Annotated in this window: 32 protein-coding genes and 2 pseudogenes; 11 read left to right on the forward strand and 23 right to left on the reverse strand. The window is 76.6% G+C overall.

All coding sequences use genetic code 11. The features are described 5' to 3' along the window. Nucleotides 1-152 precede the first annotated feature (152 nt). The 8 genes and pseudogenes from LG943_RS24665 to LG943_RS24700 form a co-directional block, all read right to left on the reverse strand. On the reverse strand, nt 153-1604 hold the full coding sequence (locus tag LG943_RS24665) for an alanine/glycine:cation symporter family protein (RefSeq protein WP_270074759.1): 1452 nt from the start codon (nt 1602-1604) through the stop codon (nt 153-155). Between the two features lie 187 nt (nt 1605-1791). Then, a pseudogene (locus LG943_RS24670) lies at nt 1792-2778 on the reverse strand (proline racemase family protein); the annotation flags it as partial. Nucleotide 2779: 1 nt separating this feature from the next. Further along, entirely contained in the window at nt 2780-3703 is a 924-nt protein-coding gene (locus LG943_RS24675; RefSeq protein WP_270074760.1) for a dihydrodipicolinate synthase family protein, read from the reverse strand. 71 nt (nt 3704-3774) lie between these two features. Further along, on the reverse strand, nt 3775-5145 hold the full coding sequence (locus LG943_RS24680; protein WP_270074761.1) for an FAD-dependent oxidoreductase: 1371 nt from the start codon (nt 5143-5145) through the stop codon (nt 3775-3777). Continuing rightward, nucleotides 5142-5411: a (2Fe-2S)-binding protein gene (locus LG943_RS24685; protein WP_270074762.1), complete on the reverse strand. Its 270-nt coding sequence runs from the start codon at nt 5409-5411 to the stop codon at nt 5142-5144. The genes LG943_RS24680 and LG943_RS24685 overlap by 4 nt, the downstream gene beginning before the upstream one ends. 77 nt (nt 5412-5488) lie before the next feature. Beyond that, a complete protein-coding gene (locus LG943_RS24690) occupies nt 5489-6676 on the reverse strand; it encodes an NAD(P)/FAD-dependent oxidoreductase (RefSeq protein ID WP_270074763.1) in 1188 nt (395 codons plus the stop codon). Between the two features lie 234 nt (nt 6677-6910). Then, nucleotides 6911-7606: a helix-turn-helix domain-containing protein gene (locus LG943_RS24695; RefSeq protein WP_270074764.1), complete on the reverse strand. Its 696-nt coding sequence runs from the start codon at nt 7604-7606 to the stop codon at nt 6911-6913. A 137-nt stretch (nt 7607-7743) separates the two neighbouring features. Continuing rightward, complete coding sequence (locus LG943_RS24700) at nt 7744-8928, reverse strand: lycopene cyclase family protein (protein WP_270074765.1); 1185 nt, start codon at nt 8926-8928, stop codon at nt 7744-7746. A gap of 143 nt (nt 8929-9071) precedes the next feature. Between LG943_RS24700 and LG943_RS24705 the strand changes: the two genes are divergently transcribed. Next, nucleotides 9072-9857: a class I SAM-dependent methyltransferase gene (locus LG943_RS24705; RefSeq protein WP_270074766.1), complete on the forward strand. Its 786-nt coding sequence runs from the start codon at nt 9072-9074 to the stop codon at nt 9855-9857. Further along, nucleotides 9854-11425 carry an FAD-dependent oxidoreductase gene (locus tag LG943_RS24710; RefSeq protein ID WP_270074767.1) on the forward strand — a complete coding sequence of 524 codons (1572 nt, stop codon included), beginning with the start codon at nt 9854-9856 and terminating at the stop codon, nt 11423-11425. Before LG943_RS24705 ends, LG943_RS24710 begins: the two co-directional genes overlap by 4 nt. A gap of 170 nt (nt 11426-11595) precedes the next feature. On the opposite strand, the gene LG943_RS24715 is transcribed toward LG943_RS24710, so the two are convergent. The 5 genes and pseudogenes from LG943_RS24715 to LG943_RS24735 form a co-directional block, all read right to left on the reverse strand. Then, a complete protein-coding gene (locus tag LG943_RS24715) occupies nt 11596-12507 on the reverse strand; it encodes an aminoglycoside phosphotransferase family protein (RefSeq protein WP_270074768.1) in 912 nt (303 codons plus the stop codon). A 121-nt stretch (nt 12508-12628) separates the two neighbouring features. Further along, nucleotides 12629-13630: a DUF5914 domain-containing protein gene (locus LG943_RS24720; RefSeq protein WP_270074769.1), complete on the reverse strand. Its 1002-nt coding sequence runs from the start codon at nt 13628-13630 to the stop codon at nt 12629-12631. 335 nt (nt 13631-13965) lie between these two features. Then, a pseudogene (locus LG943_RS24725) lies at nt 13966-14892 on the reverse strand (phytoene/squalene synthase family protein); the annotation flags it as partial. Then, complete coding sequence (gene crtI, locus LG943_RS24730) at nt 14889-16415, reverse strand: phytoene desaturase family protein (protein ID WP_270074770.1); 1527 nt, start codon at nt 16413-16415, stop codon at nt 14889-14891. The gene crtI and the pseudogene LG943_RS24725, both read right to left, overlap by 4 nt. 447 nt (nt 16416-16862) lie before the next feature. Next, nucleotides 16863-17948: a polyprenyl synthetase family protein gene (locus tag LG943_RS24735; RefSeq protein WP_270074771.1), complete on the reverse strand. Its 1086-nt coding sequence runs from the start codon at nt 17946-17948 to the stop codon at nt 16863-16865. A 382-nt stretch (nt 17949-18330) separates the two neighbouring features. Between LG943_RS24735 and LG943_RS24740 the strand changes: the two genes are divergently transcribed. Together LG943_RS24740 and LG943_RS24745 are read left to right on the forward strand one after the other, a co-directional pair. Beyond that, complete coding sequence (locus LG943_RS24740) at nt 18331-19224, forward strand: diacylglycerol/lipid kinase family protein (RefSeq protein ID WP_270074788.1); 894 nt, start codon at nt 18331-18333, stop codon at nt 19222-19224. Between the two features lie 275 nt (nt 19225-19499). Continuing rightward, entirely contained in the window at nt 19500-20621 is a 1122-nt protein-coding gene (locus tag LG943_RS24745; RefSeq protein WP_270074772.1) for a baeRF2 domain-containing protein, read from the forward strand. A 331-nt stretch (nt 20622-20952) separates the two neighbouring features. Here the strand turns inward: LG943_RS24745 and LG943_RS24750 are convergent, their stop codons facing one another. Both LG943_RS24750 and paaZ read right to left on the reverse strand, forming a co-directional pair. Beyond that, entirely contained in the window at nt 20953-24069 is a 3117-nt protein-coding gene (locus LG943_RS24750) for a tetratricopeptide repeat protein (protein WP_270074773.1), read from the reverse strand. Nucleotides 24070-24264: 195 nt separating this feature from the next. After that, a complete protein-coding gene (gene paaZ / locus LG943_RS24755) occupies nt 24265-26304 on the reverse strand; it encodes a phenylacetic acid degradation bifunctional protein PaaZ (RefSeq protein WP_270074774.1) in 2040 nt (679 codons plus the stop codon). A gap of 138 nt (nt 26305-26442) precedes the next feature. Here paaZ and paaA point away from each other — a divergent pair, with 138 nt between their 5' ends. The 5 genes from paaA to paaE are packed head-to-tail and all read left to right on the forward strand — an operon-like array spanning nt 26443 to nt 30285. Next, complete coding sequence (gene paaA, locus LG943_RS24760; RefSeq protein WP_270074775.1) at nt 26443-27399, forward strand: 1,2-phenylacetyl-CoA epoxidase subunit PaaA; 957 nt, start codon at nt 26443-26445, stop codon at nt 27397-27399. Next, nucleotides 27396-27707 carry a 1,2-phenylacetyl-CoA epoxidase subunit PaaB gene (paaB, locus tag LG943_RS24765; RefSeq protein ID WP_270074776.1) on the forward strand — a complete coding sequence of 104 codons (312 nt, stop codon included), beginning with the start codon at nt 27396-27398 and terminating at the stop codon, nt 27705-27707. Before paaA ends, paaB begins: the two co-directional genes overlap by 4 nt. Nucleotides 27708-27723: 16 nt before the next feature. After that, complete coding sequence (gene paaC, locus LG943_RS24770; RefSeq protein ID WP_270074777.1) at nt 27724-28659, forward strand: 1,2-phenylacetyl-CoA epoxidase subunit PaaC; 936 nt, start codon at nt 27724-27726, stop codon at nt 28657-28659. Then, nucleotides 28656-29186 carry a 1,2-phenylacetyl-CoA epoxidase subunit PaaD gene (gene paaD, locus LG943_RS24775; RefSeq protein WP_270074778.1) on the forward strand — a complete coding sequence of 177 codons (531 nt, stop codon included), beginning with the start codon at nt 28656-28658 and terminating at the stop codon, nt 29184-29186. Before paaC ends, paaD begins: the two co-directional genes overlap by 4 nt. Nucleotide 29187: 1 nt before the next feature. Beyond that, nucleotides 29188-30285 carry a 1,2-phenylacetyl-CoA epoxidase subunit PaaE gene (paaE, locus tag LG943_RS24780; RefSeq protein WP_408648647.1) on the forward strand — a complete coding sequence of 366 codons (1098 nt, stop codon included), beginning with the start codon at nt 29188-29190 and terminating at the stop codon, nt 30283-30285. 139 nt (nt 30286-30424) lie between these two features. Here the strand turns inward: paaE and LG943_RS24785 are convergent, their stop codons facing one another. Beyond that, nucleotides 30425-30754, reverse strand: coding sequence for a histone-like nucleoid-structuring protein Lsr2 (locus LG943_RS24785; RefSeq protein WP_270074779.1), 330 nt, complete (start codon nt 30752-30754; stop codon nt 30425-30427). 257 nt (nt 30755-31011) lie between these two features. On the opposite strand from LG943_RS24785, the gene LG943_RS24790 reads away from it, so the two are divergent. Beyond that, complete coding sequence (locus LG943_RS24790; RefSeq protein WP_270074780.1) at nt 31012-31725, forward strand: HAD family hydrolase; 714 nt, start codon at nt 31012-31014, stop codon at nt 31723-31725. A gap of 90 nt (nt 31726-31815) precedes the next feature. On the opposite strand, the gene LG943_RS24795 is transcribed toward LG943_RS24790, so the two are convergent. From LG943_RS24795 to LG943_RS24810, 4 genes are all read right to left on the reverse strand, one after another. Beyond that, complete coding sequence (locus LG943_RS24795) at nt 31816-33036, reverse strand: winged helix-turn-helix domain-containing protein (protein WP_270074781.1); 1221 nt, start codon at nt 33034-33036, stop codon at nt 31816-31818. Nucleotides 33037-33196: 160 nt separating this feature from the next. Beyond that, nucleotides 33197-33805, reverse strand: coding sequence for a cysteine hydrolase (locus LG943_RS24800; protein WP_270074782.1), 609 nt, complete (start codon nt 33803-33805; stop codon nt 33197-33199). A gap of 93 nt (nt 33806-33898) precedes the next feature. Further along, nucleotides 33899-34204, reverse strand: coding sequence for a GNAT family N-acetyltransferase (locus LG943_RS24805; RefSeq protein ID WP_270074783.1), 306 nt, complete (start codon nt 34202-34204; stop codon nt 33899-33901). Between the two features lie 94 nt (nt 34205-34298). Then, nucleotides 34299-35210 carry an LLM class flavin-dependent oxidoreductase gene (locus LG943_RS24810; protein ID WP_270074784.1) on the reverse strand — a complete coding sequence of 304 codons (912 nt, stop codon included), beginning with the start codon at nt 35208-35210 and terminating at the stop codon, nt 34299-34301. Nucleotides 35211-36402: 1192 nt separating this feature from the next. Between LG943_RS24810 and LG943_RS24815 the strand changes: the two genes are divergently transcribed. After that, nucleotides 36403-37770, forward strand: coding sequence for an MFS transporter (locus LG943_RS24815; protein WP_270074790.1), 1368 nt, complete (start codon nt 36403-36405; stop codon nt 37768-37770). Between the two features lie 48 nt (nt 37771-37818). Here LG943_RS24815 and der read toward each other — a convergent pair whose 3' ends face one another. From der to LG943_RS24830, 3 genes are all read right to left on the reverse strand, one after another. Continuing rightward, entirely contained in the window at nt 37819-39258 is a 1440-nt protein-coding gene (gene der, locus LG943_RS24820; RefSeq protein ID WP_270074785.1) for a ribosome biogenesis GTPase Der, read from the reverse strand. A 132-nt stretch (nt 39259-39390) separates the two neighbouring features. After that, on the reverse strand, nt 39391-40104 hold the full coding sequence (cmk, locus tag LG943_RS24825; protein WP_270074786.1) for a (d)CMP kinase: 714 nt from the start codon (nt 40102-40104) through the stop codon (nt 39391-39393). Nucleotides 40105-40197: 93 nt separating this feature from the next. After that, complete coding sequence (locus LG943_RS24830) at nt 40198-41316, reverse strand: prephenate dehydrogenase (protein WP_270074787.1); 1119 nt, start codon at nt 41314-41316, stop codon at nt 40198-40200. Between the last annotated feature and the right edge of the window lie 143 nt (nt 41317-41459).

Here is a 41459-nt window from a genome sequence, read left to right on the forward strand (position 1 = left end):
CGCCGCCCGGGTCCGCCGGCGCGGCGCCGCCCGGTCCCCCGTGCCGGGCAGCGCCGCGCTCCCCGGTCCGCGCCGCTCCCCCGGTGGCGGCGCGGGCCGGGCACGCGCGCGGCCCCGGCCGCCCGTGCGGGTGGGCGGCCGGGGCGCGGGGGTCAGCGGCGCGCCGGGGCGTCGTCGCCGGCCCAGTAGTCGGCGTTGGGGATACCGGCCGACTCGGGGTCGAACGTGGGGTCCAGCCCCCGCTTGCGTTGGGCGTCGTAGTCGCGCAGCGCCCGCAGCGCGGGCTTGGCCAGGAACAGCAGGCAGAGCATGTTCACCCAGGCCAGCGACGCGTATCCGACGTCGCCGATGGCCCAGATGAGGTCGGCCGACTGCACCGAGGCGTACATCGTCACCGCGATCATGACCAGGCGCAGGGCGAGCACCCAGCCGCCGCGCACGCCGGTGCGCGACAGGTAGGTCAGCGCGGTCTCGGAGATGTAGTAGAACGCCACCAGGGTGGTGAAGGCGAACAGCGTGATCGCGATCGCCACGAACACCGGCCCCACGCCCGGCGCCACCGAGCTGACCGCCGCCTGGGTGAACGCCGACCCGGCCTCCACACCCGGCAGGTTGTCGGCCAACTGCTGCCCGTCCTCGGTCAGGACGTTGTAGTTGCCGGTCACCACGATCATCAGCCCGGTCGCCATGCAGACGAACAGGGTGTCGATGTAGATGGAGAACCCCTGCACCAGCCCCTGCTTGACCGGGTGCGACACGTCGGCGGCGGCCGCCCCGTAGGTGCCCTCGCCCACTCCGGCGACGTTGGAGAACATGGCGCGGCGCACGCCCCACGCGACCGCCGCGCCGACGATGCCGCCGAAGACCGAGTCGGTGCCGAACGCGCTGCCGACGATCAGGGCGATGGCGCCCGGTATCTCGGCGGCGTGCACGGCCAGCACGACCACGGCGGCCAGGATGTAGCCGGCCGCCATGACCGGCACCAGGATGTCGGCCACGCCCACGACCCGCTTGCGCCCGCCGAACACGACGAAGGCGAACGCGGCGGTGAGGACCACCCCGCTGATCCACGGGCTCACCCCGGTGGCGGTGTCGATGGCGGCGGTGATGTTGTTGGCCTGCACGCCCGGCGCCAGCACCGCGTACAGCGCGATGGTGGTGACGGCGGCGACCACGGCGAGCCACTTCAGGCCCAGCCCGCGTTCGATGTAGTAGGGGATGCCGCCCCAGAACCGGCCGTCGATCTTGCGCTTGTAGATCTGGGCGACGGTCGACTCCACGAACGCCAGGGCGCTGCCCAGCAGCGCCATGACGCCCATCCAGAACAGGGCGCCGGGGCCGCCGGCGGCGATGGCGGTGGCCACGCCGGCGATGTTGCCCACGCCGATGCGGCTGGACAGGGTCAGGGCCAGCGCCTGGAACGAGGAGATGCCCTCGGTGGCGTCCTTGCCGCCGCTCTTCTCGGCGCGGATCTGGCGGAGCATGTCGGGCAGCAGCCGGAACTGCACGCCGCGGGTGAGCACGGTCAGGGTCAGGCCCAGTCCCAGGGCCAGCACGACCAGCGGGTTCCACAGCCAGTCGTTGATGGTGACGAGGATTTCCATGGCGGACCAACTCTCGGTCGTCCGGGGCGTCGGCGGCGCGCGCACGCGGGGCCGACGGAGGGAGGAGGGGTGAAGGGGGGATGGCGGGGATGGAGGTGGCGGTGCGGGGCGGCGGTGGAACCGCCCCGCACCGCGTGGCGCGCGCCCGGGGGCGCGGGGGGCCGCGCGGCCCGCCCCGCGTGGGAGCCCCCGGGGGGGGGTCGCGCGGGTCCAGCAGGTACTGGCCCATGCCGGTGATCCAGGCGCTGCCGGTCACCGTGGGCACCGCGGCCGGCAGCCCGCCGACCTCGGCGGCCTCCACCAGGCGCCCGGTGAACCGGGTGCCCAGCAGCGACTCGTTGACGAAGTCGGCGCCCAGGTCCAGTTCGCCGCGGGCGTGCAACTGGGCCATGCGGGCGCTGGTGCCGGTGCCGCAGGGCGACCGGTCGAACCAGCCGGGGTGGATCACCATGGCGTTGCGCGCGTGGGAGCCGTCGCGGCCGGGCGCGACGATCTGCACGTGCTTGCACCCGGAGATCCGCGGGTCGGCGGGGTGCACGGGCCGGTTCTGCTCGTTGATCGCCGCCATGATCGCCAGGCCGGTGTCCATCATCCGGTCCTTGGCGGCCTTCTCGAAGGGGATGCCGAGGTCGGCCGCCGGGACGATCGCGTAGAAGTTGCCGCCGTAGGCCATGTCGTAGGTGACGGTGCCCACCCCGGGCACCTCGACCCGGGCGTCCAACTCCAGTGAGAACGACGGGACGTTGCGGATGGTGACCGCGGCCGCCCGGCCGTCCTCGACGGCGACCTCGGCGGTGACCAGGCCGGCCGGGGTGTCCAGCCGGACCGTGGTCACCGGCTCGGTGACCTCCACCATGCCGGTCTCCACCAGCACGGTGGCCACCCCGATGGTGCCGTGCCCGCACATCGGCAGGCAGCCGGAGACCTCGATGTAGAGGACCCCCCAGTCGGCCTCGGGGTGCAGGGGCGGCTGGAGGATGGCCCCGCTCATGGCGGCGTGCCCCCGGGGCTCGTTGACCAGCAGTTGGCGGATGTGGTCGAGGTGCTCCACGAAGTACTCGCGCCGCTCGGCCATGGTGGCGCCCGGCACGGGCGCCACCCCGCCGGTGATCACCCGGGTCGGCATCCCCTCGGTGTGGGAGTCGACCGCGGAGAAGTAGCGTGCGGCGCGCATGTCAGGCCACCGGCTGGGCGGAGGCGAGGTGGTCCAGGGCCCGGCGCATGTCGGCCTCCAGGGCGGCGAGCTTGTCGCCGGTGATGGGCCCGCGCGGGGGCCGGCACGGGCCGCCGTAGCGCCCGACCTGCTCCATGCCGTACTTGATGGCCTGCACGAACTCGGTGCGGGAGTCCCAGCGGAACGCGGCGACCAGCGGCTCGTAGAGGGCGCGGGCCTCCTCCAGGCGGCCGGCGGTGGCCAGGTCGAACAGGCGGGCCGACTCGGCGGGGAACACGTTGGGGAACCCGGCGAACCAGCCGGTGGCGCCCATGAGCAGCGCCTCCAGCGCGACGTCGTCGGCGCCGGCGACCACGGTGAGGTCGGGCACCAGTTCGCGCAGCTCCAGCACGCGGCGCACGTCGCCGGTGAACTCCTTGACCGCGACGACGTTGTCGATGGCGGCGATCTCGGCCACCAGGCGCGGCGTGAGGTCGACCTTGGTGTCGAAGGGGTTGTTGTAGACCATCACCGGCAGGCCGGCGGCGGCCACCTGCTCGAAGTGGTGGATGATCTCGGACTCGTTGGCGCGGTACATGGTCGGCGGCAGGCACAGCACGCCGTCGGCGCCGTCCTCGGCGGCCTTCTCGGCCCAGGCGCGGGCCTGGTGGGCGCCGACCCCGTGCACGCCGACGACCACGACGCCGTCGGAGCCGACGGCCTCGATGGCGGTGCGCGCGACCGCGCGGCGCTCATCGTCGGTCAGCGAGGAGTACTCGCCCAGCGAGCCGTTGGGGCCCACCCCGCGGCAGCCGCTGTCGACCAGCCAGCGGCAGTGCTCGGCGTAGCGGTCGAGGTCGACGCGCAGGCCGGCGGGGGCGGCGGGGTCCTCCTGGTAGGGCAGCGCCGTGGCGACGATGACCCCGTCAAGCTTCTCTTGCGTCATGGCTCCTGTTTCCGGTTCCTCGGGATGGGGTGGGACGGTGGGGGGCGGGGGCGCGGGCCGGGCCGCGGCGGTCACCGCGGGCCCGCGCAGGTGTTCGTGCCGTCGGCGGTGTTGCCGGCGGCCAGCTCGCCGAGCCGCACGGGAGCGGCGATGGGCCGGCGGGCGAACCCGTCGGCGAGTCGGGGGTCGCCCAGCAGTTCGGCGACGTTGCGGCCGCAGACGCGGCCCTGGCAGGGGCCGAGTCCGGCCCGGGTGACCAGCTTGAGGGGGCGCGCGGCCGAGGCGGCGCGCTCGCGGGCGGCCGCGCGCAGCTCACCGGCGCCGACCTCCTCGCAGCGGCACACCAGAGTGTCCTCGGCGAGCCAGGTGGTCCAGCCGGGGCGCACGGGGTGGGCGGCGGCCAGCGCGGCGGCGAACCGGCGCCCGCGCCGGACGCGGCGCAGCGCGGCCAGCGGGGGGCGGGGGTCGCGGCCGACCAGGCGGGCGGCCGCGGCTCCGGCGACCTCGCCCTCGGCCGCCGAGAGCGCGGCGCCGCCGATCCCGGTCAGCTCGCCGGCGGCGAACACCCCGGGCACCGAGGTGGCCTGGGCGGCGTCGACCCGGACGAACCCCTCGGCCATGGCGCAGCCGGCCGCGACGGCGAGTTCGGTCTGGGGGGTGAACCCGAAGCCGACGCAGACCGCGTCGGCCTCGACGCGCCGCTCGGTGCCGGGCACCGGGTTCCAGTCGCGGTCCAGCCGCACGGTGGTGGCGGCTTCGACGGCGTCGCGGCCGTGGGCGGCGACCACGGTGGTGCGCGGCCGGTAGGGGACGCGGTGGCGGGCGAGGGCGGCGAGGTGACCGGCGAGTTCGCCGAGCTTGCCGCTGCCGGCGAGGACCCCGGCGGGGTCGCGCAGCCAGCCGGTGACGGGCTCGCCCGCCTCCAGCACGGCGGTGATGCGGGCGCCGGCGTCCAGCAGCGAGCGGGCCACCGGCAGCAGGAACGGCCCGGTGCCGGCGAGCAGCACCCGCTCCCCCACGGCCAGGCGCTGGGCCTTGGCCAGCGCCTGGGCGGCGCCGGCGGTGAACACGCCCGGCAGGTCCCAGCCGGGGAAGGGCAGGGCGCGGTCGTGGGCGCCGGTGGCCAGGACGAGGGCGCGGGTGTCGACGGTGGCGCCGGTGCGGCCGGGGTCGTCGGCGGGTCCGGTGCGCAGGTGCAGCCGGTGGCCGCCGGGCACGGGCTCGATCGCCCACACCACGGTGTCGGGGCGGTGCTCGACACCGGGCGGCAGGGCGGTGGCGGGGTCGTGGGCGCGGGCTCCGGCGAGGGCGTCGCGGCGCAGGTACTGCCCGCCGGGCGCGGGTTCGGCGTCGATCACGCAGACGTCGGCGCCCGCGGCGGCGGCGCTGCGGGCGGCGGCCAGGCCGGCGGGGCCGGCGCCGATCACGGCGATGCGGTTCATCGGGGCAGCTCCGCTCCGTGCTGCACGCGGATGTCGTCCCCCTCGGCCACGCGGCGGCGGCAGGCGCGCACGTCGGGCACGCCGTTGACGACCACCAGGCAGTCGAAGCAGACGCCGATGCCGCAGAAGACGCCGCGCGGGCGGCCGGCGCCCCGGGTGGTGCGCCAGGAGCGGCGCCCCTGGCGCAGCAGCACCGCGGCCACGGTCTCTCCGGGCGTGACGGCGACCTCGCGGCCGTCGATCCGCGCGGTCAGGCGCTCGCTCACGGGCGCACCTCCTGGGGCGGGGTCGGGGTGGGGGCCGCCGGAGGCGGCGGCTTGGGGACGGGGGTCGGCGGGAGCGCTCACGCGGTGGCCTCGGCCAGGAGCGCGGGGCGGTCCACGCGGAAGGGGGCGGGGTCGAGCACGGGGTCGGCGCCGGTGACCAGGTCGGCCAGCAGCCGGGCGGTGCCGGCGGCCAGGCCGATCCCGGCGCCCTCGTGGCCGGTGGCGTGCCACAGGCCGGGCAGGCGGGGGTCGGGGCCGATGACCGGCAGGTGGTCGGGGGCGTAGGGGCGGAACCCGCCGTAGGCGCGCATGACGGGCACCCGCTCCAGCACCGGGAACAGGGCGGCGGCCTTGCGGGCGATGGCGCGCAGCACGTGGACGCGCATGGTGTCGTCGAACCCGACGCGCTCGCGGCTGGAGCCGATGAGGACGGTCCCGGCGGCGGTGGACTCCACGACGGTGGAGGTCTGGAGGTCGGCGTCGTCGCTGCCGACGGCGCCCACGTAGTCGGCGTCGTAGACCTTGCGGCGCACGGTGCCCGGCGGCAGGGGCGCGGTGACCAGCACGACGCCGCGCCGGGGGCGGATGTCCAGGGCGACGCCGGCGGCCTCGGCGAAGGCGCCCGACCAGGGGCCGCAGGCGTTGACGACCGCGCCGCAGGGGATGTCGCCGGCGCTGGTGGCCAGCGCGGCGACGGCGCCGGAGCGGTCGCGGCGCACGCCCAGCGCGGCGGTGTGGGCGCGGACCTCGCCGCCGCGGGCGCGCACGGCCGCCAGCAGCGCGGTGGCGGCGAGCACCGGCTGGAGTTGGGCGTCGTCGGGGTAAAGGACGGCGCCGGAGACGCGCGGGGTCAGGTGGGGCTCCAGTTCGCGGGCCCGCCGGGGGGTGATGTCCTCGGCGCGCACGCCCTGGTCGCGCTGGGTGGCGGCGAAGGCGGCCAGCGCCTCGGCGTCGGCGTCGCCGAGGGCGGCCACCAGGCCGCCCTTGGGGTCCCACTCGGCCTCGGCGGCGCTCGGGCCGATCTCCTCGCGCAGGCCGGCCAGCAGGTCGGGCCACAGCTCGCGCGACACCTGGGCGAGCCGGAGTTCGGGGCCGGGCTCCTTGTCGGAGACCAGGACGTTGCCCTCGCCCGCGCCGGTGGTGCCCGAGGCGGGGGCGCCCCGGTCGACCACCACGACGCGGCGGCCGGCCGCGCTCAGCGCCTCGGCGCACGCGGCGCCGACGACGCCCGCGCCGACCACGACGACGTCGGGACTCCCCGGCATGGCACACCACCCCTCATCAGAAGGCGTTCATTAAAGCGAACGATGAGAGGCTAATCATGCGACGTGGCTCACGTCAATGCCCGATTGGTGGCAAGTTTCCCCAGGTGTTCAGGTTTTACTTGCCCGGAACACGGCCGCAACGCCCTACAGGCGTTCGCCGCGATGAACGAAAACGGGCGGGAGGCGCGGCCAATACGGCGGTCGGGGCCGCCGGGGCCGCCGCGCCCGGCCGGATCAGGCCCGGCGCCGGCGGCCGGGCACCGAGCAGGCGCGCGCGGCGGGCGAGGGGACGTCGGGGGCGTCGTCGGAGTACTGGAGGAGCAGGGTGGAGGCCACCGGCTCGGGGCCGACCGCCTCGTAGAAGTGCGGGTGCTCGGCGGAGAAGCACACGTAGTCGCCCGGCCCCAGTTCGTAGGGGTCGTCGGGCGGCCCCAGCCGCAGCACGCCCGAGGTGACGATGTGGTGCTCGCGGCCGGGATGGCCGTCGGAGTACTGCGGCCGCCCGGGGCGGAAGCGCTGGTCGTAGAGTTCGATGGTGCCCTCGGTGAGGTCGAGGCGGCGCAGCATCCGCAGGTCCACGGCGTCGCCGCTGAAGACCTCGACCTCCTCGGCCCGCACGAGCACGACGTCGGGGTCGGGGCGCTCGGTCAGCAGCGACGACACCGGCACGCCCAGAGCGTTCGACAGACTGAACACGGTCTCCAGGGTGGGGTTGCCCGCGCCCGACTCCAGTTGCGACAGGGTGCCCTTGGCGATCCCCGATCCGCGGGCCAGCTCCGACAGCGAGATCCCCGCCATTTCGCGCAGGACACGCAGATTGGCCGCCAGCACCTGTCCGCCGCGTCCGCGCACCGTGGACCCCTCCCCCGGTTCGGCCGCCCGTCCCGGCCGGCCGGCGGCGCGGCGGGCGGGGGCACTCGAATCGTTCACTGGAATGTACCGGCCCGGGGCCGCGCAGGCGAGCCCCGGCCCCGGCCGCGGACCCGGCGCGGCCTCTCGGCGCCGGGTGCCACCGGACGGCACCCTGCGGCATCGGGACGCGCCCGTGCCCGGACGGGCGCCCCTGGTCAGTCCCGGCGGGCGCGGGGCCTCGGGCGCAGCGCGCACTCGGCGGCGGTCAGCGCCATCGGCCCCACCGGGGCGCGCAGGCCGATCGCGAGTTCGCGCACCGGGTGCCCGGGGCCGTCGAGGAAGTCCAGCACGTGCGGCAGCGGGGTGCGCTCGAACAGCCGGGTGAAGAACTCCGCGCCGTGCACCCGGCCGGTGTCCAGGGCGCGCAGCAGCACCGCGTCCATGGCCAGGTGGCGGCACCGGTGCGGTGTCGGCGGCACGGGCACGGCGCCGCGCTCCAGCGCCCGCGCCACGGCCGCCGCCTGGCGCTGGATCCCGCTGAAGGTGTAGCCGGTGGCTGGCCGGGTGGCGCCCCCGGCCGCGCCGATGCGGAACACCCGGCGCCCGGCGCGCGTGGGGAAGCGCGCGTCGGTCATGGGGATGGCCCCCTGCTCGGCGGCCGTCACCTCCAACTCCCCCAGGCCCAGCACGCGGCCGGTGTAGTCCGCCAGCGCGGCCTCGTAGGCGGGGGTGTCCAGCGCCTGCCGGGTGAACTCGGTGTACTCCACCAGGGCGTCGCGGGGCGACAGCGGCAGCACGTAGCCGAAGGAGACGCCGCGCGCGGGCTGGGGCGTGCGCAGGTCCATCAGCACCGCGCCGGAGGGGTCGAAGGCGTCGCGCGGGGTGCGCACGAACCAGCCCCGGAAGTGCTGGAGGAGCGCGGTGCGCCCGGGCGGCGGCGGGGCCGGGCGGGAGTCGAACACCCACTGGGCCGCGACCTCCACCGGCGCGCCCGAGGCGTCCACGCCGCGCACCACCGCGCGCTCGGCGCCGTCGGCGACCTCGGCCACCGTCGCCCGCAGGACGGTGACGCCCTCCACGGCCGTGGCCGCCACGTGCTCGGTGAAGTCGCTCGAGCGCAGCATCTTGTAGCTGTAGGGCGCGGCGTGGGCCGCGCGGCGCCGGCCGTCGGCGCCGACCACCGCCAGCCGCTCCCAGCGCGCGGCCAGCACGGCGTCCCAGCGGCCCGGCCCGCGCTCCCAGTAGCACCAGGTGCGCTCGGGCGGGCGCGCCGGCCCCGGCGGCGGTTCGACCAGCGCGATCCGCCACCGGCGGCCTGCGCGGTTCAGCGCCGCCAGGCGGTGGGTAAGAGACAGCCCAGCCGCCCCGGCGCCCACCACGGCCACATCGAACCGGCTCATGGCGCCAGCATGGCACGCGGCCGGGCCCCAGCGCACGGCGGCGGTCCGCCGCGCGGTGCTGTGTCGGGTCGGCCGTCGCCGGGGGTAGTGCCGGGAGGGCGGACCGCCGCGCGGTGCGGCGGCCGGGCGACTCAGGAGGCGCGATGCCGGACTCGGTTCAGGCCATGAAGGCGGGTGCGGTCACCGCCGAGTTCGACCGCGCGGCCGCCGGCTACGACCGCCTGGTGGGCGCCAACCCCGGCTACCACCGCGACCTGCGCGCCTCCGCCCGGCGCCTGGGCGCCGCCCCGGGGCCGGGGGTGCGCGTGCTCGACCTGGGCTGCGGCACCGGGGCCTCCACGGCGGCGCTGGCCGCCGTGCTGCCCGGCGCGACCGTGATCGGGGTGGACGCCTCGGCGGGCATGCTCGCCGCCGCGCGCGCCAAGCCCTGGCCCGAGCGGGTGCGGTTCGTGCACGCGCGGGCCGAGGAGCTGGCGCCGCGCGACCTCGGCGGCCCGGTCGACGCCGTCTTCGCGGCCTACCTGCTGCGCAACTGCCCCGACCCCGACGCCGCGCTGGGGGCCGTGCGGGCGCTGCTGCAGCCGGGCGGGCGGCTCGCCCTGCACGAGTACTCCGTGGCCGACTCCGCCGCCGCGCGGGCGGTGTGGACCCTGGTGAGCTGGGGGGTGATCATCCCCCTGGGCCGGCTGGTGACCGGCCGGGCCGACCTGTACCGCTACCTGTGGCGCAGCGTCCTGGAGTTCGACGGCCTGGCGCAACTGCGGGCGCGGGTGGGCGCGGCCGGGTTCGCCGACGTGCGCGCCCACGCGATGCCGGGCTGGCAGCGCGGCATCACCCACACCGTCACCGCGCGGGCGCCCGCCGACCCGGGCGGCGGCCGGGCCGGCGGAGGAGTCGGCGAACGGGCCGGCGGCGGGGGCGGGGCGTGAGGCGCCCGGGCCGCGACCCCCGCGCCGAGGTCGTCTCCCCCGCTCCGCCGCGCGGCGCCCCGCCCTCGGGCCGGCCCCCGCGCGCGGTCGTGGTCGGCGGCGGCATCGCGGGGCTGGCGGCGGCCGCGGCGCTGGCCGAGCGGGGCGTGGCGGTCACCGTGCTGGAGCGCGAGGAGCAGGTGGGCGGGCGGCTGCGCGGCTGGCCCACGACCCTGCGCGACGGGTCGCGGGTGACCATGTCGCGCGGCTTCCACGCGTTCTTCCGGCAGTACTACAACCTGCGGGCGCTGCTGCGGCGCGCCGACCCAGGCCTGGACGCGCTCGCGCCGCTCCCCGACTACCCGCTGGTGCACGCCGGCGGCGCCCGCGACGGGTTCACCGGGCTGCCGCCCGCACCGCCGTGGAACGCGTTCGCGCTGGCGGCGCGCAGCCCCAGCTTCCCGGTGCGCGAGCTGGCGCGGGTGAACACCGCCGCCGCCGCGCAACTGCTGGACGTGGACGTGCCGGGGGTCTACGCGCGCCTGGACCGGGTGGCGGCGCCCGACCTGCTGGAGGCGGTGCGGTTTCCGGCCAGCGCCCGGCACTTGGCCTTCGAGGTGTTCTCGCGCAGCTTCTTCGCCGACCCCCGGCACCTGTCGGCCGCCGAACTGGCGGTGATGTTCCACATCTACTTCCTGGGCTCGGCCGAGGGGCTGCTGTTCGACGTCCCGCGCGCGCCGTTCCCCCGGGCGCTGTGGGACCCGCTGGCCGACCGTCTGCGAGGGCTGGGCGTTTGGGTGCGCACCGGCGCGCGGGTGGAGGGGATCGCGGCGGAGTCCCCCGCCTCGGGGGCCGGCCCCCGGTTCGCGGTGTGGGCGGCGGGCGAGCGGCACGCCTGCGACGCGGTGGTGCTGGCCGCCGACGTCGCGGGGCTGCGCGCCCTGGCCGAGCGGATGGAGGGCGCCGACCCGGCGTGGCTGGGCCGGCTCAAGCGGCTGCCGAGCGCGCCGCCGTTCCTGGTGTCGCGGCTGTGGCTGGACCGCCCGGTCGCCCCGTCGCGGCCCGGGTTCCTGGGCACCGCCGGGTTTCCCACACTGGACAACGTCAGTGTGTTGGACCGCTTCGAGGACGAGGCGGCGGCGTGGGCGGCGCGCACCGGCGGGTCGGTGGTGGAACTGCACGCCTACGCGCTGCCCGCGGGCAGCGACGAGCGCGCCGAGCGCGCGCGGCTGCTCGCCCAACTGCACCGGGTCTACCCCGAGACGGCCCGCGCGGGGGTGGTGGACGAGCGTCACGAACTGCGCGCCGACTGCCCGCTGTTCCCGCCGGGCGGCTTCACCGAACGCGCGACCGTGCGCACCCCCGATCCGGGCATCGCGGTGGCGGGCGACCACGTGCGGGTGGACCTCCCCGTCGCCCTGATGGAACGCGCCGCCACCAGCGGCTTTCTGGCGGCCAACACCCTCCTGGCCGGCTGGGGCCTGCCCGGCCACCCGGTGTGGACGGTCCCCCGCCGCGGCCGCCTGGCCCCGGCCCGCGCCTACGCCCGCTGGGCACGATCGGGGGCGGAGCGGCGGAACGACGGGTGAGGAGAATCCGCGTCTCGGCGGCCCGTGACGCGGTCGCCGCCCCGTCACCCTCACCGACCACCGGCGCGCGGGCCGATCACCGCCCGAACGGGCGACCACCCACCGGCCGCTCCCCCGCCACGCCGCCGTGGCAGGCGGCCGGTGGCCGCCGCGAGGCCGCCCGACCCCCGTCAACGGTCTCGCGGAGGCTCCGCCGGACTGTCGTCCACCACCGCGCGCAGCGTGCGGTCGCCGATCCGGGCCATCAGGGGGTTGTCGGCGGAGCGGGACAGGAAGGCCAGGGCGAGCGCGAGCGCCCATCCCCGCGCCCGCGCCCATGTGGCGCCGTCGGCGCGGCCGTAGGCTGAGCGCAGCTCTTCGCGGCCTGCCCTGGGCAGGAGCATCCAGGCCACGGCCAGGTCGGTGGCGGGATCACCGGCGGTGATGTCGCCGAAGTCGATCACGGCACCGACCCTGCCGCGTTCGACCAGGATGTTGGCGGGGTGCAGGTCGCCGTGCAGCCACACCGGAGGGCCGTCCCACCCGGGTGCGGCGGCGGCCCTCTCCCATGCCCGCCGGGCGGCCTCCCGTGCGTGTGGGTCCGCCACATGCTCCAACTGGGCCGTTACCCCGGCCGCTCGGCCCGAGAGGGGAATCCCCCGTACCGGGTTGAGGGGCGCGTCAGCAGGCGCGGGCTGGTGCAGGGCCGCCAGGAAACGGCCGAGGGAGCGCGCGGCTTCCCCCGGGTCCGCCGGCGGCGTACGGGCCGCGATCTCCCCGGGCAGGAACGGCAGCACGCTCCACGCCCAGGGGTAGCCCCGGCCCGGCCGGCCGGTGCGCGCGGGGACGGGCACGGGCAGCGGAAGGTGCGGGGCGATCCCGGGCAGCCAGCGCTGCTCGTTCACCACGAGTCCGGCGGAGGCGGCACGCCGGGGAAGGCGCACCACGTGGTCGCGGCCGAGCCGGCAGACCAGGTTGTCCCAGCCGTGCGCCAGGACCTCGATGCCGAGATCGGCCAGGTCGGGGTGCTGGTCGGACAGCAGCGCCCGCACGAGTTCCCGGGAGAGGCGGACCTCGGCGGTCGGCATGGCGCGGGCCTCCATCGCGCCATTGTAGGTCCGGACGCCCTGGCCGGCGGAGCCGTGGCCGTCGGCCCCGACCCCCCGCCCGCGCGGAACGGCCCAGCCGCCGGCGGGCGCCGACTCCAGTTGGCGGTGGGGCGCGCTAGCCGGGCCAGCGGCCGGTGGTGCGCAGCAGGTAGCGGCGTTCGGCGTAGGCCAGGTCGTCGCGCCACAGGCGGCGGGCGGCCAGGCGCATGAAGGGGCGGACCAGCGGTGCGGTACGGCGGGCCAGGGCGAACCCGGTGCGGTCGGAGGCGGCGATGGCGGCTTCGATGACGGCGGTGCGGGCGATGCCGGCGCGCACGCCGAGCGGGCTGGCGTGGGTCTCGACCACGCTGCCCTCCCCTTCGCCCTCGATGATCCGCATGACCACGGTGCGCGGCTCGGGGCACTCGAACGCGGCCCGCACCGGCACCCCCCACCTGCCGGCGACCTTGAACGCGACCTCGGCGACGAACCGGTCGGGGTCGGGGTCGGGACCGGTCGGGGTTTCGGTCACCCGCAGCCCCACGAACGAGTAGGGGTGGAACCAGGAGCCGTGCCAGGGGTCGAGCCGGTTGGCCACGACGTCCTCGGCCTCGCAGGCGCCCGCCGTGCTCTCCACCGCCGCGATCACGTTGGGGCCGGCCGGGCGCGGGCCGATCACCGGGCGCGGCAGGGGCTCCTCGCCGCCGACCTCGTCCAGTCGGACCCAGGCCAAGACGCCGTCGTCGTGGGCGGGGAACGGCGTCCACCCGGGGAAACCCTCGCCGCCCAGCGACAGCCCGTGCCAGCGGCAGACCAGGCGGCCGTCCGCGACCCCGCCCCGGCACAGCGGCGCGCCCAGGTGCGGGCAGGCACCGGGCGCGGCGTGCAGCCCACCGTCGGCGCCGCGCCAGGCCACGATCTCGGTCCCGGCGATGACCCGGCCGAAGGGCCGACCGGGACGCACCTCGGCGCTGGCGGCCAGCACATACCAGTTGCCCGAGGGCCGGGCCTGCGCCCGCTTGAGCGCGGCACCGATCACGCCGGGAGCGGCCTCGCGCCAGGTGGAGGCGCGCGGCCGCATCAGCGAACGCGGCAGACGGCGCAGGGCGAAGCGCCCCGGCGCGGGGTCGAGGGTCATTCCGGCGGCTCCTTCACGGTCGGAGACTCATCGCGGTCGGCGACGCCGGCAGGACCGGCGCGGTCGGCAGGGCGGGCACGATCAGCGCGAACAGCGGGGTCAGCGGGGCCGGCGGCGCCGGCAGCGCTCCGCAGGCCGCCGGGGTTCGGCGCGGGCTCGGGGCGCCCTGCTGACGTGGGGCGACAGTCCGGCGCGGGCGGGCGGTGGGTCGCCGCGTTCGGGAGCCGACCGACGCGCTCGTGCGTCGCCGCTTCGTCGGGGGCGGTGCGCGGGGCGGGCACCGGCCAGGACCCCGCACCGGCACCCACCCCACCGGCCCGGCGGAGTCGTGCCGCAGCCCGCGCCACCGCCGCCCGGCCCAGGGCCGGCACCGCCACACGCAGCCGCCGCGCCGTGGGGACGCGGTGGCGGCGGGTCCACACGTCGTAGTCGGCGGCCTCGATCTCGTCGAGGATCCCCCGGTAGAGCCGGAGCGCGGTCGCGATGCAGGGCCGCGCCACCGGGTCGAGCATCGCGCAGCCGGGTTCGGCGATGCGGTAGACGCCCCGGTTGAGGCGCGCCATCTCCGCCAGGGCCGCGCGCACGCGCGGGTCCTGGGTGCCGGTGCGGCGGCAGTGCGCCAGCAGGTCGCGGTCGGCGCCGTGGGCGGCCAGCACGTCGGCGGGCAGGTAGACCCGGCCCCGGTCGAGGTCTTCGGCGACGTCGCGCAGGAAGTTGGTGAGCTGGAACGCCTCGCCCAGGGCGGCGGCGTGCGGCGCGGCCCGCTCGGGCGGCACCACGGTGCCCAGGACCGGCACCATCTGCAACCCGATGACCTGCGCGGACCCGTACATGTAGCCGCGCAGGTCGGCGTAGGTGGCGTAGTGGTCGACGGTGAGGTCGGCGCGCATGGACGCCATGAAGGCGGTGAAGTGCCCCGAGGGGATCGCGTGGCGGCGGGCGGTGTGGGCGAGGGCGGCGATGACGGGGTGGCGGGCGGCGCCGCCGGCGAGCGCGGCGCGCAGGTCGGCCTCGACGGCGTCGATGCGCGCCCGCCGCTCGGCGGTGGCGGCCTCCGCGCCGAGGTCGTCCACCACGTCGTCCACCCAGCGGGCGAACCCGTAGAGGGCGTGCACGGAGGGCCGGCGCTCGGGCGGCAGCACGCGGGTGGCCAGGTAGTAGGTGCGCCCGTGGCGGGCGTGCAGCGCCCGGCACCGGGCGTAGGCCGCGCGCAGCGCCGGGTCGGTGATGCGGGCGGCGTCGAGTTCGGAGGCGGTGCTCACCGGCGGCCCCCTCCCCCGGCCACGGCCGCCGCTCCGGCGATGCGGGCGGCGGCGAGCTTGCCCGACACCACGGCGGTGGGCAGGCCCACGCCGGGGGTGGTGCCGCAGCCGGCGAGCACGGCGTTGGCGGTGCCCGCCACGAGGTTGCGCGGCCGGAACGGTCCGGTCTGGGCGAAGGTGTGCGCGGTGGCGAAGGGGGTGCCGAAGGCCATGCCGCGCCGCGACCAGTCCTCGGGGGTGATGAGGTGCTCGGCGACGACGGCGGAGCCGAACCCGGTGAGGCCCCGCCGCTCCAGGACGTCCACCAGGTGGTCGCGGTAGGCCGGGCCGAGGCGCCGCCAGTCGGCGGGTCCGGTGCGCAGGTTGGGGCAGGGCGCCAGCACCGACAGCAGGTGGCGGCCGGGCGGGGCCAGGCCGGGGTCGGTGGCGGTGGGGCGGGTGATGAGCAGGGACGGATCGGACATCGGGCGGCCCTCGCGCATGATCTCGGTGAAGGTGCGCCGCCAGGCCGCGCCGAACGAGACGGTGTGGTGGCCCAGGTCGGGCCAGGTGCGGTCGGTCCCGGCGTGCAGGACCACGGCCGAAGGCGAGAAGCGCAGCGGCACGGGCCGCCAGGGCGTGCGGCCCAGCAGCCGGTAGGCCAGCGGCAGGTCGACGGTCAGCACGACGGCGTCGCAGGACACCCGGGCGCCGTCGGCGGTGACGGCGGCGGTCACCCGGTCGTCCCGGCGCTCCAGGCGCCGCACGGCGGTGTCGTAGCGCAGCGTGCCGCCGGCTTTGGCCACCGAGGCGGCCATGGCCTCGCCCAGGCGGCGCACGCCGCCCTTGGGGAAGTACACGCCCGCGACGGTGTCCATGTAGGCGATGACGGCGTAGGCGGCCAGTGCCCGCTGGGGCGGCACCCCGGCGTAGAGGGCCTGGAAGGTGAAGAGGCGGCGCAGCCGGTCGTCGGTGAGGAAGCGGCCCACGGCCGGGGCGAGCCGGCCGAAGCCCCCGATGGCGGCGAGGCGGGCCAGTTCGGGGCAGAGCAGGTCCAGGGGCGAGTCGAAGTTGGCGTCGATGAACCGGCGCATCTGGAGCCGGTACAGCTCCGCCAGCCAGGCGCGCAGCCGCAGGTAGCCGGCCGCCTCGGCGGGGCCGGCGACGCGGCGGACCTCGGCGGCCATGGCCTCGGCGCCGGTGTGGACGTCGATGCGGGAGCCGTCGGCGAACAGGCCCCGGTAGGCGGGTTCGAGGCGGGTCAACTCCAGGCGCTCCTCCAGGGAGTCCCCCACGGCGGCCAGCGCCTCGTCGACCAGCTCGGGCATGGTGAGCACGGTGGGACCGGTGTCCAGCCGGAACCCGTCGACGTCCAGCCGCCCGGCGCGGCCGCCGGGGTGGGGATCGCGCTCCAGGACGGTCACCTCCCGGCCGGCGCCCAGCAGGTGCAGGGCCGCCGAGAGGCCGGCCACGCCCGCGCCCACGACGACGACGTGGTCGGTGGGACCGGCCACGGTACGCAGCGGGCGGGACCGCGCTGCCATGGGTTCACCTTCCCTCCGGGGGGACGGGCGGGCGGCGGCGGAGTGCCGCCACACGACCCGGTTCGCGCGGAACCTCTACCCGCGCCTGCCGTGATCGCACGGGTTCCACCCGCACCACACCGCTTCGCGGCGGTATGCAGTGGTAGCGCCGCTTTCCCACCGAGCGCCCCCGAAACGGCTGGGGGACCGCCCGATGACGGACAGCCGACGCGGACGGCAGGGGCACCCATCCCCGCCGGACCCGGGCGCCCCGGAAGGCGCGGGCAGCCCGACGACCGCGAGGTGGCGTGCCCTGGGCTGCGGTGAAGCGCCCTGGGGCGGGCCGAGGCAGGCCACCACGAACCGTCCCGGAAAAACGCGGCCAGGCGAATGCGGGCGCCCTTGGTCGACGGGCGCGGGTGTGGGCGGGTGTGCGCCGGCGGGCGGTGAGGTGTGCTGGACGCGCGGTCAGGCGGGGCGGTCGGCCGCTTGGGCGGCCATGGCCTCCAGGGCGGCGCGGGCTGCGGCGGGGACACGGGCCTTGCCCAGGTGCGCCAGGCCGGTGCGCACCGTGTGCGCGATGCGGGCCTCCACCTCGGCGCGGGCGCCGAGGTCGGTCAGCAGGGCGCCGAGGTCGCGCACCCGGGCCTCGGTGAGCGCCGGGTCGCCCGCGGCCTCCCGCAGGGCCGACTCCGCCGCGCCGCCGCGTTCGCGCGCGCGGCGCAGGCCGACCGCCCACAGCAGGGTGGGCTTGCCCTCGCGGATGTCATCGCCCACGGGCTTGCCCGTCGCGGCGGGGTCGCCGTAGACGCCGAGGAGGTCGTCGCGCAACTGGAACGCGGTGCCGATCGCGGTGCCGTACCCGCGCAGCGCCCTCACCAGGGCGTCGTCGGCCCCGGCCAGGGCGGCGCCCAGGTGCAGCGGGCGCTCCACGCTGTAGGCGGCGGTCTTGAGCCGGTCCACGCGCAGGGCGGTGTCCGGCTCGGCGTCGCCGCCCGCCTGGGCGCGCAGGTCCAGGAACTGGCCCGCGATGAGTTCGCTGCGCACGTGCCGCCACGGTTCGCGGGCCGCGCTGCCCGCGCCCAGCGCGGCGGCGGCCTCGGTGAACAGGTCCTCGGCCCACGCCAGCGCGAGGTCGCCGGCCAGCACGGCCACCGACTCGCCGTAGCGCTCCGCCCGGCCGGCCCACCCGCGCTCGGCGTGCTCCCGTGCGAGTGCGACGTGCAGCGCCGGGCGGCCGCGCCGCAGCGCCGAGCCGTCCATGACGTCGTCCTGGACCAGCGCGCAGGCGTGCAGCAGTTCCAGGGCCGCCCCCGCGCGCAGCGCCGCCCGCGCCCGGGGGCCGTCGGCCGGTCCCCCGGCCGCGCGCCAGCCCCACCACGCGAAGGCGGGCCGCAGCCGCTTGCCGCCGGAGAGCGTGAAGTCGGCGAGGCGCCGCACGACCTCGTCGGCGAACTCCGCCGCACCGGCGGCGCGGGCGTCGGCCGAGCGCTCGGCGAAGAAGTCCCGCAGGCAGGCGGTCACGGACGCGGCCACACCGGAGTCGGCGCCCATCGCGGCGCCGCCGGGTTGGGCGGTTCTCGCGAGGGCATCGGGTTCGGGCCCCGCACCGGCACCGGCACCGCCGCGTTCGGTGGCCGTCGCCGGGCCGACTGCCGGCGGTGGCCGGTTGGCGTCACCGTCGCGGCGTCCTCCGACGGTGCCTTCGCGGTGGTTTACCGCCTTTCGCCTCATACCGCACTGGTTTCAGGATTCACGGGCGGCAAACCTCGCCCGGGTCACGGGCGGCTCCGGCAGAGCCCGGAGCCCGGCCCTCGGCACCGGGCGGTCCGGGCGTGCCGTCCGCGCGTCCGGTCGGATTGAATAGGTTGCGTGAGGAAGCGCGCCTCGGACAGCCGCGGGCGCGTCAAGCGAACGGAGCGGTGCCATCCTCATCATCACCAACAGCGAGGCCGGCAGCGCCCAGGCCGACCGCCTCCAGGAGGCCGTCGCGCAACTGGGCGGCGCCGAACTGGCCTGGGTGTCCTCGCCCGATGAACTGGACGCCGTCCTCGACCGCGGCCACGACACCGTCGTCACCGCCGGCGGCGACGGCAGCCTGCACGCGCTCGCCAACGCCCTGCACCGGCGCGGCGAACTGGGCGAGCGCACCGCCGGGCTCATCCCCATGGGCACGGGCAACGACTTCGCGCGCACCATCCGCATGCCGCTGGAGCCCGCCGAGGCCGGCGCCGCCCTGCGCGACGCCGTGGTGCGCCCCCTCGACCTGATCGAGGACGACACCGGCGGCATCACCGTCAACGCCGTCCACCTGGGCGTGGGCGCCGACAGCACCCGCGCCGCCTCCCGCTGGAAGCGGCTCCTGGGGCCGGCGAGCTTCCCCGTGGGCGGCGCGATCGCCGGGTTCGCCGCGCGCGGCTACCGGCTGCGCGTCGAAGCCGACGGCGAGATCATCATCGACACCAACCACAAGGTGCTCATGGTGGGCCTGGGCAACGGCAAGTTCATCGGCGGCGGCGCCGCCCGCTTCGCCCCCGACGCCCTGCCCGACGACGGCATGATCAGCCTCGTGGTCTCGCGCTCGCGCGGGTTCACCAAGCGCGCCGTCCACGCCGTGCGGCTGCACCGGGGCACCCATCCCCTGGAGGTCGACGTGCACTACCGCCAGGTGCGGCAGGTCAGCGTCAGCGGCGAGGCGTGCTCGGCCAGCGACGACGGCGAACTCACCGACGACATCACCGCGCGCACCTGGCGCATCCGGCCGCGGGCCTGGCGGTTCCTGGTGCCGCGCGCCTACACCGACCACGCCGGCGACCCCTCCTCGGCCTGACGGCGGCAGCCCGGACGCGGCGCGCACCGCCCGCGTCCGCCGCCCGGCGGGGCGCTCGGAGAGGACGGACGGCGGCGCTCGGCTGGGCGCCCGGCGGCGGTTCCCGTCGCTCCGCGTGATTAACCGTGCGCCCCTGTGGTAGCCGCCCTTCCCAGGAGTCCACGCGGCGTCCCGGACTCCCGGCGCGAGGGCCGCCCCCGGTCCGCCGCGCCGCCGGGCGCCGCCCAGCCCTCCGGCCGGACACGGCCGGAGTGAACCGGAAGGAGCCCGCACCCATGGATCTGGCGTTTCTACAGAAGGCTTACCGGGTCTCCTCTCCAGTCGCGTCCGTCTACATCGACGTCTCACGCGACAGCGCCGACGCCGAGCACGCCCTCGGCCTGCGCTGGCGCGAGGCGCGCGCCGAACTGGGTTCCCAGGGCGCCGATGAGGACACGCTGCGCGCGCTGGACGGCGTCGTCGGCCGCACCGACGGCGCCTCGGGTGCGCGGGGCCAGATCGTCTTCGCCGCCGGGGGCGAGGTGACGTTCGACGCGCTGGTGGCGGCGCCGCCCCAGGAGCGCGCCGTGCGCGTCGGCCCGCTGCCCGACCCCCTTCCCTACCTGCGCAACCGCGGCCGGCGGGTCCCTCACGTGGCCGTGCTGGTGGACAGTATCGGCGCCGACGTGCTGTCGGTGTCCGCGTCGGGGACGCGCCGCACAGACCGCGTCGAGGGCGAGGACCACCCCACCCACAAGGTGCCCGGGGGCGGCTGGAAGCACAAGCAGATGCAGCGCGCGGTGGAGGAGCAGGTCCTCAAGAACACGCGCCAGGTGGCGTCGGCGGTGCACGAGTGCGCCCAGCGCGACGGGGCCGAGGTGGTCGTCGTCGCGGGCGAGCCCGGCGTGGTGCGCGACCTGGTCGACAACCTGCCCGAGGCGACACGCGCCCGCACGGTGGAGACCGAGTCCGGCAGCCGCGCCTCGGGCGCCGACAACGCCAACTTCGAGCGGGAGCTGGACCGGATTTTGGAGGAGCACACCGACGAGCGGCGGCGCTCGGTGGTGGACGCCTTCCTGGAGGGCCGGGGCACCGGCGACCGCGTCACCGAAGGGCTGGAGGCGGTCACGGCCGCCCTCCAGCGCGGCCAGGTCGACACGCTGCTGTGGTCGGCCGACACCGACCTGCGCGGCGAACGGCTGTGGAGCGACCCCGAGGGCGCGCGGATCGCGCTCTCCGAGCGCGAGGTCATCGACCTGGGCGCGGAGGAGGTCCTGGAGGAGGACGCCGCCCCCGTCCTGATCCGCGCCGCCGCCCAGACCGGCGCCCAGTTGGTGTTCGTACCGGAGGAGAAGCTGCGTCTGGAGGACGGCCTCGGCGCGCTGCTGCGCTTCTCCGACCCCACCCTGCCGACCTGACCCCTCGGTCAGCCACGTGTGGGGAGCCCCTGCGCAGGGCGGGGCGCACAGCCAGTGCGGGATGCGATGGAGCTGGAGGGTGACGAGTGCCGCCCGCCGAGGGGTGAGGTGGATGACGGCGGCGACCGCGACGGGTGGCGCGGCGGCGGTCATCGGATTCACACGCCAGCGGTTGAGGCGAGCAAAGAGGGGGCGACGGCGGCGCATGGTGAGCGCTCTGGTCTCCTCGGGGTTCCTGCGGCACCGTGGTCGCGCGCCCGGCACCACACCCGGCCGCACTCCCCTCGTCGCCCCCGACCGACCACCCACCCCGCAACCGACCTCCCGCCGGCTAAGCCTCCGTCTCGCCGACTCCGCGCAGGCTGCGGCGGGGGTCCTCGCCCACCAGGGTGGTGTGGACGTGCTCCACCTCCTCCAGCAGCGCGCGGTGGACGATGTTCTTGGCGCTGCCCTCCCGCGCCCGTTCCAGGGCGGAGCCCAACTCCTCCCGGGCGGCGCGGTTGTCACCGGCCTGGCTGAGGATCTTGCCGAGCAGGATCTGGGTGCGCAGCAGCCCCGACAGGTTGCTCAACCGCTCGTAACCCACCTTGGCGCGCTCCGCCTTCTCCCGGGCCTCCGCTGTGCGCCTGATGGCGAACAGCTCCTGGGCCGTGTGGCGCAGCGCCCGCGCGTGCCACCACCAGTCCTCCAGGGCGGCGAACCCCTCGGCCGCCGCCTCCATGACCTCCCCGCCCCGGTCCCCGTCCGTCTTCATCACCAGCTCGCCCAGGATGAGCCGGGTGCGGTGGCTCCCCCACTCGTCGCCCGCACGGCGCAGCAGGTCGTCGGCCTCCTCCACGCGGGCGACGGCGGCCTCGTGGCTCCACTCGGCCCGGTCCCGGGCGAGGCGGCGGGCCGCCGGGGACGTGGACCACCGGGGGCGCCCGCCGGACGTGCGGACGTAGACCGGCCAGTTCTCCTCGCCCAGGCAGCGCCGCGCGTCCGCGTGCAGGCTCTCGCTCCACTGCCGCGCCCGCTCGGCCGCCTCCCGCTCCGACACCGGCCGGCCCAGCGTGCGCCGCTCGAAGTACCGGAGCCAGTGCGCCGCGCGCGCCGCTTCGGCCTCGGGGTCGAGCAGCAGGTCGCAGGCGTCGTACTGGTCGCGCAGCCGGATCGGGTCCAGCCGGCCCATGGTGCGCAGGCAGCGGGCGCGGTACCAGTCGGCGCCGCCGGTGGCCTCCAGGGTGTCCAGGACGTCGCGCAGCACCAGCCACGCCCGCAGGTCCTGCTTGAGGTGGCCCAGGACCTCGCCCAGCACCAGCCCGGCGTTGGCCGACTGGTCGGTGTCGCCGTTGGCCGCCGACTCCGCGCGGGCGGCGACGAGGTGGGCGTGGGCGCGCTCGTAGTCGCCGCGGAACCGGTACAGCTCCCCCAGGTTGCACAGGGTGCGGGCGTGCCAGCGCCCCTCGCCGCACTCGCCGAACACCCGCTCGGCCCACACCAGTTCGCTCTCGCCCTCGTCGCGGTCGCCGCGCCGGTACAGGTTGACGCCGATGGCGCGGGCGGCGCGCGCCTGCCAGCGCACGTCGCCGTCGGCGAACGCGCGCCGGGCCTGGCGCGCGACGTCCACGGCGTCGGTGTGCCGGCCCTGGCTGCCGGCGAACTCCGCCCGGTCCAGCAGGGAGATCCCCTGGGCCAGCCGGTCGCCGAGGGTGAGGGCGTGCGCGGAGCAGCGCTCCAGGGTCTCGCCCCAGTCCTGCCAGTACACCCGGCCGCCCCGGCACAGCGCGGCGATGGAGCGGGCCAGCCGCCAGGCCAGGGCGGTGGCGCCCCGGTTCTCGGCGAGGGTCAGGCACGCGCGCAGGTTCTGCCGCTCGGACTCGAACCAGGTGTCGGGGCGCTCGGGCGCGCGCAGCCCCAACTCCGGCGCGGCGGCGGCCGGCGGCAGGTCCGGCTCGGTGAAGCCCCACTCCTGGGGCGCGCGGGCGCGCGCCGCCTCCTGGGCCAGCCACGCGTAGGCGGCCAGCAGCCGGTCCATGGCGCGGGTCAGGGCGGGCGCCGACCAGCGCAGCAACTCGGGGCGCGGCACGCCCAGCGCCCGCGCGTCGTTGCCCTGGAGGATGGTGCGGACGTCGGCGTCCAGCGCGTAGCGGAACCGGCCGTCGGCCTCCTCGTTGAGCCGCTTGAGGAGGTAGCGGTCGCACAGGCCGTCCAGGAGCGCGCGGGCGGCGGCGGTGTCGGTGCCCAGCAGGGCGGCGGCCGACCACGGGGTGTAGCTGCTGAGCCCGATGCGGGCGAACCTGCTGAGCAGCAGCCGCTCGGCGGGGGCGCACTCGCCGAACGCCTCGGCGAAGGCCGCGGTGACCCCGGCCGGCCCCAGCAGCACGGTGTTGCGGTCGCTGCGCAACTCGGCCAGCAGTTGCTCGGGCCGCCAGCCGTCGGGGCCGCGCATGCGCATGCCGCAGAAGGAGATGGACAGCGGGTGCCCCTGGCACTGCTCGGCGACCTCGCGCAGGCTCTCGGGGGTGAGGTCGGCCGCGCGCCCGCCGATGATGCTCCTCAGCAGCTCCGCGCCCTCCTCGGGGGTGAGCGGCCCCAGCGGGTAGCGGCGGTAGTGCCGCACGCCGTGCCGCCCGGCCTCGGTGAGGGCGTCGCTGCTGGTGATCACCACGGCGTTGCGCGGCCCTTCCGGCAGCAGCGGCCTGACCTGCGCGAAGTCCTTGGCGTCGTCGAGCACCACGAGCAGGCTGCGCCGGCGGGTGGCCGCCTTCCAGGCCGCGCTCAGCGCCTTGACGTCGAGGTCGTCGCGCTGCGGGGGCTCGTTGACCAGGCGCAGCATCTCGGCCAGGACCTTCTCGGGGTGGCGGGGCCGGCGGCGCGGCGGCGCGAACGGCTGCTCGCGCCGGCCGGGGTGGCGGGCGCCGGCCTCCACGGGCGGCTCGGGGCCGCCGTTGAGGACCTTGGCCAGCCAGCCGTCGGCGAACCGGTGCTCCAGGCGCTGGACCAGGTGCAGGGCGAGTTCGCTCTTGCCCAGCCCCCGCCCGCCGGTGACGGCGATGATCAGCGGGTCGGTGGCGGTGGGGCCGGCGCCGCCCGCGAAGTGCGCCTCGATGTCGCCTTCGACGGCGGCGATGACCTCGGCGCGGCCGGCGAAGTAGGGGCTGGCGTAGGACATGTCGTCGCGCTCGGCCAGCCGCTCGGCGGGGCCGGCCGGGACAGGCGGCGCGGCCGGGAGCCGCTCGGCCGGCGGGTCCAGCATGCGCATGCGGATCAGCTCGTTGACGGTGCCCAGCACCCCGGAGAGGGCGCCGGCGGCCCCCACCAGGAGGAAGGGGGCGCTGGGCGCCATGTCGCCCAGGACGGCCAGCGCGCCGGCGCACGCGCCCACCCCGGCCAGCACGCCCACCAGCCACCACCGGATGCGCGGTCCGGTCCGGTCGGCCGCACCGGCCTTCTTCTTCACCGGCATCGGGGGTCTCCGCGCTCCTGTTCACCTGTGGGGGGTCGCGCCCGGCCGAGGGACGGGGTCCGGGGGGACCCCATGCTCGGCCCCCGCGGCGCCGGTGTCCATGCCCGTACCGACCGGACCGGCGGAGTTCACCGGTTCTTCACGCGGCCGGCGGGCGGCGGCCCGGAGGGTCGGCGGGGCGCGGCGCGCGGGCGCTCACCCGGCCGGGTCCTCCTTGGCGACGAGGGTGAGCACATCGTAGGTCGCCACGGTGTCGCCGTCACCGTTGCGCACGACCGCGTCCCAGCGGACCTCGCCGTAGTCGGCGCCGGCGCGCGGGGTGATCTGCTTGGCCGTCAACTGGACCGCGATGCTGTCGCCGGCCTTCACCGGGGTGCGGAAGCGGAGGTTGTCAACGCCGTAGTTGGCCAGAACCGGCCCCGGCGCGGGGTCCACGAACAGCCCGGCGGCCAGCGACACCACGAGGTAGCCGTGGGCGACGATCCCGCCGAAGAGGGGGTTGGCCGCCGCGGCCTCGGGGTCGGTGTGGGCGTAGAAGGTGTCGCCGGTGAACTCCGCGAAGTGGGCGATGTCGTCGAGGGTGACCGTGCGCGGCGCCGAGGAGACGGTGTCGCCGATCCGCAGCCGCGCCAGGCTCTTGCGGAAGGGGTGCTCCTGCCCGGTCGTGCGGCGCGAGCCGGTGGTCCAGCGGCCGGTGACGGCGGTGAGCATGTCGGGCGAGCCCTGCACGGCGGTGCGCTGCATGTGGTGCAGCACCCCGCGCACCCCGCCCAACTCCTCGCCGCCGCCGGCGCGCCCGGGGCCGCCGTGGACCAGCACCGGCAGCGGGGCGCCGTGGCCGGTGGACTCCTCGGCGCAGTCGCCGTCCAGCACCAGGATGCGGCCGTGCCAGGGCGCGCAGCCCAGCACCACCGCGCGGGCCACGGCCGGGTCGCGGGTGACGACCGACCCCACCAGGCTGCCGCGCCCGCGCGCGGCCAGGGCCACGGCGTCCTCCACCGTGCGGTAGCCGATCACCGTGCTGACGGGGCCGAACGCCTCGACGTCGTGGGGTTGGGCGGCGCCGGTGCGGGCGCGCAGCAGCACGGGCGACACGAACGCGCCGCGCTCGCGGTCGGCACCGGAGAGCGCGCCGCGGTCGGGGTCGCCGTAGGCGGTGTCGGCGCCGGCGCGCAGGGCGGCCACGGCCGCGCGCACCTCGGTGCGCTGGTCGTGGCCGGCCAGGGGCCCCATGTCGACGCCGGGGTCGGCGGGGTCGCCCACCACGACGGCGGCCAGCCGCTCGGCCGCCGCCGCGACGACGTCCTCGACGCGGTGCTCGGGCACCAGCGCCCGGCGGATGGCGGTGCACTTCTGCCCGGCCTTGACGGTCATCTCGGTGACCAGTTGGTCGATGTAGAGCGCGAACTCGGGGTCCTCGGGCGCGACGTCGGGGCCCAGCACCGAGCAGTTGAGGGAGTCGGCCTCGACCTGGAGCCGCACCCCGCCCGAGACCACGGCGCGGTGGGCGCGCAGCAGCGCCCCGGTGGCGGCCGATCCGGTGAAGGCGACGGTGTCCTGGGGGCCGAGGTGGTCCAGCAGCCCCTCGGGGCCGCCGGCCAGCAGTTGGAGCGACCCCTCGGGCAGCAGGCCCGACTCCACGACGCGCCGCACCACGCGCTCGGTGAGGTAGGCGGTGGGCGCGGCGGGCTTGACGATGGTGGGCAGCCCGGCGAGGAAGGCCGGCGCGAACTTCTCCAGCATGCCCCACACGGGGAAGTTGAAGGCGTTGATCTGCACGGCGACGCCGGGCCGGGAGGTGTAGACGTGCTGGCCGGCGAACGTGCCGCCGCGCCCCAGCCGCTCGGTGGGGCCGTCGAGGTAGACGGTGTCGTTGGGGAGTTCGCGCACGCCCCGGCCGGCGTAGCTGAACAGGGTGCCCAGCCCGCCGTCGACGTCGAAGGCGTTGTCGCGCACGGTGGCGCCGGTGCGGTGGGACAGCGCGTGGAACTCGTCGGTGAACCCGGTGAGGTGCTTGGCCAGGCTCTTGAGGACGGCGGCGCGCTCGTGGAAGGTGAGCGCGCGCAGCGCCGGGCCGCCCACGCGGCGGCCGTACTCCACCATGCCGGCGACATCCAGTCCGGTGCTGGACAGCCGGGCCACCGTCGCGCCGGTGGCGGCGTCGGTGAGCGGCCGGCCCTCGTCGGCCGCGCGGAACCAGGTGCCCTGCGCGTAGCTCTCCAGTAGTGCGCCCACGGCCGCAGTCCTTCCCTCACGCCCTCAAGCCCGATGCGCCCTTGCCGGCGCCCGTCGTTGCGCCCCGGCCCCGCATCGTGCACACTATTACAGACCGATCGGTCAGTAAATGATCCGGCGCGCACCCCGGGAGGGGCCATGACGGCACCGGCCGCACCCGCCGAGGCGGAGCTGAACGCGCGGTTCGAGGCGGTGGTCGCCGCGCAGGAGCGGATCGAGCCGCGCGACTGGATGCCCGAGGGCTACCGCCGCACCCTCATCCGCCAGATCGCCCAGCACGCCCACTCCGAGATCATCGGCATGCAGCCCGAGGGCAACTGGATCTCGCGCGCGCCCTCGCTGCGGCGCAAGGCCATCCTGCTGGCCAAGGTCCAGGACGAGGCCGGGCACGGGCTCTACCTGTACTCGGCGGCCGAGACCCTGGGCGCCGACCGCGCCGACCTCACCCGGCGGCTGATCTCCGGCGCCCAGAAGTACTCCTCGATCTTCAACTACCCCACCCTCAGCTACGCCGACGTCGGCACCATCGGCTGGCTGGTCGACGGCGCCGCCATCTGCAACCAGGTGCCGCTGTGCCGCGGTTCCTACGGCCCCTACAGCCGCGCCATGATCCGCATCTGCAAGGAGGAGTCTTTCCACCAGCGCCAGGGCTACGAACTCCTGATGACGATGATGCGCGGCACCGACGCCCAGCGCGCCATGGTCCAGGACTCGGTGAACCGGTTCTGGTGGCCCTCGCTGATGATGTTCGGCCCGCCCGACACCGACTCCCCCAACACCGCGCAGTCCATGGCCTGGGGAATCAAGCGCCACACCAACGACGAACTGCGCCAGCGGTTCGTCGACATGACCGTGCCCCAGGCCGAGGCGCTGGGGGTCACCCTGCCCGACCCCGACCTCGCCTGGAACCCCGAGCGCGGCTCCTACGACTTCGGCGAGCCCGACTGGGCGGAGCTGCGCGCGGTCATCTCGGGCAACGGCCCCTGCAACGCCCAGCGGCTGGCGCACCGCCGCCGCGCCCACGAGGACGGCGCCTGGGTGCGCGAGGCCGCCGCGGCCTTCGCCGCCCGCGCCGCCGGAGAGGAGGCGCCGTGACCACCGAGGGCACCGCCCCCCGCGCGGCCGGCGACTGGCCGCTCTACGAGGTGTTCGTGCGCGGCAAGCGCGGCCTCAACCACGTGCACGTGGGCTCCCTGCACGCGGCCGACGACACCATGGCGCTGCGCAGCGCCCGCGACGTCTACACCCGGCGCAACGAGGGGGTCAGCATCTGGGTGGTGCGCTCGGACCTGATCACCGCCTCCAGCCCCGAGGAGAAGGACCCGATGTTCGCGCCCTCGGGCGACAAGGTCTACCGGCACCCCACCTTCTACACCATCCCCGCCGACGTCCCCCACATGTGAGCCGGGTGAGCCGCCGATGACCACGCACGACCCCGCCGGGGACCAGGAGTCGGTCTACGCCGGCCTGCTGGGCGACACCGACGCCTCCCACTGGGCGTTCGGCACCGGGTTCGACGACCCGCTGGCCGGGGTCGACACCGCCGTGCCCGACGGCGTGGACCGCGCCGACCTCGCCGCCTACTGCCTGATGCTGGGCGACGACGCCCTGGTGCTGGCCCAGCGCCTGGCCGAGTGGTGCAGCCGCGCCCCCGAACTGGAGGAGGACGTCACCCTGGCCAACATCGCGCTGGACCTGCTGGGCCAGGCCCGCCCGCTGCTGGCGCGCGCCGCCCAGGCCGACCCCGGCGCGGTGCCGGCCCTGCCGCCGGGCTCCCCCGCCCCGCCCGAGGACGCGCTGGCGTTCTTCCGCGACGAGCCCGGCTTCCGCAACGTCCGCCTGGTCGAGACCGCCAACGGCGACTTCGCCCGCTCCACCGTGCGCCTGCTGCTGTTCGCGGTGTGGCGGCTGGCGCTGCTGGAGCGGCTGCGCGACTCCCGCGACCCGGTGCTGGCGGCGGTGGCGGCCAAGGGCGTCAAGGAGGTCGCCTACCACCGCGACCACGCCGCCCGCTGGACGGTGGTGCTGGCCCGGGGCACCGAGGAGTCCGCCCGCCGCGTGCGCGCGGCCCTGGAGGCGGTGTGGCCCTACCACGACGAACTGTTCCAGTCCCACCCGGTGGAGCGGCGCGTGGCCGCGGCCGGCGTCGGCCCGGCGCCCGAGGACCTGCGCGCCCCCTGCGCGGCGGTGCTGGGCGAGGTCTGGGCGGCGGCCGGGCTCGCCCCGCCCGAGGTCCCCGGCCTGGCCCGGGTGGGCGGGCGGGCCGGCCGCGACGGCGTGCACACCGAGGAGCTGGGCCGGCTGCTGGCCGAGATGCAGTCGGTCGCCCGCGCGCACCCCCTGGGGTCGTGGTGAGCGCGGCGCCCGGCCCGGCGGCGGTGGCGGCGGCCACGGCCCGCGCCCGGCGCGCGGCCGCCGCCGTCACCGACCCCGAACTGCCCATGCTGACGCTGGCCGACCTGGGCGTGCTGCGCGAGGTGAGCGCCGACGCCGAGGGCGGGGTGGACGTCGCGCTCACCCCCACCTACTCCGGGTGCCCGGCCATGGCGGCGATGCGGGCCGACGTGGTGCGGGCGCTGAAGGCCGCCGGGTTCGCCGAGGTGCGGGTGCGCACCGCGCTGCACCCGCCCTGGACCTCCGACTGGATCACCGAGCGGGGCCGGCGCCGCCTGGCCGAGCACGGGATCTCCCCGCCCGGGCCGGCGCCCCGGCACGGCGGCCCGGTGCCGCTGTCGCTGGTGCCGCGCCGGCGAGCGCTGCGCTGCCCGCGCTGCGGCGCGGGCGGAGCCGAGCTGACGTCGGAGTTCGGCGCGACGGCCTGCCGGGCGCTGTACCGCTGCGCCGCCTGCGGCGAGCCGTTCGAGCACGTGAAGGAGATCTGAGGTGAGCGTCCTGGCCGGCGCCGACCGGGCCGGTGCGCGGCGCCGCGCACCCGTCTTCCACCCGCTGCGCGTGGCGGCGGTGGAGCGGCTGTGCGCCGACGCCGCCGCGGTGACCTTCGAAGTCCCCGCCGAGCTGGCCGCGGAGTTCGCGTTCGCGCCCGGGCAGTCGATCACCCTGCGCCGCCGCGTCGGCGGGGTCGAGCACCGGCGCACCTACTCGGTGTGCGCTCCGACGGGCGGCCCCCTGCGCATCGGCGTGCGCGAGGTGCCCGGCGGCCTGTTCTCGTCCTGGCTCGTGCGCGAGGCCGCGCCCGGCGACGTGGTGGAGGCGGCCCCGCCCTCGGGCGCGTTCCGCGCCGACCCCGCGCGCCCGGGGCACCACCTGCTCATCGCCGCCGGGTCGGGGATCACCCCCGTGCTGTCCATCGCCGCGTCCGTGCTGGCCGACCCCCGGTCGCGGGCGACGCTGGTCTACGCCAACCGCACCAGCGCCACGGTGATGTTCGGCGAGGAGCTGGCCGACCTCAAGGACCGCCACCCCGACCGGTTCCACCTCGTGCACGTGCTCTCCCGCGAGCCGCGCGAGGCCGAACTTCTCTCGGGCCGGCTGGACCCCGACCGGCTGCGCCGGCTGCTGGCCGCCCTGGTGCCGGTGGAAGCGGTCGACGACGTCTGGCTGTGCGGGCCGCTGCCGCTGATCGAGGGCGCGCGCGGGGTCCTGGCCGAGGCGGGGGTGCCCGCCGAGCGGGTGCACTCCGAACTGTTCTACGTGGACGAGCCGCCCCCGCCGCCGCGCCGCGCCGCCGATACCGCGCCGGACACCGCCGGGCGCCTCACCGTGCTGCTGGACGGGCGCGCCACCACCGCGCCGCTGCCGCCTGAGGGCACGCTGCTGGCGGCGGCCCAGGCGGTGCGGGCCGACCTGCCGTTCGCCTGCCGGGGCGGGGTGTGCGGCACCTGCCGGGCGCGGGTGACCGCCGGCGAGGTGGATATGCGCCGCAACTACGCGCTGGAGCCCGCCGAGGTCGAGAAGGGGTTCGTGCTCACCTGCCAGTCCTATCCGCGCAGCGCGGACGTGGCGGTGGACTACGACGCCTGAGCGGCGCCCTCCGCGCGCGAGGGGCGGCCGGGCGCGGGAAAGGCGGGGGTGAACCGGGCGCGACCCAATGGAGGCGGGCCGGCGGGCCCGCCTCCATTGGGTCGGCTTGTGTCAGTGCTGGGGCGCGGTGGGTCCGCGCTCAGTGAGCGGCCTCATATTCCGCCACGATCTCCGCGGGAATGCGGCCGCGGTCGTTAATCTGCTTGCCGGCCTGCTTGGCCCAGGACCGGATCTCGGCGGCGCGCTGGCCGCTGTCGGCGGTTTTGCGCCGCGGCCGGCCCGGGCGGCCGCCCTGGGAGGTCTTGCGGGCGCTGTCCAAATACGGCGACAGGGTCTCGCGCAGCTTTTTCGCGTTGGCGGAACTGAGATCGATCTGGTAGCTCCTGCCGTCGAGGCCGAACTCCACGGACTCCTCGGCCGGGCCGCCGTCCAAGTCATCGACAAGCAGGACTTCAACCTTCCGAGACATGGCGGTACCTCAGATCTACTCATTCGGCGCTGCTGGATTCGCGTCGGTGGGGACCACTATAGGAAATCCATCGCAAAAATCAAACAAGGCCGTCTTTCTCTTTGTTCCGGTTTTTTCGGAGTATTCATTGACCTGAACCCGGAGGCGGCCCGCGCCCTCCGCGGCCCTCCCCGCCCGGCCGCCCCTGGAAGCCGCGCCGTATCCTGCTGGGCGGCGGGGCGCGAGGCGCCCTCAGCGGACCGGACGATGGGAGAGGTATGGCGGTGACGCCGGAGGCCGGCGGGGCCATCAGGGCTGATGGGACCGGGGCCGGAGGGCCGCCGCGCGCGGTCCTGTGGGACATGGACGGCACGCTGGTGGACACCGAGCCGCTGTGGGGAGTGGCGCTCGACGAGGTGGCCGCCGAACTCGGCCGGCCCCTGGACCAGGCCATCCGCGACGCCATGACCGGCACCGACGACCGGACCACCATGCGGATGCTGGCGGAGTACACCGGCGTCGCGGTGACCGGCGCGCGGCTGGACGCGCTGCACGAGCGGATCGTGGAGCGGGTGGCGGGCATCCTGCGGGAGTCCGTGCCGGTGCTGGAGGGCGCGGTGGAGGCGGTGCGCGGCGTGCGCGCGGCGGGGGCGGCCACGGCGCTGGTGACCTCCTCGCCCCGGCGGGTGACCGAGGTCGTACTGGGGGCGCTGGCGGGCGCGGAGTTCGACGCCGTGGTGACCGCCGAGGACGTCGAGCGGCGCAAGCCCGACCCGCAGCCCTACCTGCTCGGGGCGCACCTGCTGGGGGTGCCGCCGACCGCCTGCTGGGCGGTGGAGGACTCCCCCAGCGGCGCGGAGGCCGCCGAGCGCGCCGGCTGCCGGGTCCTGCTGGCGCCGGGCGCGCTGCCCGGCGCCCACGGCCCCGGTCGCACGCACCTGGCGGCGCTGAACGCGCTGGTGGACCTGGCCGGGGCGGCGCCGGCCGGCTGAGACCTGACCGGCGCTCCCGGCGCGCGGTGGCGCCGCCGCCCGCGCCTGCGGGGCCGTCCCGCGCCCCGCGCCGGCGGTCGGACGGACCGCTCAGCGGTGGCCGTGCAGCAGGCGGAAGCCGAGTTCGGTGACGCGGTGGCACACGGTGTTGCGCTCGCGGTGGCTGGCCACCAGCCCCGAGCCGCGCAGCACGGTGGTGTGCTCGCTGGCCGAGGCGGGCGAGATCTCCAGGCGCCGGGACAGCTCGGTGGTGGTGCAGCCCTCGGCCAGCGCCTCGAAGACGGCCGCCCGGGTGCGGCCCAGCAGCCTTTCCAGCGCGGCCCGCCGCTGGGGCTCCAGCGCGGCGCGCGGCGGCGCCGACGCGGTGTGCACGGCCGGGTAGACCACCACGGCCGCCTGGAGGGGGTCGCGTAGCGCGATGGGGTAGCGCCGGCAGAAGTAGGACGGCACCAGGTGCAGGGGCCGGCCGCCCAGGCGCAGGTCGCGGTGGAGCGGATAGGGCAGCTCCAGCACCGCGCCCTGCCACCGGGCCGCGCGCCGCAGCGGGGCCGGCAGCGGCACCGCGCCGCCGCCGGGCCGGCCGGGGACTCCGGCCGCCGTCGCCTCGGCCGCTCCGGCTGCATCGGCCGCTCCGGCGGGATCGCCCGGCCCCGCCGCCCGTCCCACGGGCACGCGGCCGGCCGGGCGGACGCGCCCGGCGCGGGCACCCGCGCGCACGGCGGTGCGGGGCGCGGAGCGCGGGGCCGGAACGGCGCGGGAGGCGGACCCCGGCGGCGGCGCGGGCGCCGGGAAGTCGGGGTCGGCGGCGAGGTTGTCGGCGATCAGCGCCGTGCGGGCGTCCCACTCGGCGGCCAGGGCCAGGGCGAAGTAGGCGCGCACGGCCTCGGCCAGGGGCGCGAGCGCGCCCGGCCCCTCGCGCAGCAGCGCCCGGGCGGCGGCGCCGCGCTCGGGGTCGTCCTGGCGGGCCAGCAGGCGCAGGTCGCGGCGGAAGCGGTCGGCGGGGGTGGCGCGCAGCGCCGCCAGCCCGGCGTCGAGCCCGCCGGGGCCCTCGGCGCCGGCCGGGCGCCCGGTGCCCGCGCCCAGCGGGGTGAGGAAGTCGGGAGAGTAGCCCTCGGGTGGGGCGAGCGCGGCCAGCCGGCGCATCGGGGCGGTGAGGTCGCGCCGCACCCGCGCCCGCCAGCGGTCCAGCCCGGGGTCGGCGAAGGGGTCCTGCAAGGCGTGCAGGCTGAGCAGGACCTCCCACATGGCGTCGGGCCGCGCCGCGCTGTGCACGGGTTCGGGGCGCGCGGGGTCGAAGTGGATGCGCAGCATGGTTCCTCCCGTGGCCCGGCCGGCGCGGCGCGGGGGTCGGCTCCCCAAGCCGACCGGCCGGACCGGCGCCGCTACCGACCGTGTCCGCTTCCGGGCCCATGGTAGGCGCGCGGCGCTTGGGGCTCGGTTGCGGTTCGCTTGGAGCCGCGCGCGGGAGTCCTCAGCCGCGCAGCCGGGCCAGCGCCTCCTCGGCGGTCAGGCACCCGGCCGTGGCCAGGTCGAGGTTGGCCAGGGACGCCGCGTGCACCCCGGGGTCGGCGGCGGCCGTGCAGTCCGAAACCACGTGCACGGTGAACCCGAGGTCGGTGCCGTGGCGCGCGGTCTGCTCGACGGTGAGGTTGGTGGCGACACCGGTCACCAGGAGGGTGTCCACGCCCATGGCCGCGAGGCGGTCGGGCAGGTCGGTGGCCGCCAGGCCGGAGAGCCGCTGGTTGTCGGCGACGAGGTCGCGCTCGCCCAGGGCGGCCATCTCGGGGATCAGCGGGGTGCCGGGGGCGTCGGGGCGGAAGCTCTCCTGGGCGTCGCCCACCGCCGCCATGAAGGCGGTGTTGCGGACCAGGGCGCCCCCGCCCTCGGGGACGACGAAGCGGGTGAACACCACGGGCAGGCCGGCCGCGCGGGCGCGGGCGTGGAAGCCGACGGCGCGGCCCACCACCCCGCTGTGCCGGACGGGCTCGCTCAACATGCCGCCGAAGAACCCCTCGGGCCGGATGACGTTCACCTGCCAGTGCAATGCGAGCACTGCGGCCCGCTCGGCTGCGATGGTCATGGCCGCGATCCTGCCACCGCCCCGCCGCGCCCCGCGCGGCGCCCCCCGCGGGCGCGCGCGGCGCGCCGGTCCGGGGGGCCGCCGCCGGGCGGGTCAGTCGGAGACGCTACTGGGCCTGCCCTGGTAGACCATGTCGGCGTAGTCGGGGTGGCGCTGGATCCAGCCCTTGACGAAGGGGCACATCGGCAGCACCGACCGCCCGCTGCCGCGCACGTGGTCCAGCGCGCCGCGCACCAGCGCGCCGCCCACGCCCTTGCCTTCGTAGGCGGGGTCGACCTCGGTGTGGGTGAAGACGATCATCTCGTCGGTGAGCATGTACTCGGCGAACCCGGCGACCTCGCCGCCGGTGCGGGCCTCGTAGCGCTTGCGCTCGGGCGCGTCGCTGACCGCCACGTCCATGGTTCCTCCTGGGCTGGTGGGTGGTGCTCCTGCGGTCGGGGCGCCGGGCGCGGAGCAGGAGCGGCCCCGCGTACGGCGGTGGGACACCTACCCGCTACCCCGCTGCGGCCCGGCGGTGGCGGGCGACGTTGTCGCGCACGGCGGGGGCGACCTCGGCGGCGAAGACCTCGACCTGGGCGGGGTCGTCGCCGGGCGGGGCGAACACGAAGGTGTCCATGCCGTGGTCCAGGGCCAGCGCGGTCAGCTCGTCGATCCAGCGCTCGGGCGGGCCGTGGAGGAACGCGCCGGGGCCGCCGCCGGTGGCGGTGATCTCGCCCATGACGTTGTAGACGCGGCGGACGGCGGCGGGGTCGCGCCCGGCCTCGCGGGCGGCGGTGTCGATGCGGTCGCTCATCTCGGCCAGCCGCTCCGGGGGCACGTAGGAGCTGGAGGGCACCCAGCCGTCGGCGGCGCGGCCGGTGAACTCCAGCAGGCGCGGACCGAGCACGCCCAGCCAGATGCCGACGGGGTGGGCGGGTGCGGGGCCGGGCTTGACTCCGGCGAGGCGGTAGTGGCGGCCGTCGTAGCGGACCGAGCGCTCGCCCGACCACATCAGCCGGATGACGTCGACGGCCTCGCGCAGGGCGCCCGCGGCCTCGCCGGGGGTGCGGGCGGGGCCGCCCATGGCGCCGATGGCGGTCCAGAAGCCTCCGGCGCCCAGGCCCAGCTCGAACCGGCCGCCGGAGAGCACGTCGAGGCTGGCGGCGGCCTTGGCCAGGACGGCGGGCGGGCGCAGCGGGAGGTTGGCGACGTCGGGGAAGACCCGGATGCGCTCGGTGCGGGCCAGCAGGGTGGCCATCAGCGCCCAGGTGTCGAGGTGGCGGCGCTGGTAGGGGTGGTCCTGCACCCCGATCAGGTCCAGCCCGGCGCGGTCGGCGAGCCCGGCCAGCTCCACGGTCTCGGCCAGGCGGTCGGCGTCGGGCGTCGGGAAGACCCCGAAGCGCAGGTCCTGTCCGTAGTCGGGCACGGCCACTCCTCTCGCTGCGGTCCCCGGCCTGCTCGCGGACTGCGGGCTGCGCGCCGTGGGACGTGTAGGCGTCAAGCGGATGGCACCCGGGGCTATTCCGTCCCGACCGAGTCTGCCAAAGACCGGACGTTTCGGACGGGCGGCACGGCGGGGACCGCTGACCCGTCGTGGAAGCTTCACCGGCGGCGGGCGCCGGGGCGCGGTGTTCGTGATCGCGCGGACATTTCGCGGCGGGTATCCGCTTTACGGGTCGACGGGACCGGCACGGCGGCCACTCCCCGCGGCCGGAGAGTCCTGGCGCGCGCAATGCGAGAAGCGTGCTGATTTTTTACATCATTTTTGCGTTGATTGCCCCTTTTCTGGTTGCGACAACTCTCCTGCCGAGTTCCGCGGACGGCCACCGCCTCGATGGCGCTTCACCCAAAGGCCGCATTGGTGTTCTCGCATGGTGGGACAATCGCGCGCGGCAAGCGCATTCCATCCCCGTTGCGGCTCAAGCTCAGCAGTGCGGAGAATCGCCGCCGCGCCACTCCCCCCGCAGCCCGACGGGCGGCCGGCGCGCACAGGCTCCGGGCAGGGAACGGGCATGGAAAAGGAGGCGCCGCTCGCGCGGGCGCCTCCTGCGGCCCCTCCCCTCCAGTGGAGCCGCCCGGTCGCCGGGCACCGCAGGACACCGCTACGCGGACCGTGCGGACCGCGACTCAGCACCCGTAAACCCGCAAAGCGGACGTACCGGCACCGAGCGGACGATCTCGGCTTCCCGGGAAGATGATACATACGCATGGGTCCGCGCGCAGGCGCGGAGGGCGCCGCAATCCGGCCGGTTTCGGCCGCACTCCAGGGGTTTTTCCGCCTGGCCGGTAGCGGAACACCGCCGGGGTGCCCGCGAGGCGGCCACCCCTCCCGGCTCCTACCTCCGTCCCGCCCCGACACCCGCCCGGTCACGCGCGCCCCCTCCCGCGCGAGTGGGACGCGCCGGGCGCCCCTGCCCGCCCTCCGACACGCCGCGTGACACCATGGGCGCAGACGGGAGTACGCGCCGGTCGTCGCGGCAGGCGCGGGCGCGTTGGCACAGGACGGAGCGGGCGTGGGCGATTCCGACGCGGCGGGCGAGGGCGCCCACCGGCACGACGCGGCCGACGCGACCGGCCAAAACGCCGGGGGCGCGGACTCCCCCGCCGACGCACGGCCCCTGGTCACCGACCACCGCACCACCCGGCGCGCCGTCTTCGCCGCCGCGCTGGGCAACGCCACCGAGTGGTACGACTTCGGCGTCTACAGCTACCTGGCCGTGGTCATCGGCGCGGTGTTCTACCCGGCGGCGTCGCCGGCCGTGCAGCTCATCGCGACCTTCACCACCTTCGCCGCGGCGTTCCTGGTGCGCCCCCTGGGCGGCCTGTTCTTCGGCCCGCTGGGCGACCGCGTCGGCCGCAAGCGGGTCCTGGCCATCACCATGATCACGATGGCGCTGGGCACCTTCGCGATCGGCCTGATCCCCTCCTACGGCGCCATCGGCATCACCGCGCCGGTCCTGCTGCTCGCGGCCCGGCTCGTGCAGGGGTTCTCCACCGGCGGCGAGTACGGCGGCGCCACCACCTTCATCGCCGAGTACGCGCCCGACCGCCGCCGCGGGTTCCTCGCCTCGTGGCTGGAATTCGGCACCGTCAGCGGCTACCTGGCCGGCGCGCTGCTGGTCACCGTGCTGACCGCCGTGCTCGACACCGCCGACCTGCACTCCTGGGGCTGGCGGGTGCCGTTCCTGCTGGCGCTGCCGCTGGGCGCGGTCGGCCTCTACCTGCGGCTGCGGCTGGAGGAGACCCCCGTGTTCACCGCCGCGGAGACCTTCGGCCACGAGGGCGCCCACGCCGGCCCCGCCGGGGAGCGCGGCACCCACCGCCTCAGGGAGACCGTGGTCGGCCAGTGGCGGCCGATGCTGCTGTGCGTCGGGCTGGTGCTGGTGTTCAACGTCAACAACTACATGACCACGTCCTACATGCCGACCTACCTCAACGCCGTGCTGGGCTACAGCCCCACCCACGGCCTGCTCATGGCCTTGGCCGCGATGGCGGCGATGCTGCTGACGGTGGCGCTGGTGGGCCGGCTCAGCGACCGCGTGGGCCGCCGCCCGGTGCTGATGTCGGGCAGCGTGTGCACGGTGGTGCTGGCCCTCCCGGCATTCTGGCTGCTCCAGCGCGACACCTCCGCCGGGGTTCTGGCGGGCATGCTGCTGCTGGCGCTCACCCTGGTGCACTTCTCCGGCGCGGCGCCCGCCGCGCTCCCGGCGTTCTTCCCCACCCGGGTGCGCTACGGCGCGCTGGCCATCGCGTTCAACGTCTCGGTGGCGCTGTTCGGCGGCACCACCCCGCTGGTGGCCGAGGCCCTGGTGGACGCCACCGGTAGCCCCTACGCCCCGGCCGCCCAACTGATGCTGGCCGGGGTGATCGGGATCGTGGCGGTGAGCCTCATGGCGGAGTCGGCCAACCGGCCGCTGCCCGGCGCCCGCGCCACCGTGTCGACGCGCGACACCGGCGGCGCGGGCCCGGACGGGCGCGGCCGCTGACCCGGCCGGCCGGCGGCGCGGCCGGCCGGACCCGCGGTGTGCGCCCGGTCAGCGGTTCCAGTCGGGGCGGGTGCTGCCGCGCGACGCCTTGCCGCCGGTCTTGCCCTGCTTCTCGCGGATGCGCATGGTCAGCTTGATCGGGCTGCCCTCGAACCCGAAGTCCTCGCGCAGCCGCCGCTCGATGAAGCGGCGGTAGTTGTCCTCCAGGAACCCGGTGGTGAACAGCACGAACTGCGGGGGCCGGGCGTCGGCCTGGGTGGCGAAGAGGATCTTGGGCTGCTTGCCGCCGCGCACCGGCGGCGGCGTGGCCGCCACCAGCTCCTTGAGCCAGCCGTTGAGCCGCCCGGTGGGGATGCGGGTGTTCCACCCCTCCAGGCTGGCGTCCAGCGCCGGGACCAGGCGCTCCATGTGCCGCCCGGTCTTGGCGGAGATGTTCACCCGCGGGGCCCACGCCACCCGGGAGAGCTGGCGGTCGATCTCCTTCTCCAGGTAGTAGCGGCGGTCCTCATCGAGGGTGTCCCATTTGTTGAAGGCCAGCACCAGCGCCCGGCCCGCCTCCACCACCTGCTCCACCACGCGGATGTCCTGCTCGGCGAGCGGTTCGCTGACGTCCATCAGCACCACGGCGACCTCGGCGCGCTCCAGCGCCGAGGAGGTGCGCACGGTGGCGTAGTAGTCGGCGCCCTGGAGGGCGCGGAAGCGGCGCCGGATGCCGGCGGTGTCGATGAACGTCCACCGCCGCCCGCCCAGCTCGATGATCTCGTCCACCGCGTCGCGGGTGGTGCCGGCCACGGAGTCGACCACCACCCGGTCCTCGCCGGCCAGCCGGTTGAGCAGGCTGGATTTGCCGACGTTGGGCCGGCCCACCAGCGCCACGCGCGGCGGCAGGTCGTCCGCGTCCTCCTCCTCGGGCTCGTGGGTGGCGGGCAGGGCCGAGATCACGGCGTCGAGCAGGTCGCCCGAGCCGCGCCCGTGCAGGGCGCTGACCGGGAACGGCTCGCCCACGCCCAGGTTCCACAGCCCCAGGGCGTCGGCCTCCTGCAAGCCGCCGTCGACCTTGTTGGCGGCCAGGACCACGGGCCGGTTGGTGGAGCGCAGGACCCGGGTGACGGCCTCGTCGGCGTCGGTGATGCCCACCGTGGCGTCGACCACGAACAGGATCACATCGGCGGTCTGCGCGGCGTACTCGGCCTGGCGGGCCACCATGGCGGCCAGGCCGGCGGCGCCGGTCTCCCACCCGCCGGTGTCGACCAGGGTGAACTCGCGGCCCTGCCACGAGGCGTCGTAGGCGACCCGGTCGCGGGTGACCCCGGGGACGTCCTCGACCACCGCCTCGCGCCGCCCGATGATGCGGTTGACCAGTGAGGACTTGCCCACGTTGGGGCGGCCCACCACGGCCACGACCGGCTTGACCCGGACCTCTCCGGTGTCGTCGGCACCGCCGCCGTCGCGGGGTGCGCCACTGCGGGCACGGCTGCTGTCAGTCATCGCGGTAACTCCCGGTTTCGCCGCCCCGCGCGCCCAGGATGCGTGCCGCGGAGCGGAAATGGCGCGGCGCCCGGTCGGGCGCCGCGAGCAGTGCTGTGTGAAGGTGGAACCGCGCCCGGCCGGGCGCGGCGGTCAGACCGCCGCCGAGGATCCCGTCCCGGCGGCCGCCTCGTCGGTCAGCTTGACGACGACGGCGATGACCTCGTCCAGGCTCAGCCCCGTGGTCTCCAGTTCGATCGCGTCCTCGGTGCGGGTGAGCGGCGAGGTGGCGCGGCTGGAGTCGAGGCGGTCGCGCCGCAGCAGGTCGGCGCGGGTGGCCGCGGCGTCGGCGCTGACCTCACGGCTGCGGCGGTCGGCCCGCGCCTCGGCGCTGGCGGTCAGGTAGAGCTTCACAGGGGCGTCGGGGGCCACCACGGTGGTGATGTCGCGCCCCTCGACGACGATGCCTCCGGCCTGGCGCCGCCCTCGCGCGATGATGTCGCGCTGGAGGGCGACCAGGCGCTCCCGCACCTCGGGCACCGCGCTCACGGCGCTGACGTGGGTGGTGACCTCAGGGGTGCGGATCTCACGGGCGACGTCCCGGCCGTCCACCTGGACGGTGGGCGCGGCGGGGTCGGTGCCCATGGTGATGACCGGGTGCGCGGCCGCGGCGGCGACGGCCGCGGGGTCGGTGGTGTCGACCCCGTTGCGGAGCATCCACCAGGTGACGGCCCGGTACATCGCCCCGGTGTCGAGATACCAGAGGTCGCGTGCCGCGGCGACGCCCTTGGCCGTGCTGGACTTGCCCGACCCCGAGGGACCGTCGATGGCCACGACGATTCCTTCGGCGCTGCCCTGCGCGCTCACGTGGTGCTCTCCTCCAGGGTGTGCTTCCATCTCATCTCAGCCATTCAGCCTACAGGCGCCGCGGAGCCCTCGGCACCGGTCGGGCCGCACGGTTCAGGCGTGCACCGACCAGCCCTCGGCGCTGAGCGCCCCCACCAGGCGGTCCACGGCCTCGGGCACCACGAAAAGCTGGGCCACACCCAGCGGCAGGCCGGGCGAGTGGTCGATGCGGACGTCCTCGACGTTGACGTCGGCGGCGCCGGCGGCGGCGAACAGCCGGCCCAGGGCGTTGGGCTCGTCAGGGATCACCACGGGCACCACCGCGTAGTCGGGGGTGCGGGCGGTGCCGTGCTTGCCGGGGATGCGGTCGCGCCCGCGCACGCCGCGCTCCAGCAGGCCCACCACCGAGCGGTCCCACTCCGGCGCCCGGGCCGCGACGGCGGGGTCGTGCTCGCGGGTGCCCGAGCGCAGGGCGTGGGCGGCGGCGGCGAGGTCGGCGGCGATCTCCTCCAGCACCCCGGCGACGGGGGCGGCGTTGTGCGCCAGGATCTCCCGCCACAGCCCGGGGTCGCCGCCGGCGATGCGGGTGACGTCGCGCACGCCCTGGCCGGCCAGGGCCAGCGCGGTGTCGTCGCCGCCGGCCAGGCGGGCGGCCACGGCGGCGGAGGCGACGTGGGGGGCGTGGGAGACCAGGGCGACCGCGCGGTCGTGGGCGGGGGCGTCGAGCATGACGGGCTCGGCGCCGCACAGCCGCGCCAGTTCCACCACGGCGGCCACCGCGACGGGGTCGGACTTGCCGGTGGGGCACAGCGCCCAGGAGCGGCCCAGGAACAGGTCGGCGCGGGCGGCGCCGGGGCCGCTGCGCTCGCTGCCGCCCATGGGGTGGCCGGGGACGAAGGTGGCCATGTCGCAGCCGGCGCGTTCGGCGGCCTCGACGATGCCGGACTTCACGCTGGCGGCGTCGGTGTAGACGTGGGCCAGGGCGCGGTCCTGGGCGGCGCGCAGGACCTCGGGCACGGCCGAGGGCGGGGCGGCGATGACGGCGATGTCGGCGGGCCGCTCGGCGGGGCCGTCGGGAAGGGGCTCCCCGGCGCCCAGTTCGCAGGCCAGCCGCAGGGCCGCGGGGTCGGGGTCGGCGAGGGCGACCGCGACGCCGCGCTCGCCCAGCGCCAGCGCGATGGAGGTGCCGATCAGCCCGGCGCCGACGACCGCGGCGCGGTGGATCCTGGCCACGTGGCTCCTTGGGTGTGGGCCGGTCCGGATGCGGGCCGGTGCGTGCCGTGGCGCGCCGCCGCGGCGGCCGCGCGGGCGCGAACCGGCCGGGCGCGGCCGGCGGGGCGCCCGGCTGAGCGGGCGCGGCGGCGGGCGCGTCCTAC

Source organism: Streptomonospora mangrovi (genome assembly GCF_027604915.1).
Taxonomy (GTDB): domain Bacteria; phylum Actinomycetota; class Actinomycetes; order Streptosporangiales; family Streptosporangiaceae; genus Streptomonospora; species Streptomonospora mangrovi.

Excerpts from the sequence above, each read along its gene's own strand:
- LG943_RS24665 (WP_270074759.1), bottom strand. The coding sequence starts at position 1,604 with ATGGAAATCCTCGTCACCATCAACGACTGGCTGTGGAACCCGCTGGTC.
- LG943_RS24675 (WP_270074760.1), bottom strand. The coding sequence starts at position 3,703 with ATGACGCAAGAGAAGCTTGACGGGGTCATCGTCGCCACGGCGCTGCCC.
- LG943_RS24680 (WP_270074761.1), bottom strand. The coding sequence starts at position 5,145 with ATGAACCGCATCGCCGTGATCGGCGCCGGCCCCGCCGGCCTGGCCGCC.
- LG943_RS24690 (WP_270074763.1), bottom strand. The coding sequence starts at position 6,676 with ATGCCGGGGAGTCCCGACGTCGTCGTGGTCGGCGCGGGCGTCGTCGGC.
- LG943_RS24700 (WP_270074765.1), bottom strand. The coding sequence starts at position 8,928 with ATGAGCCGGTTCGATGTGGCCGTGGTGGGCGCCGGGGCGGCTGGGCTG.
- LG943_RS24705 (WP_270074766.1), top strand. The coding sequence starts at position 9,072 with ATGCCGGACTCGGTTCAGGCCATGAAGGCGGGTGCGGTCACCGCCGAG.
- LG943_RS24715 (WP_270074768.1), bottom strand. The coding sequence starts at position 12,507 with ATGGAGGCCCGCGCCATGCCGACCGCCGAGGTCCGCCTCTCCCGGGAA.
- LG943_RS24720 (WP_270074769.1), bottom strand. The coding sequence starts at position 13,630 with ATGACCCTCGACCCCGCGCCGGGGCGCTTCGCCCTGCGCCGTCTGCCG.
- crtI (WP_270074770.1), bottom strand. The coding sequence starts at position 16,415 with ATGGCAGCGCGGTCCCGCCCGCTGCGTACCGTGGCCGGTCCCACCGAC.
- LG943_RS24735 (WP_270074771.1), bottom strand. The coding sequence starts at position 17,948 with ATGGGCGCCGACTCCGGTGTGGCCGCGTCCGTGACCGCCTGCCTGCGG.
- LG943_RS24745 (WP_270074772.1), top strand. The coding sequence starts at position 19,500 with ATGGATCTGGCGTTTCTACAGAAGGCTTACCGGGTCTCCTCTCCAGTC.
- LG943_RS24750 (WP_270074773.1), bottom strand. The coding sequence starts at position 24,069 with ATGCCGGTGAAGAAGAAGGCCGGTGCGGCCGACCGGACCGGACCGCGC.
- paaA (WP_270074775.1), top strand. The coding sequence starts at position 26,443 with ATGACGGCACCGGCCGCACCCGCCGAGGCGGAGCTGAACGCGCGGTTC.
- paaC (WP_270074777.1), top strand. The coding sequence starts at position 27,724 with ATGACCACGCACGACCCCGCCGGGGACCAGGAGTCGGTCTACGCCGGC.
- LG943_RS24785 (WP_270074779.1), bottom strand. The coding sequence starts at position 30,754 with ATGTCTCGGAAGGTTGAAGTCCTGCTTGTCGATGACTTGGACGGCGGC.
- LG943_RS24790 (WP_270074780.1), top strand. The coding sequence starts at position 31,012 with ATGGCGGTGACGCCGGAGGCCGGCGGGGCCATCAGGGCTGATGGGACC.
- LG943_RS24795 (WP_270074781.1), bottom strand. The coding sequence starts at position 33,036 with ATGCTGCGCATCCACTTCGACCCCGCGCGCCCCGAACCCGTGCACAGC.
- LG943_RS24800 (WP_270074782.1), bottom strand. The coding sequence starts at position 33,805 with ATGACCATCGCAGCCGAGCGGGCCGCAGTGCTCGCATTGCACTGGCAG.
- LG943_RS24805 (WP_270074783.1), bottom strand. The coding sequence starts at position 34,204 with ATGGACGTGGCGGTCAGCGACGCGCCCGAGCGCAAGCGCTACGAGGCC.
- der (WP_270074785.1), bottom strand. The coding sequence starts at position 39,258 with ATGACTGACAGCAGCCGTGCCCGCAGTGGCGCACCCCGCGACGGCGGC.